We start from the raw sequence: 52,666 nt of genomic DNA, 5'->3' as shown, positions 1-52,666 counted from the left end.
GCCGTATACCAAATAATATCATCTTGACCATTGATACTGGACCAAGTCGGTACTTTCACTTCACGAACGCCATAAGGACTGGAAACGCCTGAGACAATCACATCAAAGGTACCAGTATCTGGATTATTGTTTTGAATGCTAATTTGTCCTTGTGGCTTAGCTAAAGAAACAACTGTTTGTGTCCCTGCTACACCAACAATTTGTCCATTATCCTGAATATAATACAAATGAACGTTATATATACCTGTTGAATATTTGTGATCCCTCACTTTAACGGTCGTCTTATAAGTTCCATTGGCTTGCTTAATCGCCGTATACCAGATAATGTCATCTTGACCATCTACATTAGACCAAGTCGGTAATTTTACCTCGCGAACACCATCTGGGCTGGAAACACCTGAGACAATCACATCAAAGGTTCCTGCATTCGGATTATTATTCGTAATTGTCAAAGTACCTTTAGGACGAGCCATCGAAACAGTTGTCGTTGTTCCAGTCACTCCTACTAACTGACCATCATGTTGAACATAATATAGATGAATATTATATTCACCTGTGGATCGTTTATGATCAGTTGCTTTAACAGTCACCTTATAAGTTCCATCAGATTGTCTAGCAGCTGTATACCAAATAATATCGTCCTGACCATTGACACTGGACCAAATTGGCACTTTCACTTCACGAACGCCATAAGGTGCACCGACATTTGAGACAATCACATCAAAGGTACCAGTATCAGGATTATTATTTTTAATAGTAATTTTCCCTTGTGGTTTAGCAATGGAAACATTGGTTTTTGTTCCAGTCACACCCACCAGTTTACCATTATTTTGGATATAATATAGATGAATATTATACTCACCAACAGACCTTTTATGATCACTTGCTTTAACGGTAACTTTATAGGTTCCATTGGCTTGCTTGGTCGCCGTATACCAAATAATATCATCTTGACCATTGACACTGGACCAAATTGGCACTTTCACTTCACGAACGCCATAAGGTGCACCGACATTTGAGACAATCACATCAAAGGTTCCTGTTTCAGGATTATTATTGGCAATAGTAATCGTTCCGGATAAAGCATTTTTTGCAATAGGTGCATTACCAGTAAAACGTCCAGTATAATCCACGCTTTGATCAAACACGTGGCGGCCAGGTAGCAACTCAGCTTGCGAAGTAAACTGCCAAGCCCCTGCTTCACTATTATATTTCAATGTTTTTGCATCATCAGCACTTAATTTTGAAGTTGGATATTGCGCTACCCAGAAATTCTCTAAACCAAATCTCTCTGTTTGGATTGGTCCTTTCGTTCTGAGATTGTTTCGATCAAGCCAACTTGCACTTGTATAGTACATCAAATTGGAAAAACCCATACGCCGCATTTCATCCGCCCAAGCTTGAGTGCTTGTATTGATATTCGAAAGCATATCGGAATCTTCAATATCATTTACCATAACAGTTGATGACGGAAGATTTAATCTCCTTGCTTCCTCTGCAAAATAGCGCGCTTCTGCCCTTGCTTCTGCTTCATTAGTATAGTGAGAAAAAGCATAAGCTGATACTTGCATACCCGCAGCTTGTGCATTTTGTGCTTGAGAAATTGCATAAGGATTTTTATAGCTCGTTCCTTCTGTTAGTTTAACAACAGCGCCACTTATTCCTTTTTCAGCTAAGCGCTGATAATCTTCTTTGCTGATGTAACCATTATGACTACTGACATCTACAAAAGTTGATTTTTTCACTTGTGCATCAGTATTACTCCTAGCTGTTGCTTGATTATTTTGCGCAGCAAAAAAAGTTGATTTATTGTCTTTTTTAGTTTCATTTGCAACTACTGGATTTTCTTTCACAACTGATTTTTCTTTAGACGCTTTAGCATCAGTTAAAGCAGTCGAGGAATCAGTTACTTCATTTTCAGATGAAGAAGATGAAGTTACTTGATTTACTGGAGATGTATGAGTAGCTTCTTTTGTTTGGAATTTAGGTGAAGAATCAGCTTCTTGTTTATTGAGCTCTACTGTTGTTTCTGAAGTAGAAGCTTTTACGGATTCAGCGGCAAAAACTTGATGCGAACTAGCTGCAATTAAAATAGCTGTGCTTGTTAAATAAAATAAACTTTTCTTTCTCACTTTTGTTCTCCATTTTAAAATCAGCCTGCTATAAAAGTCTAGCAAGCTGATCACTTTTTATAAGAATTATTTCACAAAGTCTAATAACGCAAGGAAACTTTCTGCTTCAAGTGATGCACCACCAACAAGAGCGCCATCAACATCTGGGCAAGCCATGTATTCAGCAACATTGTTAGGTTTTACTGAGCCGCCGTATTGTACACGAACTTTATCCGCTACTGCTTGGCCAAAATCTGCTGCAACTGTGTCACGAACAACTTTACACATTTTTTGTGCGTCATCTTGGCTAGCTGATTTACCAGTACCAATAGCCCAGATTGGTTCATATGCGATAACAAGTGAAGAAACCTGTTCTTCTGATAAGCCAGCAAGAGCGGCTGAAACTTGTCCACCTACGAATTCAGCAGCTTTACCTGCTTCATAAGTTTCAAGTGTTTCACCACAACAAATAATTGGAAGCATACCATTTGCAAAGATTGCTTTTGCTTTTTTATTGATATCTTCATCTGTCTCATGAAAGTATTCACGACGTTCTGAGTGACCAATTACAACATAATCTGTGCCCATTTCAGCCAACACTTTAGGGCTGTTTTCACCAGTGAAAGCACCAGCATCTTCAAAATAGCAGTTTTCTGCGGCAATTTTAAGATCAGAACCCTTAGCAGCTGCAAGAACTGTTGACAAGTCAAGGGCTGGAGCTGCGATACCAGCTTCAACAAGTTCTGATGAAGGCAATTTAGAAGCTACTGCTTCAACAAATGCTTTAGCTTCTTCTGGATTTTTGTTCATTTTCCAGTTACCAGCGATAAATGGTTTACGTGACATTTCACATACCTCTTCTTTTTTTATTTACATCTATCATTTTACCATAATTTAATAGAGAAATAAAGACTGAGTCTAATGAAATCATAAAAAAGAAAGCCCCGCAATAGCGGAGCTCGTTTGTCTGACTTTAATTGTTCATCTGGGAACTTAACTGAATTAAGCTTCGATTTCTGTAACCATACCTGAACCTACAGTACGTCCACCTTCACGGATAGAGAATGTAGTTCCTTGTTCTACGGCAATTGGGTGGATCAACTCAACATCAATTGTTACGTTATCACCAGGCATTACCATTTCAGTACCTGCAGGAAGTTCGATTGAACCTGTAACGTCTGTAGTACGGAAGTAGAATTGAGGACGGTAGTTGTTGAAGAATGGAGTATGACGTCCACCTTCTTCTTTAGTAAGGATGTAAACTTCACCTTTGAATTTAGTGTGTGGATGAATTGAACCTGGTTTAGCAAGAACTTGTCCACGTTCGATTTCGTCACGTTGGATACCACGAAGAAGAACCCCTACGTTATCTCCAGCAAGACCTTCGTCCAATTGTTTACGGAACATTTCAACACCAGTAACAACTGCTTTTTGGATTTCGTCACGAATACCAACAATTTCAACTTCATCATTGACTTTAACAGTACCACGGTCGATACGTCCTGAAGCAACAGTACCACGTCCAGTGATTGAGAATACATCTTCGACTGGAAGAAGAAGTGGTTTGTCAGTGTCACGTTCTGGTTCTGGAATGTATTCATCAACAGTATCCATCAATTCCATGATGATGTCTTCATATTTTTCATCACCTTCAAGAGCTTTAAGAGCTGAACCTTGGATAACTGGGATTTCATCACCTGGGAAATCGTATTCTGAAAGAAGGTCACGGATTTCCATTTCAACCAATTCAAGCAATTCTTCATCGTCAACCAAGTCAACTTTGTTCATGAAGACGATAAGGTATTTAACACCTACTTGACGTGAAAGAAGGATATGTTCACGAGTTTGAGGCATTGGTCCATCAGTTGAAGCTACTACAAGGATAGCTCCGTCCATTTGAGCAGCACCAGTAATCATGTTTTTAACGTAGTCCGCGTGTCCTGGAGCATCGATGTGAGCATAGTGACGTTTAGCAGTTTCATACTCAACGTGTGCAGTGTTGATAGTGATTCCGCGTTCGCGTTCTTCTGGAGCAGCATCAATAGATGAATAATCTTTTGGTTGGTTAACTGAACTTGGAAGACGACGTGCAAGTACAGTCGTGATAGCTGCAGTTAGGGTAGTTTTACCATGGTCAACGTGTCCGATTGTACCGATGTTAACGTGTGGTTTACTACGATCGTATTTTTCTTTTGCCATTTGAGTAAAAGCCTCCAATAAAATATATTTTATAGATAGACAGTAGGCAATACAGTCTAACTTTCCTTACTATTTTATCAAATTTTCTTCAAATTGCAAGTGTTTTACGCCTTTTTTATCAATTTATTCTTTGTCCAACTTGTAGTATGGTTGATTTGGTATAGAAGCTCCAATGCTTGATGCATAAATCCACTCCTTACCTTCCAACTGTGCAAAATTTTCAGCTTTTCCTGTTAGGATAACGCCTGAGAATTCTAATTTTTCTAAGTCTTCTTTCTTAGACAAGTCTAGCTTACCAAATTTTTTCAAGTAGTTTTTAATGTCATCTGACGGAATTACATTATTGTAGGTACTTTTTCCAATGTCAGTCGCAATATATTTTTTTAAATTAACCAAGAATCCATCTACATCTTTCATTTGGGCAAGTCTGTTACTCAGTCTCTCTCCTTCTTTGAGATTTTTAATAGCTTCTTCTGCTTCCTTTTTGTGAACATATTCTTTTTTCGTTAGATAATCTGGACTCGTGCCGTATAGATTACTTGGTTGCCACCAACTTGGATCACCTGTTGAATTTGTACCAATCCAATACCAATTGGTTTTAAGATTCTTAGGAATCATTGCTCGAATTTCTTTTAAACTATATGGTTTATCAAAAGTCAGTGCTACCTCTACTAATTGATTTTGCATATCTTTTACGTAAGGAAGCTCTTTAGTTGGTTCATGGACAGATTCTCCTTTCTCCTCTTTCACATTTTTATTGTAGAATTGTGGCACTTTTTGGTTATTTTCTATTTGAATAGTTGCCCCAGATTCTGTATATCTGCCAGAATTTGCATGAAAATGGATTCCTCGATTGATATTAAAAATTCCAAAATCTGCCTTATATTCACCATAGTCGAGTGGAATTCCATAAATATCTTTAGCTTGTCTACCTTTAATACCACCATGGAGCATGTCCCCACCATTAGCAGACCAGGTATAAGTTTCAATATTAGGAAAGGCAACGCTTTCAACTAGTTGTACCTCATTGACTACCTTCCAAGCTTGGTTGCTGATGAGTTTTCCCGTAATCATACGAGCACCAATATATATTCCAAAAAATACTACCACTACTGTTGTTGACCAGAGAATGATTCGCTTTCTATTTCTCTTTTTGTTTTTCTTTGCAACGATTTCAAAAGTTTCCATGATAATATCCTTTCTTTTCCAAAACCTGTCGAAGTTTATTTCGACTGCGCATGAGCTGAACCTTGACCTTGCTGTTAGAATAATGAAGCACTTCTGCTATTTCGCCTGTTGAGAACCCTTGAAAATAATAAAGATCCAACATGATTTTATCCCGCATTGGCAACTTTTCCACCTCCTCCATGAGAAAGTCGTAGTCTGATCCTTCAACAATCAATTGATTTCCCTTTGTAAAAAAATCTCGTCTCAGGATTTCCATATAATGCTTATCACGCCGGTATTTATCAATATAACGGCGAATAGACACACGATACATCCAAGCTCGCATTTTTTCAGCAGGGATGACAAAATCAGACTCTAGCATTTTGATAAAAACATCTTGAACAACATCTTCTGCTTGCTCTTTTGGAACGCCTGAGCCTTGCAGATAATAGACGATTTCTTTCGCAAAGGCAATCAAGACTTTTTCATAATCATCTAATTTGATATTCTCATCCCCCTTCCTTCACTAGTATAACGAATCGAAAGCGTTTCCGGTTACAAAAATATAAAAAAATCGGACTATTTCCGATTTTTTATTCTTCATCAGCCTGAATTTCTCAGTCCAGTCGCAATTCCATTGATTGTGACGTGAATCAATCTTTCTTCGTCAGGAGATAACTCCCCACGGCGTTGGCGTTTGATGAGTTCTAGCTGAATATAATTCAAGATATTAAAATAACGCATGCGGTAATCCAAACTATCTCGCAAGTATGGATTTTCCTCTAACAGTTCATCATAATCTTCAATAGCAAGAATGACATTCTTGGTCAACTGCCACTCATCTAAGATTGTGTAATAGATTTCTTGAACTTTTTCATCTTCGCATAGTTTTGCATATTCAAAGGCGATATTCATATTTGACTTAGACAGCACCATGTCCACATTGGACAAAAGCGATTGGAAGAAAGGCCAGTTTTTATACATCTTTCTTAAAAAAGCTAGATTTTCTTTTGGATTTTCATCAATAAATTCTTTAAAGCTGGATCCAACACCATACCAACCAGGAAACATCACTCGACTTTGGGACCATGAAAAGACCCACGGAATGGCACGCAAGCCACCTATTTCGGTAATTGTCTTACGCGCAGCCGGTCTTGAACCAATATTAAAACTAGAAATAGCTTTAATCGGGCTTGATTCAAAGAAATAATCATAAAAATGCTCATTGCCAAAAACCAGGTCACGATAAATTTGATAACTCCGTTTTACTACTTGATCCATAATATATTCATAACGATTTGAAGTGTTGGTATCACTTTTTTTCTTAGTAATCATACGGTTAATCGTTGCCGAAACCAGCATTTCTAAATTGTAATAAGCAGCGTCTTTATTTCCGTATTTATTGCCAATAACTTCTCCTTGCTCTGTCAGGCGAATTCGGTCATTGATACTGCGGAGAGGTTGAGCGGTGATAGCTTCATAAGTAGGTCCACCACCACGACCGACCGTTCCACCACGACCATGAAAGAATGTAATCTTCACACCAAATTCATCTCCGATAGCGGTCAATTGCTGTTGAGCTTTATAGAGAGTCCAGCAGGATGACAAGTAACCACCGTCTTTATTGCTATCCGAATAACCAAGCATGATTTCTTGATAGTTATTATTGGAGGCGATCCATTTCTGAGCAATTGGAAGAGATAAATATTTCTTCATCGTATCATAAGAATTATCCAAATCCTCAATCGTTTCAAAGAGTGGCACGATCTGCACACGCGCAAATTCCCTATCAATAAGACCAACTTCTTTATGCATAACCGCCAACTCTAAAAGGTCAGACACACTTGTTGCATGAGAAATAATGGTTTGCTTAATGACAGCATCCCCTAGCTTGTCTTTCAACTCACGTGCTGTCTGAAAAATTTCTAATTCTTTTTGTAAAAGATCTGATTTTTTAGCGTGTGTTGCAGAAAGAATCCGTGGATCATAGAGAAGTTCATTCAGCAGAACATGACATTTTTCGTCCTCAGAAAGCTCGCTGTAATTCTCCACAATTCCTGCACTTGCTAACAACTCCGCAACGCAGGCTTCATGAACACTGGAATCTTGACGCATATCGATAGAAGCAAGGTAAAAACCAAATACTTCTACCGCTTGCAATAATTCAGTAAATTCGCCAGAAATCATTGCTTCGCTTTTATTTTCAAGAAGAGATTGTTTAATCGCTAACAAATCATGTTTAAATTCTTCAATTTTGTGGTAATGAGGTTCTGTCTTTATCTGATCAATAAAGTAAGCCTTTGTATTCTTTAATTTTGTTTGAATATAGTATAAAGCGCGACGATACAATTCTTTTTCGCGGTAAATAGAATTATCCTCTGATAAATAAGCCATTTCTTGTACCGCTTCACTGACTTTTACGATACCAGTTGACAAAGAAAACTCACGATATAGGTTAGCAACTTTTGTATCGTAATAATTCATAATCACTTCGCATTGTGTCAAAGCTGATTTTTTAAGCGTTTCAGATGTAACATACGGATTCCCATCTCGGTCGCCACCAATCCACATTCCCATTGTAATAGGGGTTGGATTTTTTAAGTCAATTCCATGTTTTTTGGCTAGACGCTTGTATTCTTCTGTTAGATTGGTCACTGCCTGTAAGAAAGAACTGTTGTAGTATTCCATCACATTAGTGATTTCATTCGTCACTTTTAATTTTTTCTCACGAATCATATCCGTGCGCATGATAATTTCTATATATCGCCGAAGATCATTATGCCATTTTTCTTCATTGAGCAAGCCCATTCGCACATCACGGTATTTACGTAACAAGACATGAATGTGATTGGTTAAATCCAACATAGTCGTCCGTTGCACTTGAGTTGGGTGAGCTGTTAAAACAGGTACAACATTTAAATGCTCTAAAATTTCAGCAGCATTTTCCTTTTCAGCAACTAAATCAATCGTTGTGGATAATTTTCCGAGATAATCTTGACCAACATTGTTTTGATAGTTAATCTCAAAAGCTAAATCAACGTCTTCTGAAATATTGATCAAAAGAGGCAAGATAGAAAAATAACGTGAAATATAGGACATTTCCTTGTTCGACAGATTCTGAACAATTTCATTTAATCCTTCGTAATTTCCAACTGTTGCCAATTCTTTTAAAGCGATGATTTTTTCAAAGGTTTCAGGACTTAACATATTTTGTGTAACTTCTTCCAGTAAGTCCGTCAAAATCGTAACTTCTTCTTGGATGACTTCCTTATTATTGTAATTTTCTAATTTTTGAAGTGACATGATCTACACCTTTCAGTAAGCTTTTGCACAATCTCAAGTTAGCGAACAACTCTTAAACCGTGATTGGTTTCTTCTATTTCCCTATACAAACTTTCTCGTTTTTCATTGGCATCAATATTTAACACAAAAGCAATTGCAACAGATAATACCAACAGGCTATTTCCACCTTGTGACAAGAATGGGAAGGTCACACCAGTCGATGGAATCAAACCTGAAATTCCCCCAATATTGACAAAGGTTTGCGTCAGTAACATTCCACCAACACCAAGAGCCATCATAGAATTGAAAGGATCTTTCGCTCGTATTCCCACCAGAATGATCCGTAGAATAAGGAAAAACAAGAGGGCTAAAATCAAGCTAGCGCCAATAAAGCCAAATTCTTCAATAACAATGGAAAAAACGAAATCTGTCTGTGCTTCTGGCAAATATCCGCGTTTCTCAATAGAGTTTCCCAATCCTAAGCCAAACCAACCGCCATTACTCATAGCATAATAGGAATTAGCTAGCTGGTGACCTGCACCTGACAGATCCTTAAATGGATTAAAAAAGGCACTAAATCGTTTTGCTACATACCCAAACACAGGAACCTTAGCGACTTTTTCCACACCAATGAGCCAAATACTGGTTAAAACAACTGTAGAAAGAGTGACCAGCACTCCGAGAAGAGTTGAAAACCAACGATAACCAATCCCACTAACCGTTACCATAATCATGGTCGTCAGCAAAAGAATGGTCGCATTTCCTAAATCAGGCAAGGCAGCCACGATTCCGATTAGCACGATAGCAAGAATGCGCCAATCGTTCAGTGCACGCGGAATCAGTTGATTTCGTGTCAAAGCCTGATAGTCATAAGTTGCGATTTCATCTTGCTGATGAGAAAAACGCAGCGCTAGGAACCAAACCAGAATGATTTTTAAATATTCAGCTGGCTGAATGCTAAAACCACCAAAACGTAACCAACCGTGTGCTCCATTGATTCGTGCACCAAGGACACGTGATAAAATTAAGAGCAAGATTTCCACAAAAATAACAATGACAATCAATCGATTGTTTTTCAAGAAATCTAACTTTATTTTATAAATTAAAGCAATAGCAAGCAAACTGATTATCCAAAAAATTCCTTGATTTAAAACAGATCTGAGAGAATTGGCTCCTACCTGTACTAGAGTAGCACTTGACGTCGAATAAACAACTATCAGTCCTAAAATAGATAAAATCAAATAAGGAATCAAAATGGAATAATTCAGTAGGTGGCGTTTATCAATTTTCATAGTTCACCTATTATTTTAAAATTTTCACCGAACATTATACCATTTTTCAGGGTAAAATAAAAGTATTTAACGAACGGCGTTTTCGAAATCCTTTTGTTATCTAGGCTAAACTTTAACTAAAAAAAGAACAAGGCTATGAAATTTACTGTCACATTTTGAGCTTGAAAAAGTATTTATACACAAATAGCTTGATCGTACTCAATAAACCGCTTTCTTTAATATTTCAATTTGATGACAAATACTTATTTTCTACTAATTTATTTTGCTTTTTATCTGACTTTACGTTAAAATAAATTTATATGAGAAAGAGGATTAAACCGCTTGTTGTCTTTGTCTTTTTTGTGAGCTTTATTACGATTATTTTAGGAGCGAAGCATTATTCAGAAAGCAAGGAAACTAAACAGCAAAAGGCTGCCATTGAGCAATCATCCACTATCACTCCAAAACAAGCTGATATTTCTGATTCTAACAAGGAAGATAAGACCTACAAACCGATTATTGACCTGTCAGGTTGGCAACTACCAAGTGATATCGATTATGATCAATTAGCGAAAAATATCTCTGGCGCCATTATACGCGTGCATAGCGGAGCACAAGCAAAAAAAGAAAATGCTGCTACACATCTAAATGGGATTGACAAGTCCTATCAACGACATATCGAAGAATTTCAAAAGCGAAATATCCCTGTCGCTGTTTACGCTTATGTTGCTGGTAGCAGTAAGAAAGAAATGCAAAAAGCTGCCGAAAGTTTTTATAAGGCTGCTTCAAAATACAAACCGACTTACTACTGGCTAGATGTTGAAGAAAAAACTATGGAGGACATGAATGCTGGCGTTGAAGCTTTTCGTGCTAAGTTAGCATCATTAGGTGCTAAAAATATTGGGATTTATGTCGGAACCTATTTTCTTGAAGAACATAGTATTTCCACCAAAAAATTTACAGCGATTTGGATTCCAACTTATGGCTACAATGACGGTTATTACAACGCAGCTCCTAAGACAGACTTGAAATACGATTTACATCAATACACATCACAAGGTTCAATTAGTGGTTTTGCACATGATGTCGATCTCAATCAACTGTCTCCTTTAAAAAATCAGACAAAAACGTTTAAAAAATTATTTGGTAATAGAAAACAATGACTCTGTAATGGTTTTCAGTAAAAACTTTACAGAGTTTTTCTGTTCTTCTACTCCATTTATCACTACTTTCTTGTTTCTAAATATGATATAATAACTAGCATAGAAAAGTTTAGGGAGTAATGGATGATTTCTTGGTTGATAAGAATTTTAAAGGGAATTATCATCGCGCTAGGATTTATTCTCCCCGGGGTATCTGGTGGAGTTTTAGCTGCTATTTTGGGAATTTACGAGCGGATGATTTATTTTTTAGCGCATATAAGGGAAAATTTTCGGGATAATGTGCTTTATTTTTTACCTGTTGGCATTGGAACGGTTTTAGGAATTGCACTATTTTCCCTGCCGGTTGAATATTTACTAGAGCATTATAAAATCATTGTTTTATGGGGATTTGCAGGTGCGATTATTGGTACGATTCCAAGTTTGCTAAACGAATCTGTCAGAGAATCTGATCGCGATCGAACCGATGTTATTTGGTTCCTTACTACCTTTCTCATTTCTGGTATTTGCCTATATTTTCTCAATAGTTTCGTTGGAACTTTACCTGCAAATTTCTTGACATTTATTTTAGCTGGTGCGCTAATTGCACTAGGAATTCTCGTTCCAGGCTTAAGTCCTTCAAATTTACTTTTAATTTTGGGACTCTATTCTCCTATGCTGATCGGTTTCAAATCTTTAGATATTTTAGGAACTTTTTTACCAATCGGAATCGGCGGTCTTCTCGCACTTGTGATTTTTTCAAAATCTATGCATTATGCTTTAGAAAATTATCATTCTCGAGTATATCATTTTATCATTGGGATTGTCTTGTCGAGTACCATTCTCATCTTGGTACCAAATCCTGGGAACAGTGAAAGTATTCATTATGCTAATACTTCTATCATCACGTTAGTTACTGCTGCCTTCTTCTTTGGTTTGGGAACTTGGCTGGGTGCTTGGATGAGCCAATTGGAGGAAAAGTATAAATAATGGCTAAAAAAACAAAAATCAAGAAAACCTTGGTTGAACAAATCTTGACGAAAGCTAAAGTCAACCACAAAGGGCTTCAAATTAATGCTTTAGAAGGAGAATTACCTGAAGAAATAGATCGTTCACAGATTTATAAGACATTAGCCCTAACAGGTGATAAAACAGGTGTTATCATTGGGATCTTGCCCATTACAGAACATCTTTCAGAAAAGAAACTAGCCAAACTATCTGGTAACAAAAAAGTAAGTATGATCCCACAGAAAGATTTGGAAAAAACAACTGGTTATATTCATGGTGCAAATAATCCTGTCGGCATTCGACAAAAGCATCATTTTCCTATTTTTATTGATTATTCAGCATTAACACGCAAGACTATTATCGTCTCAGCTGGAGAATTGGGACACAGTATTGAAATTAACGCAAAGGATTTAGCTGATTTTGTTGAGGCAGACTTTGCAGATTTAAAAGAAAACTAATATACCATTCAGAAAGGGAACTGCATGAAACTCTACTTCGTTCGACACGGAAAAACTCAATGGAATTTGGAAGGGCGATTTCAAGGAGCTAATGGTGACTCACCACTACTTGAAACTTCTATCAAAGAACTACACTTGCTTGGAAAACATCTGTCTCACATCAAATTTGATAAGATTTTTTCAAGTGATTTACCACGCGCAATGGCAACCGCACAGATTATCTGTAGTGAAAATCAATATTCATCAGTTGTTGAACCACATACAGAGCTACGCGAGTGGCAACTTGGCTCCCTAGAAGGACAGAAAATTTCCACCATTACTGCTATCTACCCACATCAAATGAAAGCCTTTCGACACAACTTAGCCAAATTCAACAACTCAATCTTTGGCGCAGAATCGGTCTACCATACAACACGACGGACAATCGGCTTTATCAAATCACAAAATAATAATTCTTATGAAAATCTTCTTTTTGTCGGTCACGGAGCTAATCTAACTGCTTCTTTACGCTTGTTATTAGGGTACGACTTTGCTCAACTTCGTCAGCAGGGAGGCCTTGCCAATGGAAGTGTCACTGTTCTTGAAACACAAGATTTTGGACATTTTACACTTCTTGATTGGAACAATGTTGACCACTTAGAAACAATTGAAACTGTGAGCGTATAAAATCACGGTTTTTCTTTATTTATAGATGAATTTCTGCCTTATTTATGATAGAATGAGGAAGGTAAACTTTAGGAGGAAGAATATGACTACTGAACATATTGAAGAATTAAATGACCAGCAACTGATTCGTCGTGAAAAAATGACTGCTTTAGCAGAACAAGGTATTGACCCTTTTGGTAAACGTTTTGAACGTACTGCAGATTCTGCCCAATTAAAAGAAAAATATAGTGATAAAACAAAAGAAGAACTACATGAATTAGCGGAAACTGCTACCATTGCAGGACGACTTATGACCAAGCGCGGGAAAGGCAAAGTTGGTTTTGCTCATATCCAAGACCGTGAAGGTCAAATCCAAATCTATGTCAGAAAAGATACTGTTGGTGAAGAAAATTATCAAATTTTTAAAAAAGCGGATATTGGCGACTTCCTTGGTATCGAAGGTGAGGTTATGCGCACAGATATGGGAGAGCTGTCAATCAAAGCAACTCACATCACACATCTCTCTAAAGCACTTCGTCCATTACCAGAAAAATTCCATGGACTAACAGACGTTGAAACGATTTATCGTAAGCGTTATTTGGATTTAATTTCCAATCGGGAAAGCTTTGAACGCTTCGTAACTCGCAGTCGTATCGTTTCAGAAATCCGCCGTTATCTTGATAACCAAGGATTCCTTGAAGTTGAAACACCCGTTTTACATAATGAAGCTGGTGGTGCTGCTGCTCGTCCATTTATTACTCATCACAATGCACAAAATATTGATATGGTACTTCGTATCGCAACTGAATTGCACTTAAAACGTCTGATTGTTGGTGGTATGGAACGTGTTTATGAAATGGGACGCATTTTCCGTAACGAAGGAATGGATGCCACTCACAATCCTGAATTCACTACGATTGAAGCTTATCAAGCTTATGCGGATTTTGAGGACATCATGGACTTGACAGAAGGGATTATCCAAAGTGCAGCTAAAGCTGTTACAGATGCCGAAAGCGTCCCTTATCAAGGTACTGAAATCTTTATCGGTCGCAAATTTGCACGCAAGCATATGCTAGAAGCCATTAAAGAGCAGACGGGTATTGATTTCTGGAAAGAAATGACTCTCGAAGAGGCCACTGCACTAGCTAAGGAACATCATGTAACGGTTGAAAAGCATTTTACAGTCGGTCATATTATCAATGCTTTCTTTGAAGATTTTGTTGAGGATACCTTGATTCAGCCTACATTTATCTATGGGCATCCAGTTGAAGTCTCACCTCTTGCTAAGAAAAATGCAGATGATCCACGCTTTACCGACCGCTTTGAACTCTTTATCGTTGGGCGTGAATTTGCCAATGCCTTTACCGAGTTGAACGATCCAATTGATCAATTATCTCGTTTTGAAGCACAGGCCCAAGCTAAAGAACTCGGAGATGATGAAGCGACTGGTATCGACTACGACTATGTAGAAGCTCTTGAATACGGTATGCCACCAACTGGTGGCCTTGGAATTGGAATTGACCGCTTAATTATGCTGTTGACAGATGTCACTTCTATTCGTGACGTATTGCTTTTCCCTACGATGAAATAATGCGTCTCAGAAACGCCGTCATATCAACGTTTCCAGAGGGTAAATGGTACAACTTACCAAAAATTTACCACAACTCATACAAACAGTTATAAGAATTAATAACGACTTATAGCTTCTCTTGGATTATTTCAAGGGAAGTTTTTTTAGTTTCTGGATAGCAAAAAAAGACAGCAGAAATTCTACTGTCATTTATGTGTTTCCGAAAAATAAGTGTTTTTTTCAGAAATATATTTTTTTGATCCAATATAACGAATTAGTTAACTTTCACTGTTCGATGCCGCCCTAACAATCTAGCTATATAATTAAGCTGTTTTAGTAAAGTCAATTAGTTGAATTCACTAGCAGTATTACCACTCACCCAAAAATACCTATTTACTTCATTTTGGAGGTTAAAATGACAAAGAAACAAAAAACTTATAAATCATTAAAACATGCAAAAAAGTACGCATATAAACTTTTTTTATCAGGTGCAAGAGATATACAAATTTGGGAAATCCCTAAAAACAGAACATTAATTTATATAATTTTATGGGATGAATAGATAGTTCAATCCTCATTTTTATCTAAGAAGAGGTTCTCAATTCTTGTTCTTTCATTGAGAAAATATTGGTTTGCTAAATCACGAAATTCTTCAGATTTTCGTACTTTTTCAGCAATTTCTTTTTCTTTCTCAGGTGCTAGTCTTGGTATTGGAATGGTGGAAACAAAATCGGGAGTAATATGGTCAACCACAGATGCATATATTCCTTTCTCTAGCAATACTTTACCAATATTTTCAGTAGCTAAATATGCATATACATAATATGGGTCAATAATATCATCATCGACAATAACACGAATTACGTGTTCTGTAACCATACTACCTGCTATACTATCTGTTACCATAACTACCCGACCAGTTGAGCCCGACCTTGTAATCAATATCCAATCTTTTTTAACAAAATGGTTCCTTGCAGGTTTATAATTGTAGGGCTGATATTTTATATCAAAGGGTCTAATTTGAAGAATCTGAGTTCCAGAATAGAAGGGAACTGCATTTTCGTTAGACCCATCAATATAGTTTCTCTTATGACGACCAGGGTAAAAGATTCCACCATCAACAACTAAATCTCCTAATCTAACAATATCCTCAACCACTTCCCCATTGGATTCCTCGATATCTTTTGCAATATCATTTTTATTTGGGTCCCAGTACCATGCATCAATACGTCTACTTGAATCATTCAGGATAGACTCAAAATCAACAATAAAACTACTTGCCCCCTCATTACTAGAACTGCTTAAGTGACCTGTTTTTTCAAATTCTTTATATTTCTCCAAAATATCAGGCAAGTCATTCCAAATCACTTTTTCTCCGTTTTCATCTAAAAGATTTTTACCTGAGGCATCTTTTTTATATAAAGGGAGACCTCTTCTATCATGTCCAACCGCTTCTGACACTGCCATAAATATTGGATAATTTTGGGGAATAGACTTTACTTTTTTGAGGAATATTAAAGATGTTTTTGTACCTGTATGAGGCTGAAAAGCTTCCCTTGGCAGATCAATTATTGCTGTAATTTGAACTTTTTTTAATAACCAATTTCTAAATTCAACAGACTCTTCCTTGGCTCCTGATAAATTTTGTTTGGGTAAAACAATTACCATTCTTCCACCATCATTATCGTCTGTTGCTTCTTTAAGGTAAGAAATATCGCGTTCTACAAACAACTTATCTGGATCTTGCCCCTCTAATATTTCTTCAGTAACTTCTCCATCAATAATTTTATGACCTAGTTCATAGGTTGCTAGAACTTCCCTCCTAGTATCTTTAATTTGGGTTCCAAATGGAGGATTAGTTGTAATAACATCTACCGTTCCCTCTGAAATTCTTTCACGAAATCCCTTCGGAATGTTTTCAAATCTATCAAGCGAATCCATGTTAAAAATATTCCGACTAGCTTCCCCCATTATTGCCATATATGATTTAGAGATTCTATACAGTAATGGGTCAATATCTGAACCAAAAACATATTTACTAGAATAATCTTTTAGTAAACTCCTCTTTCTTTCTGTTGAAAATCCTCTGTTTTTATAGAGCTGTTCAATTTGCTTTCTAATATTTTCAAGTGCAACAGATAGGAACCCAGCAGAACCACACGCTGTATCTAGAATTATTTCATTTTTTAAATAATTTGGCTGGATAACTTCAATAGCAAATCGAACAATTTCTCTTGGAGTAAAAAACTGACCACTTTCTCCCTTTAAAGCAGAGGGAAGTAACATTTCGTAAGCATCACCCAAAGCATCTGTATCGGTTTCTTCATCTGTCAATGAAATACCTTGTAAAACCGAAACGATATATGCAATAGAATCATTATCATATTCTAGCTTTTCATCCTTAAACATTGCTCCATATTCCGGGTCAGATATTAGCTTGGAGTATAGATTATCAATTCTAGAACGTATTAATTTCTTTCCACTTGAAGTACTCAATTCATTCGGTGTTGCTCGAAACTCACATAATTCATCTGGAGATAATTCATCTATAATTTTGCAGAATAATAACTTAATTATTTCAACTGCAATGTTTTCCTCTCTCTTAATCGGACCATTTCCGTATAAATAAAAGTATAACCTTTCAAAGGTAAGTTTAAGTGCTTTAGCAGGTTTTAGGTCTTGTTTTCTATACTTACCAATTGTATCAGCATTTTCCCCATATCTAGGTAGAGTTGGAATGAGTTGAAAATGAGTCGGTGATTTTGCCATATCACGATAGTGGTAAAACGGTCCCTTGCTACTTTTTTCCATTCCCCCATACCAAACGCTATATGGTGCAGTTGTTGCTGTAACATAAGATATAGCTTGTAAATCATATGCTTTTTTAGGTGTTTCGATTTCAATCACAATATAAGCATTTTCTTGAACATGATTTTTATCATTGTACACAACAATATCTGCTTTTTCAGCTTTTCGATTGGAGCCCCTTTGAATCGTCACTTCAATATCTATGTGTTCTTTAGGATATCCCAACTCGTCTATTAATATATGTTCAAATTCTTGTCTATATTTTTCCTCTGGGTTGTTTTTGATAATTTTTCCAGTAGCGTAGTCCCTTAATTCTTCCATTATTTCTGAACTACCAATCTTTAAATTACTTGCCATTAGATACTTCCTTCGTTTTTCTTTTTTTCTTATTATATCACAACTCACCTAATCATCAGCAAACCTTTCGACCAAACTCTCCAAATTCTCTAAATTTCTCATACTCGTTTCACACTTCTAAATCAACTATGTCAGTTTTTATCTCTCAATTATGTTTTCTTTTCATGTTTAGGACTTGCTTTAGTTATATAAATGCTTACTATACTCAAACTTCCTCACTCCTACTTCTGTCTTACTGAACTCAACTGTAAAATAAAAATAGTGGTCTCGCCCATCCTTACTGTGATGCTTGCTGAGTTTGAAATAGTTCTTCTGTCCCATCGCCATTGCTCTGAGGATATCATCTGTGAGGGTTGTTAGTGGTTCTCCTAGTGCTGAATAGCGATAGAAATCCTCTTCAAACTTGAGATAAGAATCAGAAAAATAGTCTATTTGTAACTTGCCCTCATAAATTTCTTTCCTACTCAAAATCTGTCTCCTCCGTCATATTGATGGATAAAATATCCTTTACTTGAAGCAGCTGGTATTTGTCAGCTGTTTTTATTGTGATTTCCTTTGAGCTAATTTTAGTCACTCTTCCAAAGTAGGTGTTCCTAACATTTTTACCTTTCATAACAAACATGCCTTGAAGTTGCGAAGCGTAGAGTTGACCAATCAGGACTAACTTCTCCATATCGGTTAAATCGGACGTCATATCAATCCTATTTCTATCATCGTCTAGTGACGTGGTATGTTCGGATAGGAAAAAGCCCATCCACTTCATCATACCTCTGTCCTGATAATCTCTAGCTGCTTGAAAAGGGAGATAGCTTCTATCAATCATCTTAGTCCATCTAATCCACCAGCAGAATGACCACCTATCAATTTGCTCCTCTCTATACTTCGTGAGGCTTCCAATAATGAATTAGCCTTCTGAATATAAGTAAAGCCAAATTTTTCTCGGATAGAATCAATCGCTGTTTGGAGCCTTTCTTCTTTCTCAATTTGTTCAATATCATCAAAAAGTGAAATGAGCTGCAAAGGCTCATCCACAAAGTTTGAGTAAGTCACCGCAACACTTCTGACAGCACCTAGTTCATACTTCTTCCTGAAAAGACTGAGGACATGGTCAGTCAATACTCGTGTGCTATTTGTCGGATCTACTTTCATTTGGGCTTGAAGGTGTCGCTTACCTTCAAACCTTGAAAATCCGATATAAATTGACACCGTACAGCATTTCTTATGAGCTCGTCTCAACCGAATGGCTACTTGCTCCGCCATTTCCCGAAGGACAAGTTCAATATTCGCCCGTCTATAATAATCTCTTGGTAAGACCTGAGAATTTCCAAGACCGTGTGATTTGGGTTTGTATGGCTTATGGACATCACTTTCATCAATACCATTGGCGTGATAAAAGAGCTCTACACCCACTACTCCAAATTCCTTTTTAAGCAAGTCAGCATCAAAGTTGGCAAGCTCTTTGATAGAGTAAATACCTAGTTTATTCAATCGCTTTTCTGTACGCTCCCCGATGCCCCAAAAGTCTGTCAGATTTGGAATGTTCCAGACCTTTTCTTCAACGTTCTCATAAGACCAATTAGCCCTCATGGTCGGTGTCTTCTTAGCCTCATTATCCAGCGCTAGCTTTGCCAAAAGTGGGTTGCTATTAGACATGCCTAACGTTGAGTAAACACCTGTCTTTCGGTAAATGTCACGCTGAATTCGAGCAGCTATCATATCCAACTTGTCCTTACGACTGATATTCTCATCAGGTACAAAGTATTTTAGCGACGATGTGAGGTCAATAAATCCCTCATCAATAGAATAAGGGAGGATGTCATCTGGGCTGGCGTAGTTTTGGAAAATATGTTGGATTTCCATATTCTTCTCAATATACAAGTCCATGCGAGGCGGAACAATATGAGTAATCCTTGCCCATTCTTCGATGAATCGGACATAATCAAGTGTAATTGGCTGACCTTGCCTACGTGCTACGTAATAGTTGAACTTCCTGGTCTTGATATCAAAAGGCAAGTCATAGGAACGGCTAACGTTGTTCTTTCCAAAGACTTTCTTAAACATAGGCGAGGAAGCTAATATCAAACCGTTAGCATTCTCCGCTCTGCTCATGACACAAAGAGATGTTTTCAACGGATGCAGCCCACGCTCTACACATTCAACACTAGCATAGAAGGATTTCATATCCACAAAAGCAATATCACTTTTTGGTTCTCGTGAATAATCAAAATAGCCCATACCTAGTCCTCAAGTGGCATGAAGTGACCAACAATTTTCCCGACGACTCGTGGGTTCTCATCAAATGGAGCAAACTTATCAGGGTAATCCTTATTGATTGATACTAAGCGGAGCCCTTCTTCCTCACGATAGACTTTCTTGATGTAGGTCTGTGAATCCCAAACGACTGCATAAACAGCACCATCATAATCGAAGCCTGTTTCTCTGATGAGAGCTACTTCTCCATTTTGATAGGTCGGTTCCATCGAGTTTCCATCAACCCAAGAAGCAAAATCATGCGGTAATTCTTCACTGTAGTAAACCACGTCATAGTCCAGGTCGCCATAAACAGAAGCACCAATACCCGCTGAAAGTTTCTCATAAACATGGTACTCTGAACGCATTTCAGCAATACTGATAACCTTTTGTGACGATACCAGGTCACGAACATAGGTAATGGCTTTCTCCTGATTCGGCTCTGTCAGTTGCTTATAGAGAGATGAGATTTCGTCTTCACTCAAATAACCTTCTGAAACTTTCAAGACTTTTTCCAATTTGATAATATTGGCTTTAGTTGGTTTTGACAATCCTTTTTCCCACTTAAAGTAAGCCTGCTTTGAAACTCCGATGAGCTCAGCTAATTCTTGTTGCTCTAAGCCTAGTTCTTCTCGTTTTTGTTTTAATTTATCAGGTTGATACATAACTACCTCTTTTCTAATAAGAGTATTGTTTTGGCTCTTGATTTCGCTTGCTTTGCGGTCAACTTATCCGTACACCAGGCGTAGCCTACTGACTGCCCAAAGTCATACTCTAACCAAGTATCAATATTGTCTTCTTGTTCCAACTCCTTGCGAAAGCTATTTTCTAGCAACTCAGGAAACTCTGTACTTGCCACAAAATAACACTCTCTCAGGCGATTTAGAACTCTAGTAAGAACATCCTCTTCCACTGCTCGGTACTCGTCTTCAATCTCAGTATGGACTTTCTCAAAAAGACTGAGGACAGGCTTACTTTTACCTGATTGATATTGATAGATAGCTGAGCTAATCTCTCGATTTTCTCGTTTCAAACGATAGCGGAACAAATCTTGTAATCGAAATTTCAAGGCATCCGCTGATACGGATAGTTCTGTCATTACTTGCTTGAAACTATCCAAGCGATAATAAATTTTTGACAGTAGGACAATATCGGGCATGAGAATATAAGCAGAGAAAAGATTGGCTTGGCTTTCTTCAACTGTATCTTTTTTACTACTTAATTGTGTAAACTGCTTACCTGAATGTCCCAAGATATAGCGACCTAGTTCATGACACTTGGTGAAGTTCTGCTTTACTTGCGGGTTCTGACTTTCATATGAGATTGAAATACCATCCTCATCAATCATAGTAAGTCCTTCAATCTTCCGATTGGTAAAGTGATGCTCCATTACCTTTATACCGAATTTCTGGATGCAATCATCAAAATAGTAATGAAAGTGATAATTCAGGGGTGACACCTGATTATCCTTCATAAATTGATATAATTGTTCTCTTGCAATTTGGGTTACTCTTGTATAAACGTCTCTCATAGTACACCTCCTCACAAATTTATCAGTCAACTATTTGGTTGACTAAAATTATATAAAAAAAATGGATGAATGTCCACTGAAAATTAGTTTAACTACTAACGCATCTGTCTCGCAATTAAATTGAAACCCTATCATTAACACGTTTGTAACACGATTCCTGTAAAATAAATTCCAACTAGGAGGAAACATTTATGAAAAAATTACTTAGCCTTATTGCTCTTGCACTTACCACTCTCTTTCTCGTCGCTTGTTCAAGCAAACCTATCATGGACGGGGAATACTATGAAATCGGGGACTACGGGACCGACCTGGTCATCACCATTAAGGGTGACAAGGGAACTGTCGATGCCGAAGGTTCAACTAGTAGCATGACGATTGATACTGATACACAAACCTTTGAGATTTCAGGATTCGTCAATCCAACGGTAAAATATGAATACAAGGATGATGTTATCACTGCTAATATTACAGGCTCAGAACGTCAATATTTCAAAAAAGGTAGTAAAGCATATAAGGATGAGCTTAAGAAGTTTAATATGACAAAATAGGAATAGAGTTAGATATAATACTAAAGGGCAAGCATTATAGATTTTTTAGAGTAAAATCAATAATGCTTGCCCTTTAAACTTTATATCTGACTATTAGCTCGTTATTAAGTATATTTTGTAAAATCCTTTGATATGTCGCTAAGTTTATCTAATAATGGCTTAAAATTTGAAAAATCAATAATTTCAGAGTCGTAGTTAGTTAATATTGTGTTTGCAAAAATTTCTTTCCCTATGGATTTATCATCGTCGTGCTCCTTTTTGATATCAAATTTCTTCCCATCGTGAAGAGGTTCAATTAGCTCAGTATTTATTTTTTCCAAATCAAATAAATTTTCAATTTCTACTTCACATTTAGGACTTAAATTATCTACTGGTAATGTCATTAAAAAGGCATTTAAATCTACGTGATACAAGTAATCGGTATGTATTTTTTGAATGATATCTTTATTATTTAAATTTTGAGCACTGCACAATACTTTGATTATATTATGTAGAGGCTTTTTGGTTTCCCACTCATTATCTAATAAAAATACCGTAGGTTTTTGAGGCAAAGGTACGTCCTCAGAGATTTCTTTAAAGTATTTGATGTAATTACGACTTATATGGTTATCCCGATTAATAAAGTAATTAAAAAGTTGGATTTGGTCAGATCCACCACCTGACAAAAAACCGAAGAAATACCTCATCCTCTTAGTTCGAGGTAAAAAATTTATTTTATACTTGAACCCATCTTTTTCCTTAGTAACTAATTCTGGGTATTCTGCATAGTATTTTCGAAGAGCTGCTTTGATATACTTACTGTCAGTCTTGCCCTCAGTTACTACAGTAATATTTGTATTAGCTATAAAATATTTATAAAAAAGAAATTTTTGATAGTCTTTTTCTCTAATTGATAAAGTACTTAAATTCTTTTTCCAATCGAGTATCTGTTTCTGCTCATTTTTCTTAACTTCGAATTCCTTTCCATCGGTAAATTGTAAATTCTTTTTGTATTCTATTGAATTTAATTTTAGAGATGGTAATTCTTCTAATCTGTTGTTGTACTTCACCAAGTCATTAATAAAAGAAAACCGCCCTTCTAATTGATTCAGAGTGCCTTCTTTACCGTTTATCATAAATTTTCCAGTTTTATATAAACTATGTGCCATACTTCTAGTATGTTTATAAAAACCTTTTTTTACATTTAGTTTCTTATTTACCGAGAGACCTGTTACTGTTTGCCTTCCATTATATTCTTGAAAGTGAGTTTTTTCCGCATTAATTTTAAAGCCAGAACGAGTAACTAATTTATCTAGTTTGTCTAGAAAATCTTGATAATTATTGTCAAAATTTTTTTCGTTTGTCGAAAAAGTTAAATCATCAGCGTATCTTGTATATGTTAAGTGATATTCTTGACACAGTTCAATTATTTTATAGTCAAGGATTTGACATATTAAATTTGAAATTATTGGAGACGTTGGAGCTCCTTGTGGTAGTACTCCCTCGTAACAAGTTAATTGAGCAATGACTGTCGCTACATCAGGTAATTTAAAAAAATCATTATTCTTAAAAAAACCATGTACCCTACCGAAGTGAATCGAATCAAAAAAATCTTGCAAATCTACATTAAGTACGTACCTTTTGTTTCTATGAGGTAATGCATTAGTTTTTATACTTTTTCCTTTAAAAAAGGCATGTGATATCCTATTATTAGTATTTTTTTCTGTTAAAAATTCTTCGTACCGTTCTAAAAGCAATCGAGCTAGCTTACGTTGCACATATTTCAAGCTCTTATTTGGAGCACTGATGGTACGTTCACTTCCATTTTTCTTACTAATTGTAAATGTAGTGTAACAATTTTCAATTTTCACTCCATATAACAACCCTGTCAATTGTTTTATTGGAATCCCAAGGGCAAAAGCTAACATGTCCCTGGAGTGTATATCCTCATAATTCATTGTTTTCTCCTAAGAATAATAAAAAAAGCGTATGAAAACTCATTACGCAAAAGGCAACAGACAAGTCAACTAGGCAGCTAAAGTAACTTGCTATAGCTCCCTGCTAGAGGGAGAAAGGCTTACGAAACGCTAAGCCATAGAATCTGTTCATACGCATCTAAATTATAAAATTATTCGAGAATTCTGTCAAGAACATTTTATTCTACAAACTCATCCAAACTTACTTCAAAAAACTTAGCCAACTGAATAGCTGTTCCCAAAAGCATATCAGTCTCACAATTTTCCCAACGGCTGATACTGCGTACAGTCGTTCCGATTTCTTTTGCCAGTTCCGCACGAACCATTCCACGCTGTTGTCTAAGTTCTTTAAGTCTCATTTTTTATCCTCATCAAAAAGTTTTTTACGCTCTTTCATGAATTCAATCAACTCATCACGAAAGATTACCTTTTCTTCCTCTGTCAATCCATCGGAAGTCATACGGAACAATACTTCGACATTTGATAAATCAATGTCGTCATTTTGTCCCTCTAATAGATAATCCGTAGTTACTCCGTAAAATTTAGAAATTTTTGATAATTTTTCTGGTGTTGGGGTAACTTTTCCATTTTCCCAGCGTGCATAACTCTGTTGAGTAATCCCTAAAGAGTCTGCCACTTTGGCTTGAGTTAAATTCTTTTGTTGACGTAATTCTTTTAAGCGATATGGTAATGTCATTTTCTGTTCCTCAAAAATATTTAAGTTTTTTTACAAAAAACTCTTGACATTACATCACACATGATGTAAACTATAGGTACACCAAGGTTGATGTATCTGATTCCAAAAAATTTTAGTTCTTCTTTTGGAATCACTAATGTTCATTGCAAATTAAATAAAAAGTGCGTCTGACAACCAGAGGACTGACCATCAAACTACACTAAACTTCGTACCTTTATTGTATCTTGTTTGAAAAAGAAAGTCAAGTCCGTTTTCGGTTGAAGTTGAGATAGTAAAACAATTCTAAAGAATTGTGGGCTCACACGCATTTCGGACTTTAGCACTTTTCCGAATAGTAAAGTGAACTGGCTTCGCCAAAGGGGCGTAAGAGAATCGTGACAGGCATGATAATGACTACCTGGATGATTGGCTGGGAAAGCGATGGTAATTGACGCAAAGCACCTTGCTAAACGTTGCCACCGTGAAAGGTTTGTCTAGTTCCTAGATAGGTCTTTTAACCAAATAACTCTTTTTCAAACGGACTACTTTTCTTTATTTCACGGGAGTAGTCTATGCTCAAGCTACTGGATGTTTCTAGTAGCTTTTGTTTTTACAATAAAGAAAGGAGGCATTTATGACCTCATATTTTGAACAATGCTTAGAGCGTCACTATCAAAATTATCTCTTTACTCATAAGATGTACGCTCACAGCTTAGACTTGCAAGCAAGCCTCTTTAGCGCTGCCAAAGAAGAAATTGATACACTCGTCAAGAAATTCAAGGCAACGGGCTATCCCCTTGCTGAACTGACTTACTATAGTCAAATCTACAAAAACAAAATCAATCGCTTTTACTTTGCTCAAGTCAGCCCTGTTATGTGCTGATTTTTTATTACTCAAATATAGAAACGGAGAACACTTATGATTCCTGAAACACTCGCTATGAAACCAGAATTTATTGGAACTGCTTATTATGAAAAACTTGGTCATGCCCCACGTACCGTCTTTGGTAAAGAAGGCAAATACCAACGTCACGTCCTAAACAATCAAGAACATGGTTCCTTCCATGTCATCACTCCTGCAACCAACACCGTCTTTGATGAAGATACTCTTGTCAAAGTCGTCAACCCTATCTTCTTCCCAGACCGTGCGGTCAATGGCTCAAACGTTGCCCCAGCACTTAATGTCTTTGCGGAAAAACTCGAAATCGTCAAATAAGAAAGGAACTAAACAACTATGGCTAAAACTGGATTGAACTTTGGTGAAAAACTCCAAATCGTTGATAAAAGCTACCGTGTTATCACTGATGCTCTCAAACTCGATGAAGTCTTTGGTAAACTGACCTTCCGCTCTATTGAAGGGGCTGAACTCATCTATGAAGCAGACCGTAACCAGCGTAATGAAGACGGCTCCTACGTCCAAGTTCCAACTGGTGAAATCCGTGGTATCACCGTTGGAATTCACTCAGCTAACCAACACGAAACACTCTTCTTCACTATCGTAGATATGTCTGAACAACAGCTCAATGACCTTGGGCTCAATTACCGTGAGGAAGTGGAACTCACTGATATTGTAGTGACCTACTCTGCTATCGGTCGAAATGACAACTACCGCCTCTACGCTTCTGCCATCAAGAAAAAAGGGACTCAAGCTGCTCCAAAATCTGAACCCAAAGCAGAAGATAAAAAATGATGCTAGGAGGTAATCATGCACCTCTTTACTTATCGGGGACTTCGTGTCCATAAATTATACCGTCATATCAGGGTGATAACAAGTATTCTCATGTTATCGCCCTTTTTGATTGGTAACGCCTTTTACTACTATCCCATCTATGACCTGATTATCGCTGACCCTTTGTTTTACCTGCCTAAAATCCTATTGACTACTCTGCCACCTATCGTGATAATACCGATTGTCAATCTCATTCTCTACCAGAAAGTCCTCTTCTTTCAGCGCCTTAACTCGCTGAGGATTATGACTAACTTTCTCCTTGAAAATCGGTACTATCTTTCAAAGACAGTCAAACGTGATGGCAAAACGCTTGAGAAGATTGCTCTTCCCAAAGTTTACGTCAAACGTGGTAAATATCAGCTACTTGCTTCCTTTATCCTGGAAGGAAATAAATTCCAAGACCGATTTATCAATCTTGGGGCTACCCTTGAAGTCATGTATAATGGCGACTTTAGAAACAAAACTTTTGATGAGCGCTTTGTCCAGTATGAAATTGCCATCAATCGTATTGCTTCCCGTATTAACGTTTCAGAAGTTACTATGACTGACCAGGGCATTCGCCTCATGAAAGACGTCTTTTGGGATTATGTTGCTGAGCCACACTTGCTGATTGGTGGGGGAACTGGTGGCGGTAAAACGGTAATTCTCATGACTATTGTCTTAGCTTTGGCAAAGATTGGTTTTATAGACCTGTGCGATCCGAAGAACGCAGACTTATCAGGTCTTAAAAACGTTCCTGTCTTCAAGGGTCGTGTCTTCATTTCCAAAGAAGATATTATCACTTGCCTCAAGGATAACGTCACCGAAATGGAAAATCGCTACGAGACCATGCAAAATCACCCTGATTACAAGATAGGGAAAAACTTTGCCCAGTATGGACTAAAACCCAAATTCATCGTTATTGACGAGTGGGCAGCTTTCATTGCCAAAATTGAAAATGACTATCGCCTACAAGCAGAAGCTACGGAGTATCTAACCCAGATAATCCTAGAAGGACGCCAAGCTGGACTATTCGTTATCCAAGCCATGCAACGCCCTGATGGCGAGTATATCAAGACCGCTCTTCGGGACAACTTCATGAAACGGCTCTCTGTCGGACACTTGGAAGACACGGGCTACAACATGATGTTTGGCAATGCTAACCGCAATAAAGAGTTCAAAAAGCTGGATAAAATCAACGGTAAAAAGGTTCACGGACGTGGCTATATTGCCAATAACGGTGAGCTGGCTGGTGAGTTCTTCTCCCCTTACGTTCCGTTTAACAAAGGCTTTTCTTTTGAGGAAGAATTTATGAAATTACCCGTCCTGGAAGACGAGCAGCTTGTCACACACAAAGACAGCTTGGAAGATTTGGAACCTATTGAAGAAGACTATGAACCAATGGATGATGAGGTCATGGAGGTCTTGGAAGAAAAACGCTTGCTGACAGAATTTGCCAAGGAAAATGACCTAACAGTCAAGACACTCCGAAAAATCATCTACCTCATGGATGAGCGAGGCATTCCTTTTGACAAAGAGGATAACTCGCTTGTGGTGACACCTTTTCAAGAACAGCTACTTCTGGAAATCTTGTCACTCTTTGAGGAGGAAGGACGGAAGTCTTATCCAAAGGCGGTTGAAAGCTGTCTCGCAAATCATGGGCTAGGACAAGAGCAAGGGCAAGCCTGACAGCGTCAGGCGCAGACCGTAGCTCGCAGTTCCTACCGCCCATGATTGTGATTCAACCCCCGATTTCTAAAATAGGGGGGTAACATTTGTCAAAATGACAACGTCCGCCCCCCAACACACCAATAGTACCAAGGTTTTCAAAGATTTACTTAGTGTGTTACTTTTGCTAAAAAACTGTGTCACTCACTAGAAAGGAGTCTTACTCTATGAATGGATAAACTAAGCCCACTCAATCTCAAGAAGTTCCGAAAACAAACAGGCATGACGCAGAAACAATTTGCGGAGTCTGTTGGAATTTCAACTCGTACTTACCGAAGCTATGAAGATGGCTCACGAGGTTTGAGCCTAGAAAAATTCGGTCAGTTCAAAGCAGAGCTTGGCTATCATCAAGAGAATAACGATGACCTGATTGATGTTCATATCGACTACCTCCGCATGACCTTCATGTCTATCCGTGACCTATCTCACTTCTGTCAGACCTATCTTCACTGTTCCTTCACTGAGTTCAAAGAATTTGAAACCAGACTTCTGAATTACACAAGGCTTTGGAAGCGTGGCAACATTTGGTTATTTGATTTTTTTGACAAAATCGAAACAGGAAATTACCAAGTGACCTTGCAACTCTCTGGTCAAGGTTGCCGTGAAATGGAACTGATTCTGGAAAGTATTGACCTAAGCTGGCAAGAATTTCTCCAAGCTCTGCTCTTTAACCTGACGGATAGTTGGGTAACACGGCTAGACATTGCCATGGATGAACGCTATCTCGGTCTCGATAGAGAAGATGAACAATTTCTTCTCTCAGATATGATTGCCAAAGTCTATAAAGATGAGGTTAGCTTTAAGAACATCCGAACGTGGAGTCACATTGGCGGTGGTAACCTCAGAAACATGGATGAGGTAGAAGGCAGCCAAGGTATCTCCCTTTATTTTGGAAGTCGCCAAAGTAACCTCTACTTCAACTTCTATGAAAAGCGGTATGAGCTCGCCAAAAGTGAACAAATCTCCGTGGAAGAATCCCTGGAGATTTTTGGTATCTGGAACCGTTACGAATTGCGCTTCGCTCAAGAAAAAGCCCAGCTTGCCATTGAAGAATACATCAGCGGTGTTGACCTAGCAGAAATCGCCCGTGGCGTCATCAATCATGAAATGCAAGTTTACGATGGTACCAATAAATTTGGCGCCTTTGTTCCTGACCAGAAATGGCAACGCATGTTTGGTGGTACAGAACCTTTGAAACTCAGGATGAAACCTGAACCCTATTCTATCGATAGGACGATAAAATGGCTCATGTACCAAGTCGCCAATTCGCTCAAACTGGTGGAAGAAGCTGACAAAATCATGGAGACTGACTTTATCAAAATGATTCAGGAAAATGGTGAAATCACCGATAGAGCTGAAAGCATTCTTCAAGATTTGCAAGCATCTTATAACTTAAAGAAAAAGGAAGGTGAGACAATCAATTGACAAAAACAAAAGAAAGGTATACACTCAGTGTATATCAAACACATAGGAGAAAAAACATGACAGTAGTTAAAACACGACAAATCGGTAATTCTCTAAGTATCACTATTCCAAAAGAATTTGAAATTCCACAAGGTCAGGAATACAATGTTTATAAGGGCAGCGATGGGACACTCATCTTTAGCCCAAGCAAAGAAAATCTCTTGGAAGAAGCTACTGACGAGCTTATCCGTGAAAAAATGATTGATGAACTTGGTGCTATCATTGATAGAAACATGGCAGAAATCGAAGCGGGTAACTACGTCACCATTGAAGAAATGGAGGCAGAGCTACTTGGATAGATACACTGTCAATACACCTCAAACGATTTTTGACCAAATCAAAAGCATCAAAAACTACATTCAAGATGTTTTGTTGAGTCCTGATGCTGCTTTGAAAACTAGCCAGCTTCTCCTCGAAGGCATTAAAAGCCTTCAAACATTTCCTGAACGTGGCTTTGATGCGGATGAAAAGGTTGGAAGACAAATTTCTAAACAATACAAAACATTTGGCATCGTAATTGCTAACCGCAAATACCTGCTTTTCTATAACATCAATACGGAAGATAAAATTGTGAACGTCACTCACCTTCTTCCTGTGAAAAGTGATTACGCTAAATTGTTTTTGTGAAGCACTCCAAGGTAACTGAATTCAGTTGCCTTTTTTTGATACCTAAACTTAAAGGAGGTCATTATGGAATACAAAGTTGAACTATCTAGCATCGACAATTTCAAAGCTTGGTCAGGTGCTAGAGAAACCCTAGACACCGTCCGTGAACGTGGCGGAATTGACCAACTCACTAGCCTCTGTGAAGATGTCTTCTCAGGAAGCACACCAACAGAAGGACAAATCAATGACTGGCTCTGGTTTGATGATGACTACATTTATCAAGCTCTCGGCTATCATGACTTAATCGAAGAATGATAAGGAGGTATCTCTGAGTCATGCTTGTCAAAAAAATCTACGAAGGCATCACTTGCTTTCTTGATACCAATGAGTTCTGGAATCTCTACATCGTACTCATGAAGGAAAAAGACTTCTTCTTTGATGCCTTTGCTCGTGAGACCGTTGACCTCGACTCTCCTGCTAAATACCAACACGCTTACTTTACCACTGATGGTCAAGTCCTAGACTTTAACCGAAACATGGACACCAAACTGGTCACTCTCTTTCGACAAGTCATCTTAGACCAGCAAGAACAATTCATGGAGGAAATTATCATGGCAAAACAATCACTCATTGAAAAGAAAATCAAAGCTGCTTCCCTTGAACTAGGCGAGCTCATGAAAGCGAACAAAGAAAAGGAAGCCTGGACAAAAGCTGGTGAACTCAATCACCTGCTCAAAAATGAAGAAGCCGAAAAACTCCCTGCTGACCTTATCGAAAAAATCTGCCTGGAACTTCGTGGCTACTACTACGTCAACGGAGAAATCAATAGACTCCACAAACAGCTCTACGCCAAAGGCAATAAGCTGATTGAACTGGCTAGTGCCTGATAAGGAGGGATTATGAACAAACTGAAAACACTCATCCAACAAGTCACCCATTACTTGTCTCGTTTCAAAAAACAAGATAAGAAGCGTGGCTCACCAAAACTCATCAAGACAACACGGAAAAACGTGAATATCCTAGTCCTTACTGGATTAGGATTTTTAGTTTTCATCGGAGCTACTGGTTCCCTGCGTGCCATCACACTTTCAAGCAAGGTCACCTCACTTGAAAAGGAGGTCAAAAAAGCTCAATCCTCTCAAGTGGTGACTACGACAACCGACACCGACTACCGCTTAACCTATTACCTCAACGACTTTGTCGCAGCCTACTTCTCTTTCTCTGATAAGGCTGAGGAACAAGAAGCCCAAATCGAAAAGCTCAATAGCTTCTATGACATTGAACCTGAGATTAAGTCACAAGGTCAGAAGCGAACACCGATGTCTCTGGTCTCAGCTAGGTTATTGTTGCTGACGGAGAACACGGCGACTTATCAAGTGACCTACAAGCAAAAAGTCGGTGATAGGGAGGAAGAAATTACCACAGGGTTTAATATCCCTTTCGCTTCTAAAAATGGCTCCTACTACGTTTCTGGACTTCCCTGGTATTCTAGCCTAAGCGACAACCAAGCTAAAGGCTTTGACAAAGAATCCACCCTCAGACTAACCGCTTCTGACAATCTCCCAGAAAAGACACACAAGAAATTCAAGAAGTTCCTCAACGTCTTCTTTACCAACTACACCACAGACCAAGACAATCTGGACTTGGTCGGTAAAGATTTAGTTGTGCTTGAAAACACGACTTTCAAGTCACTAGACTATGTCTATCTGACAGAAGACGGTGATGCCATTACCGCCTATGTTCAAGTCACCTTTGAAGTTGCTGCTAACACTCGCTCAGAGAATCTCACTCTGACCCTTACGCCTAAAGGGAATTCCTACTACGTCACAAAAGTGGCTCATACCATTCCAAAAGATTATGCAAAACATGAAGGAGAATAACATCTATGAACACAAGCTCACTACAACAATTCCTCCAAGGGGATGGCGCTTGGATTATCACTGCTGTGGCAATCCTTCTTGCCATCAAGGCTTGGAAAAATAGCTCCTGGCTCCAACTCTTTTCCATCATCGGATTTTGGGGAATCATCATGTCTATGACCAAAGGGCAACAGATTCTCTCTGTCATTGGCTGGTTCCTACGCCTCTTTGGTATTGAAACGGGGATCTGATATGAACAACGAGAAAGAACCACTCTATGACTACGCTAGGGGGCTAAACGCTCCCTACTGGATTCAGGAAATCAAGACACAAAAAGGGGCACGTATCTGGTACTTCGCAACACCGATGCAGCTGTCCTTTTTTGTTGTTTTTATTCTCGTCTTTGTCGTCATGCTCCTGGGACTTTCTTTCATCCTTGTCCCACTAGCTAAAATCACTCACTCCATCTCCATGTTGCTCTATGCTTACGTTCCTTACAAACTCGCTAAATTCTACACAGAGTATGAACCGCACGGAAAGAAAATGCACATCTTTCTGGCTGACTACTTACGTTACCTCTATGAATTCCGCTGGAACAAGAAAGCCATCTACCACGATGAGCGAGTGGAATCTTATGACGATGAAGACATTGTCTTTGAACAAACACACCTTTAGAAAGGAGGCTCTATGGCACTAAAACTACAATACCCCATTAAAGCCACACATGAAAACTTAGCTTTTCGTAAAGACAAACAAGTCATGGCTTACTACCGTATTCCTAATACACCCATCACCATTACTGATGATGAAAAAAAGGAAAGCACAAAATCACAGTCAGTCAGATGCTTAAAAAACTGGCTAAAAACCAGCACTTTGACATCTCACTCATTCCCAAGGATTACTTCCTGGAAGAAAAGATGCGTGACTTTATGGATGCCCTCTCGCCAAACAATCAAACACTTGGTGAGGATTTGCTGCTCTATACCGTAGATAAGCTAACGGATGAAATGGAAATTCCTTATCAGTTTGACTGGTTGGTGGGTGTTCGTCTTAGAAAACATGACAAGGGAGCTAGTCTTGCTTACCTCGCCTATGAACGACTCTCTGAGATTTCAGAGACCCTAGCAAATGGGCTAGGCTTTGAATTGGAAGAAGAAAAGCCCTGGTTTGAAGATTATCTCGCTGACGAACAAGTCATCTACCAAGTGCTTTCAACGCTTCGTTGTCGTCGTCTGACAGATGATGAACTCTTCTACTACCAGCGGATGCAATACCTCCGCTACATTCCCCACCTCAAGAAAGAAGTCATTGCTAACCGTTCCCTTTTCAATGTCACAGACACCTTGATTAAAAGCATGAACGGAGGCTTTCTCAAACTCGAAAGTCCCTACGGCAACTCTTTTGTAACCATTCTTCCCGTTGGGAAATTCAACACCATCTTCAACGGCTTCCATCTAGGAGAATTTGTTCAACGCCTCAACTTCCCCGTGGAACTGCGCTTCAAGGCTGAATTCATTGACCGCAATAAAATTAAAGGGAAAATGGGACGCTCCAACACTCGCTACAAGAACATCATGGAGGAAGCTGAGAATACCGATACCGTCCAACAAGACGAGATTATCATGGGCTCATTCTCGCTGAAAGACCTGATGAAGAAAGTCGGAAACAAAGAAGAAATCATTGAATACGGTGCTTATCTTATTGTCTCTGGTTCTTCTCTTAGTCAGCTGAGAAGTCGCCGTCAAGTCGTCCTCAACTACTTTGATGACATGGGCGTTGAAATTAGCGAGGCAAGCCATGACACTCCTTATCTCTTCCAAGCCCTGCTCTACGGTCAAGACTTGCAGAAGAAAACACGAACCTGGACACACATGGTCACCAGTCGTGGATTTGCGGAGCTCATGCCCTTCACCAACACATCCGCTGGTAACCGTATTGGCTGGTATATCGGACGAGTCGATAACTGGACAGGCCGCTGGGATAACATCGAAAAAGCCATCAACGCTTCTAAAAACATTGTCCTCTTTAATGCGACTGTCGGTAATAAAGAAGACATTGCAGGCAAGATTACCAAGAACCCGCACATCATCATCACAGGTGCTACAGGTCAAGGGAAATCCTTCCTCGCTCAGATTATCTTCCTGTCAGTCGCCCTTCAAAACGTGAAGACGCTCTACATTGACCCCAAACGGGAACTCCGCCATCACTACCAAAAAGTCATCAATAGTCCTGAGTTTGCCCGTCTCTATCCTGAACGTAAAAAACAAATTGAAGCCTTCAACTTTGTCACACTCGATAGCTCACTCACCTCTAACCACGGAGTGCTTGACCCGATTGTCGTCCTGGATAAAGAACAAGCCGTTGAGGTCGCTAAGAATATGCTGGAATTCTTGCTCCAAGCGGTTGACAACGTCACCATCGATCAGAAGACAGCCATTACCGAAACCATCAACGACATTGTCGATAAGAGGCAAGCAGGTCAAACCGTTGGCTTTAAGCACGTTCTGGAAGCGCTCAAAGACAGTGACAATGACCAAATCGCATCAGTCGGGCGCTACCTTACTTCTATTGTGACCAACTCCATCCTAGAACTCGCCTTCTCTGATGGAACAACTCAAGGGCTCAATTATGAGTCACAAGTCACCGTTCTTGAAGTTGCGAACCTGAAATTGCCAAAAACAGATGCAACGAAGATTTCAGACCATGAACGAAACTCTATCGCTCTTATGTTTGCCCTCGGTGCTTTCTGTACCCACTTTGGAGAACGTGATGAAAGTGAAGATACCATTGAGTTCTTTGACGAAGCCTGGATTCTTATGAAGTCTGCCGAAGGTCAAGCCGTTATCAAGAACATGCGCCGTATCGGTCGCTCGAAAAATAACACCTTGGCACTCATCACGCAATCTGTCCATGATGCTGAAAACGATGATGACACCACTGGCTTTGGAACCATCTTTGCCTTCTACGAAAAATCAGAACGAGAAGATATTCTCAAACACGTCAATCTGGAACCAACCGAAAGCAACCTGGAATGGATTGACAACATGATTTCAGGGCAATGCCTCTACTATGATGTCTATGGCAATCTGAACATGATTTCCATTCACAATATCTTTGAAGACATCGACATGCTTCTGAAACCAATGAAAGCAACGGTATCATCTAGCCTTGAAAATAAATATGCTAGTTAGGAAGGAGGGCTCACATGCAAGAAGCCTTTGAGAAACTAAAAGGCGTGGACATCTTCGCCTTAAAATCGTATCTGGAAAAGACGTCAAAAATTGAGACCTCCATTATCGTGGCAATGAATGAGATTTTCGTCAATCTCTTTTTCTTTCTCCTCAATCTGGTGGTCGGATTCTTCTCCCTCATGATTCGTATCATGGAGAACATTGACCTCTACGACTCTTACAAAACCTATGTCTATAACGCTGCTAAATCCATCTGGCAGGGACTAACAGGTTCAACTTCTGGCGGATTATCAAGTGGTTCCCTAGTTTCCATGCTTCTGACCATCGGAGCCTTTTACCTCTTCTACCAGTATTTCTTTTCTCGTGGAAACTTCATGCGAAAAGTCCTTCATGTGCTTCTCGTCGTCTTGCTAGGGTTTGGGTACTTCGGAACTGTCGCTTCCACTTCTGGCGGTCTCTACATTCTTGATACGGTTGATAATCTTGCGGCCACTGTCACCTCTAAGATTTCCAATATCTCTGTCTCCTATGGCGAGGATAAGTCAATCAAAGTTGGAAAGTCTATGGCTGATAGCTATATCGCACAAACTTCCTACACTGCCTATGTCTTTGTCAACACGGGTCAAGAAAATGGAAAGTACGTCAATAGCCAAACAGGTGAAGAGGAAGCCTTCGAGGATTCTAAAGTCTTGGGAAGCGTTGATGACTCTGGAAAATTTGTAGCGGTCAAAAACAAAGATAGGAAAGACTATCTGGATAAACTTGGTGACAAGGCTGATGACGGGAAGGAAAAGAACCGCTGGGTATCAGCTGTTTGGGATTACCTTTTCATCAAGACCTTCTACGTCATCTTCAAAATTATTGAAGCTATTGTCATTGCGGTTCCTATTATCCTGGTACAGCTTCTGAATCTGATTGCCCAGCTCTTAGTCTTGGTCATGATTCTCCTGTTCCCTATTGCACTTCTCATTTCCTTTGTCCCAGCCATGCAAGATATCATCTTTGGGATTTTCAAGGTCATGTTTGGTGGTCTCGTTTTCCCGACGATTACGACACTCATCACACTCATCATCTTCTACATCGAAAAAGTCATTGAGACGCTGATTACTTCTGGCTTTGATGGGGTCATTGAAAGCTTCCCATCTTTAGGAACATTCGCCCTCCTCTTCAAGCTTATTCTATCAGTCGTTGCTAAAGCTGCCGTCTATTATTTCCTTTGGATTTATAAAGGGGAACTCATTGAATTCATCATGGGCTCACGGGCACGCATCAAGATGGAGGACATTGGAAACCAAGTGGAAAATAAAGTTAGTCAGGGTAAAGACCTTATCCAACAGATGCCGTCACGTAGCTTTGAGGCTGCGCAACACCTGGGTAATTTTGCCATGGCTGGTACTGGTTTTGTAGCTGGAAGTGCTATGAACGCTTCTTCTCACATCAAAGAAGTTGGCAACTTCTTTAGACGATCAAAACCAAGTGAGCCAGCTGAGGAACCAAACATTCCAACAGACCAGCCTACTGAGCAACCTGCTCCAACACCTGACCAACTGCCACCAACATCATCTGAACCAAATCTTCCAAAGCAGGATATTCCAACAGATAATCCTGCCCAAGAGAAAACACCAGCTCCTGAAGCTATCCCTACTCAACCAACAACTCCTCCATCACCTGAAATGGAATTCCAGGAACTCAAGGAACAATGGGTATCTCCACGTAAACGACGGAAAATGGAACGCTTAGAAAGAGAACTTAGCACCTATGATGATGCAGGTGCCATGTATCAAGCCCAAGGCTCAAACGCCTTTACCCGAAGCTTCCGTCAAACTATGACCAGGGACGACAAAATCAAAGCCAATATCGAGCGTAAGAACCGTCTCACTCAAGAACTCAACAGATTGCGAGGTGAACCAAATGGACACTATTAGGATATATACAAGAAGTCAGATTCAACCTGTCCTTGAAAAGTACATTTACCAAGCCTATGAAAATGACCTAAAGGCTATCAAGGTAACTATCCTTTATCCCGTCAATGACCAAGAAGCCAAACGGATTATCGAACTCTGCCGTGCTATTCCAGCCGTCCTAGATGCCAAATGGCTCTTTGGAACAGTTATCTTCAAAGTCTATCTCAAACACTAAAGGAGATGATAGGGACACATGAAAAAACTATTCAAACTGAGTCTTCTCTCTTCGCTTCTGTTGCCCCTATTACTTGTCATCATTTGTGCAGCTGCGATTGCTGGTGACTCGTCCAACACATCAAGTAATGGTAGCTCAACTGGGAAGCAAACGACACTAACAGCTAAAGAGGTGGCTCAAAAAGCGTCAATCACAGAAGAACGGGCAGAGGATGTCATCAAAATCCTCAATTACCAGCTATCCAAAGAAGGATTTACTCTGGCTGGCTCTACTGGTAGTTTAGCCGTTGCAGAACGTGAGTCAGGCTTTGACCCCAAAGCTATCAACACTGGCGGTGGGGTAGCTGGTTACTTCCAATGGTCAGGTTGGTCTAATACCGTCAATGGTGACCGTTGGGCACAAGCTTCTAGTCGAACACTGGATGCTGATGTTGAACTCCAACTCATGTCAACCGAGTTAAACGGTGCCTACAAGAAAGTCAAAACTGAGATGCAAAAAGCTACTGACCCTGGAGATGCTGCTTTGTATTGGTCAGAACATTATGAAGGTGTTGCACTCTCAGACGGTCAGACCAAGGCTGAGAAGCTCCAAACGGACGCTGACAAGTGGTTTAAGGTGTTTGATGGAACAATCACCTCAGACTCCTCTGTTGCTTTCTCAGGCGATACAGGGCTTGCTACTGGTACTCTCACGTCTACCTTTGACTTACCACCAGAGTATCTTGGAAAACTCAAATACGGAGTTCCTAGTGAAATCTCTGTCACAACTCAAGGAAACAATACTTATCCAGCTGGTCAATGTACCTGGTACGTTTGTAATCGACTGATTGAGACAGGCATCTGTACTAACTCAGCTATTTACAATTACAACGGAAACGGTCAAGATTGGGTTGCTAGTCTTGTCTCTCGTGGCTGGAAGCAAATATCAGAGCCTCAGGTCGGCGCTGTTATGTCCGTTCAAGGTGGCTACGGAGGCACCTATGCAGAATACGGTCACGTCGCATTTGTGGAAGCTGTCAACCAAGACGGAACCTTCCTCATCTCAGAGTGTAATGTCGATGGCGTTCAAAACAAACCACATTACGCTGTTTTCAGCAATCAAAGCTACTACAGCTTTGCGGTTGCACAATAAGATTTACGAATTTTTACGATTCTTTATAGTTTTTACGATTATGATTTAAGATTTGTTTAGGGTGACTCAGCTATACTGTACTCATCCTAAATAACTTTTCTTTTTCATAATCTCCTTGGAAGCAAGCTCAGAAATGGGCTTGTTTTCGTTTTATCAAAAATAACTGAGGAAAACACATGAAAAAAGAAATTCCATTCTGGGAAAAATCAAACCTAACTGTTGAGGAAGCTGCCTCATATTTCAGTATCGGAGTCAATAAACTTCGTGAAATCAGCAATGAAGATGATTGCGATTTCGTCCTCTGGTGTGGCAGCAAACGACTAATCAAACGAGCAAAATTTGAGAAATTCCTAGAAAACCAATATTCAATTTAATAATCACTCAGAGGGCATAGGCTAATCAAATAGCTTATGCCCTCTTTTTTTATGGAGGAAATCTATGATAAACAAAAAACGGAAAGACAATAAAAATCGCATCCTCAAAGACGGAGAATATCAACGTCCAAATGGTAGTTACGAATACCGCTGGCGTGATAAGCGAAGAAAGATGAATAGCATCTATGCCAAGTCATTAGTTGAGCTACGAGAAAAAGAAAAGCAAATTATAAAAGATTCTCTCAACGGATTGAACGTTACCAAAAAAGTTTCTGTAGATGACTTGTACCAGAAGTGGAAACTCTTGAAACGAGGTCTCAAGGATAATACCTTCAAAAACTATCAGTACCTATACGAATATTTCGTATCTGGTCAATTAGGAAATGTCATCATCACTAATCTCAAGAAAAGCGATGTTCGCTCCTTCTATAATTACTTAGCCGAAGAACGGAACGTTAAGGTAAGCACCATTGACAGCATCCATACCGTACTCCATCAAGTTCTTCAAGTTGCTGTCGATGATGAATATATTTTCAACAATCCCTCAGACAATGCCTTGAAGGAGCTAAAGCAGTCTCGTACTTCTGGGAAAAAAGGACACAGGGCTTTGACGCTCAAGGAACAACAACTTTTCGAAAATTTTCTAGAGAATACGAGCCGTTATAAAGGTTGGTACCCAGTATTTATTACCATGTTATGGACTGGACTTCGAGTTGGTGAAGTAACAGGTTTACGTTGGGAAGACATTGATTTTGAAAGCAACACTATTAGTGTCAATCATACCCTTGTTTATTATGATACAAGAACGAATCGTGGTGTCACTTTTACAATCAACAGTCCAAAGACCAAGGCAGGGGAGCGTACTGTTCCACTACTTCCTAGAGTTAAGGAGGCACTGATTTTAGAAAAGAAACGTCAAGAAGAACTTGAAATCGTCTGCAAAAGTAAAATTGACGGCTACACCAATTTCATCTTTCTCAATCGTTTTGGTAATGTCTTCCACCAAGGAACACTCAATAAAGCACTGAAACGAATTATTCGTGATTGCAATTTTGCTGTTCTTGATGGTAAAATACAAAGTGAGGTAACACTTCCGAATTTCAGCAACCACTCTCTCCGTCATACCTTCACTACCCGTATGGTAGAAGCTGGAACCAATTTGAAGGCGATGCAAGAAATTCTTGGACACTCTGATATTTCAACCACTATGAATATCTACGCCGAAGCTACAAAAGAACTCAAAGAAAAAGAGATGGAAAAGTTCGGAGAAAACCTTCAAAATAGCCTATCAAACCTTGAAGAAACTTACCAATAACTTACCAAAGATTTACCACTGATTTACCAATTTTGTGCAAAGTTAGGGGAAAATATAAAACCTAGCAAAGTTTCTAAACCTTGGTATAATGGGCTTTAGAGACTTGCGTGAAATAACGTAGAACCAGGTTTCTTTTCCCTACGATGAAGTAAACAATTTCTTATCAAATGAATACTGAGATAACAAAAATGACCTTGCTCCCTCGTTCAAGAGGGACAAGGTCATTTTTTAACTCTATCATAATTGAATTTTTTCGTTCAAAATTCTACTATAATCAAGAATTATTTCTTTTGCTCCATCATACGGCAAGTTATACACTACATTTGGCATATCTGCACAGGTTTAACAAGTAATCTACCATCATGTATTCCGCCAATAATTTTTCCATTATAATAGATAATAAATTCTCCCATCATAGCTCTATAACTAATATTATCTAATTCAGATACTTGTTCTAAAATAAAGTCTAAGTGTTCTTTGCTTGATACCTTTTTTTATATCTCTTTTAATTACTAAAATTTCAATAGTCCATTTTTGTCAAACTTAAAATTTGGTCCCCATGCAACTTCCCAGTAATATCCATCTAAATCAGAAAAATAGGCGTGATATCCACCCCAAAAGGTGTCTTGTGGTTCTTTTACAATTCTTCCACCAGCATTTCGTACTAATTCAATTACACTATCAACATCTTCTTTTTGTTCAACATTGTACGCTAATGTAATTCCGGGAAATCCATTTCTCTTTGGTGGGTTATTTTCATCAATATCTTTTGCCAATTGTTCTAAAGGAAATAGTTCAAATTTTGTTCCTGGAGTATCGAAAAAACATACCTGTGGATTATTTTCTTTACAGTCAGTCTTATATCCTAAACCATCTCTGTAAAACTTTATTGATCTTTCCATATCTCTAACACCCAAACAAATACAAGTAATCTTATTCATTACTACCTCCATAATTTCTAATTAACTTTCATCTAATAAATTGGAATTTGTAAAAATATATCTAAGTAATCAGACCACAAAATCTACACTCCTATCCATCATATCCTTCATTCTCCTGTTGCTTCACGGTATTCATCTGTACCCACATCACTCCATGCATGACGATCCGCCATAATAACTTTGCCACTGGAATATTCGTATGCGTACATTTCCAAAATCTGTGAGTCCGAATTTTCTTCACCATTATTTTTCGACTGATACAGTACATATAATGCACATTTCCCATTGGAAGAATCTCGGTCGTAAAGGATATACGTCTTCGAATTCAGATCTGATGAAAGCACGAACTTAGGCGTCCCCTTAGCAGTATAAGTAATTTCTGAATTCCCTTTAGTTTTGTAGCCAGTCGTTAAAGCTACTGCCTGAAGTCCATCAATAACCTTTTGATTTACTTGCCCCTGTTGGACATCTTCAGATTCAGAATCATCTGATGCCGAATCTAATACATCTTTTTTTATTTGTATTACCTTGATTATCCAACCATTTAGGTTTTCCATTCGGATAATTACTAAATTCTTTCAGAACTTTGCCATGTTCTGCCATATTAAGTTTCACCGCACCCCACATTCCCTGCTGATTCATGTCAACAGACAGTGTGACTACTTCTCCATCCCAAGATATTTTATAGGCACCTTGTGAGATTGCGGCAAATCCATTATTTGTTGATAAATCTGCTTTTAATTTTCGGACGAAAATCGGTGAAGTTCGTTCATACGGACATATATCACTTAATAGAAGGAATGTTGACTCCCTTATGACAAGCGAATGTTTATTATCCGGCGAATAAAATTCATACCAGGTTGTAACTGCATGATTCCCAAACCAGGTCAGGCTTCCCAACATCATCACTCCAATGAGTCCCACCCAGCCGAAAATCAGCAACCCCTTATAAAATTTACGGGCAGTCTTCCTCCAGGAACGAATGAGTAGAGAAATTGCTCCACCACCAATAAGACACAAGAATACAAACAAAAAATCATAAAGATTCATCTTACCAATCCGTGTCAGAACATGTTGATCGGTAACTCGCTCTGTTGCGAACATAGCTAGACATAAAATACCAAATACAATCAACAGAAGTATGTAGATGCTTTTTCTGACTCTCATTGTTATCTTCCTTCCAGTTAGTTTTGTCTATTTTAATATCTTCCTATAAATTTTTCTTTTGCAATTTTAGTATATCGTTTAATAAACTTACACTTTGCATCAGTGTAGCCGTCTCTATCATGTTCAAATTTCTTCCATAAGTTCAGCTTTAAATGTTCATATTCTTTCGCTACATTATGATTCTCACGTAAGTAATCTCTGAAATATAGTTCATCATTATCTCCGACAACTCTAATGTGAAGATGAAAGACTTTTTCTGCAAAACCTTGCTCCGTGTATCCTTTATTTAATGAGATTCGTCGTGTACTTTGACTCATGCATAACCAACTATTTTCAACAAGAATATTTTTCACTATTTCTAGTTCTTCTGCTAATCGAACCTCAAGTAATATATCTACTATGTTCTTTGCCCATATATTTTGAACCGCCGTACTACCAATATGTGATATTCTTACCATATATTTAGCTGGTATCAGGGACAAAATAGCAGTTGCTTCCTCATCATACCAATCCGCCCATTCTTTATTATGTTTTACAAGAAATATGGGAAACAACTGCCATAATTCTTCTAAACTCATGTCTTCTAATTTTTTACTCAATCCGTCCTCCACTAGTTTGCATTTATTTCTCACATTTGTTATCATTATAACATTTTCAATGTGCATCAGGCGTTTATTATTTCTGATTAAAACTTTTAGCTATCACTACACGAAAAAACAAGTCCAATCTAATCGGACTTGTTTCTTTTTATTTTTATAAGGAGTTTACATAACGATCGACTGCTAGGATAGCACCTGCAATATCAGATGCTGAAATCTTAAACGGCATCTGATGAATGGTTTCACCTTCAATAGTAGCTTGCTTACCAACCTTGAGCAAATCATCATAGCTGGCATTTTCTAAATGCATTTCTGCCAAGGTCGTGGGCATACCAATTTTCTGATAGAAACGAATATATTTTTCCAATTCCTCTTTTGGACGGTTTTCAAGAAAGAGCTGTGTTAGCGTTCCATAAGCTACTTTTTCTCCATGAGTCAGATGATGAATATCACCAGTCAGAGCTGTAAATCCATTGTGAATGGCATGAGCAGCAGCCAATCCACCACTTTCAAAACCAACACCGCTGAGAAGCGTATTAGCCTCAATGATATGCTCAAGAGCTGGTGTTACCACCTGCGCCTCACAAGCAGCCAGTGCTTGTAAACCATCTGCAAAAAGAGTTTCTTCACATTTTTGAGCAATAGCTGCGCCTGCTAAAGTCTGTCTTTGTCCCAGCATGGTCTCTCCATTTGCCTGCATAACCGCACGCGCTTCAACCCAAGTCGCTAAACCATCTGCAATTCCAGAAGCCAACAAGCGCTTTGGAGCTTGAGCAATGACCTTTGAATCTACTAGAACAAGATCTGGGTTCTTGGTGTAAAAAATATATTTTTCAAATGCTCCTTCCTCGGTATAAATTACTGAAAGAGCTGATGTTGGTGCATCTGTCGAAGCAATAGTCGGTGCAATCACGACAGGACTTCCCAATAAATCTGCAATTGCCTTAGCACTGTCAATTGTTTTTCCACCACCAAGACCAATCACTAGATCTGCTCCATCTTTTTCAGCTAAAGCAGCTACCCGATTGATTTCATTATCCGAAGCTTCACCATTAAAACTGACATGCAATACATGAAGTCCATAGCGAGTAAGACAGGATTGGAACTTCTTTCCTACAATTTGATAAACAGTGTTGTCACAAAGCAAAACTGGATGGTTTCCTAAGTTCAAAATCTGTTTTGCATTTTCAAATAAGGCATCTTCACCTTGAATATAGCGAGAAGGGCTTGCAAAAGTTCTCATAAAATACCTCTTCCTACGCAAAAATGGAGATTAGATGTACTTTTGACCATGAATGAATGACCAATCTGCTGCAAAATCATTTACTGCCTTTGAAATAGACGGCATAGCAAAAGCTGCTTCAAAAACATCTGCACCTGCTGTAATAGCATGGGTACCATCAGCAAAAGCCTTGTTGACTTGTCCTACATTTTTAAAGGAAGCTGCTAAAATTTTGCTAGATGAACCTTCTACTGCAATCGCATCTGCCAATTGGCCAATAACTACATCTGAATCAATGTTCAAATTTTCCATACGGTTATAATAAGGAGCTAAATAATCTGCGCCTGCTTGAATGGCTAATAAACCCTGGAAAATGGTATAAATAGCAGTTGCCGTAATCTTGTAACCTTCTGCTTTTAAAACTTTTATAGCGGCTAAACCTTCAGGGGTTACAGGTACTTTGACAAACACATTTCCACTACAATGCTTGCGAATTTCAGCGGCATCTTTTAAAATTCCCTGATAATCTTTGGCAACAACCTGAATATGAATGGAAGGAGCTTCCCCAATAATTTCTCTAACTTCTTGGATGCGTTTAAAGAAATCAATCTCTCCCTCTTTTTTAGCGATGGTCGGGTTAGAAGTCACTCCTGCCAGGGGGAGAACTTGCGACCATTTTTTTATTTCTTCTACATTTAATGTATCAAGCATGAATTCCATAAACTGGACCTCTTTTATAATGTGTGTTCTGTACGTCCGATAATATCGTCTTGTGTTGCTTTGGAGAGTACATTGAAGAATGCCGAATATCCTGCAACACGCACAATCAAATCACGGTGTTTTTCAGGATGTTTTTGCGCATCAATCAAGGTTTCTCTAGAAACAACATTGTATTGAATATGATAACCGTGCAAACGGTTAAAGAACGTACGAAGTAAAGCAATCAATTTAATTTTATCTTCTTCCTTAGACAGGGTCTGAGGATTCACTTTTTGATTGAGCAGAACGCCTCCAACGATTTCATCTGTCGGCAATTTAGAAACAGATTTCAATACAGAGGTCGGGCCGTTCTTGTCCATATTGTGGGATGGAGAGCATCCTTCAGCGAGCGGTGTTCCGGCATTGCGGCCATCTGGTGTCGCCAAAGTACCGCGACCTTGACCTACATTGGCTGAAATAGAAGATGTTCCTGAGTAGCGGATACCGCCAATTGGACCGCGTCCATAACGGGTATTTGGATATTTAGCAATTTCATCCACATAAATATCATAAGCATCAGTCACCAGCTTATCAGCGTAATCATCATCATTACCATATTTCGGTGCATCAGAAATCAACATCTCCTGAATTTCCTTGCCGCGCTCACCCGCATAGTCCGTTTCAAGCGCATGCCAGAGTTCAGCTGGAGTCAGTTTGCCTTCTTCAAAGACTAGCTTCTTGATTGCTGCTAGTGAGTCTGATAGATTGGCAATTCCAACTTGCAAACCGGAAATATAGTCATAGACAGCTCCGCCTTCTTTCAAATGCTTTCCACGACCGATACAATCGTCTGTCAAAGCTGAGCAGAGAATATCTGGTACTTCTCTTTCTAGAGAAAGGTCAATCGCGTTTTCCACGATGACACTCATACGAGTCAAGTGACGCAAAGTCTTGTCCCAAGCTGTTTGCAGCTCAGCAAAGCTCTTCATGTCTTTAAAATGACCAAAGCTTGGTGCAAAGCGCTTGCCAGATGCCGGATCAATTCCATCGTTCATAGTGATGAGAAGCACCTTAGGAAAATTCATATAGCTCATTCCCGTGCAACGATAACCCCATTTACCTGGCACAGCTGTCTCCACACAGCCGATAGCACTGTAGTCGTATGCATCTTCTTCCAAAACGCCTTTGGCAATAAAGGACGGAATAATAATCTCGTCATTATTGAAAGCAGGCATTCCAAAACCTAGTTTCATAACTTCTATGCATTCGTTCATAAAACGAGCATTTAGACCAGCATGGTAGCGAACTGTTAAGTTTGGCTGTGGCAAATGCGTCTGTGCAACAGATCTCAAAACCAGATATGAAAGAGGATTTACAGCATCTTTCTTATCACGTGTTTGTCCACCAATTGTCACATTTTGATACAAAGGACTACCAGCAGATGAGAAAGTATGAGCCTGACTGCGTACTTTATTGATCGTAATCGTCTTAATCCAAAGATTGGTTAAGCGTTCGACAATGCTTTCTTCCGTCTCGCGACCAGCTTCCAAGTCCGACTTAACATAAGGATACATGTATTGGTCAAAGCGCCCATAAGAGAGGGAGTGACCATTAGACTCAATCTGTAAAATACACTGGATAAACCAGACAGACTGAATAGCTTCAGCAAACGTTTCAGCTGGTTCGTAAGGCACTTTGGAGCAAATTCGAGCAATTTCCAATAATTCCTGACGGCGCTCTGGGCTTGCAGACTCTGCCATATCTTGAGCTAATTTGACAAAACGCTCCGCATAAGCTTTCACAGCATCCACTACAATGAAAATTGAATCATAGAAATGATATTTATCAATACTAGCCGGATCTGTCAAATCCAAGGCCTCCTTAGCTGCCCGAGCTTTTTCTTCAAAACCTTTCAAACCATATTGAAGCAATTTTTGATAGTTGACTGCCAAGTGAGCATCACCAGAGTTCATCTTTCCTTCCATGCCAAAGAAGCCAGTTTCCATATAAACCTGAACTTCTTCTGGAAGTAAAGCCCCAGCTCTAGCACGGAGGTTATTGTTTTCCCAGAAAGGAGCGATGCCGCGGAGCTGCTCTTTGGTTTCCTCTGTGATATAGAAAACATCGCCATCGCGCTTTTCAAAAAGATCTAATTCATTGAGTACAAATTCTAAAGTATACTCTGGGAAAATAGGTGCATCTTTATTAGATGAAGCCTGATTTCCAACAATCATGGTCTCATCTTCAATATAAAGCGTCATATTTTCCAAAATTTCCTTAAGCATATAAGCACGCTTCAGAACATTTGGCTTTTCTTTATGCTCTTGATAAGCTCTTGTTGCAAGAACAGCACGTTCAGCATCAATATAAGGTTTCTTGTCCAGCACATCTTCCCGATACTTGTTCATTCGGTCCGTTAAACTACCAAAATAATTCGTTTGTATCGTCGTTTTTTCTATTTCTTTTACATTAGTCATCACAGCACAACCTTTCTTATGAAATTATTTTTATTTCTTTCGTAACTATTGTAGCATGCAAGATGCAAAAATTCAATCATTTATAATCAATTATCAAATTAAAGATTTTTTGCACATTTGTGCTCAATCAACATTAAAATAATTTCTTTACAGTGATACAATGTAGTTTATCCTTCCGCTTTCAGTTCATTACTGTAAGCAAGATTGTCTTGGAATTTAAAGAATGGGAAATAGATGAGAGTGGACATAGCTAAAATGACAACTTGGATGAGAGCACCTTGCCATCCTGCCACTAAGAAACCAGAAATAATAGCTGGTGTACTCCATGGCAAGGTCACCCCTGAAAATGGCTGCATAAAGCCAATTGCTATAGAGCCATAAACAATTACAGCCGCTAAAACAGGTACAAGAATAAAAGGCAAGAACATGACGGGATTCATAACAATTGGGAATCCAAAGACAATCGGTTCATTGACATTAAAGATTGCTGGAAAAGCAGCAACCTTTCCTAGTGCTTTGTATTGCTTGGACTTAGCTGCAAAGAGCATGGCTACCACCAAACCAAAAGTAATACCAGAACCAGACAAAATAAGGAAACTATCCAAGAATTGCTGAGTGACAATGTGAGCACCTTTTCCAACAGATAACTTTCCAGCAGCAAGCAAGGCCTTATTAGCATCCAGATTTGAAAGTAAGAGAGCGGTCACTACACCATTGACAACAGATTGTCCGTGTACACCAAACCACCATAGGAAAGAGATGAAAAAGGCAATACCGATTGCACCGTAAAGGGAACCAGTCAATCCTTGCAGCGGTACTTGAATCACACCGTAAATCATTTCGATAAAAGTACCACCCTTTGTCAGCATTTTAGCAAGAATATAGACTACCATGGAAAGAAAGAATATCACAAAAGCTGGAATCATAGCCTCAAATTGCTTGGCGATCGCTTGAGGAACTTGCTCTGGCATCTTAATAACAATATGTTTTTGAATAAACATAGTATAGATACTACCGACAACCAAACCAATAATAATGGCTCCAATAATCCCCTGACCGCCAAACCAAATCTTGGCAATTGCGTCTGTAATTTCTTCACCTTTTTCTGGAATATAAGAAGATTTTAAAAGAATGAAGAAAGAAGATACAGATAACACACCTGCCGGCAACGGCTCTACACCACTATTTTTAGCATAAGAATATCCTATGGAGAAACAGGAAATCAAACCCATAATCGCAAAAGTTCCTGAGTAAACCTGCATAAATGGCTCGGTCCAATTTTTCCCAAAAATGCCTGCAATCGCCTGATTGAGGCCTTCAAATGGTAACTGTCCTACAATCAGAAAGATACTTCCAACAACTGTCAAGGGCAGAATTGCCAACATACCATCCTTTAAGGCAATAATACCGCGCATATTGACAAATTTCATAATCGGCGCAATAATTTTTTGAGTATCTATTTTAGCCATAACTAAGCTCCTTGTTTTTGTTCCAAAAGCCCCAAAGCGAGATTCAATACTTTTTTACCATCTAGCATGCCATAATCCGCCATTGGAATGACCGCAATTGGAATATGGTTCTCTTCGCAAATGGCAGCTGACTTATCCAAAGTATAAGCTACTTGTGGTCCTAACAAAGCAACATCCAAATTTGGTGCATAATCTGCTAACTTGGCCTGAGAATAAGCATCAATCTCAACCTCTAAACCAGCTTCTTTCGCGGCTATTTTCATATTATTGACCAACATTCCTGTTGAAAAACCTGCTGCACAAAACAACCCAATTTTAATCATATCTTCATCCTCCTGATGATTTATTTTTTCACCTGTAATTCTTTTCTCAAATCAATGATTTCCTTGATAAGATTAATTTCTGTAATACTGGTCATCAAATGATCCTGAGAGTGGACAAACAAAGCTGTAATTTCTGTCTTTGTTCCCCCCGCTTCCTGTGCCAAAAACTCCGTTTGAAGATTATGAGCTTCTAATAATGCCTGATCTGCCAATTCTAGATACTCATTACACTTTTCAAACTCACCATTTTTTGCTAATGACAAAGCTTGGTAAATATGCTGTTTGGCATCCCCAGCATGCAAGATTAACCCCATAATGATTTGATCAGCTACAATCACTTCCATATTTAACGTTACTCCTATTTTTATTTACAAAATATACCTTTCTTTTATTTGAAAGCGTTTTATTTTTGTTTGTAACTCAAATTTATCATCTTTCTCTTATTCCGTCAATATATCACTGAACAAATTCTCTTTTTTTATATTTATCGCACATTTGTGCTTATCGAGTAAAATAAAAAAGGTCAGAATCATTATTTTTGACCTTTTGAAGATGAAATAACGAGGAAAAGGAGAACTGTTATAAACTACTAATTAACTGCACTATTATCCAATTCCAACACTTTTAAAATAGTTGCTTCATCTGTAACTAAATGGTTGACATACCCAGCACGTAAAACCGCCAAAATAGCGGCAGCTTTTTGACGACCATAGGCAAAAGCCAGACTGTGAGGAACTGTTTTTAAATAATCTAAAGAAATAGCAACTGTTCGATTTTGCAACTGTTCATCAACCAACTCACCATTTTCATCAAAAAAGCGGCAACAAATTTCTCCGACAGCTCCTTCATTTTCCACTGTACGAAAATCTTCAGCCGTCAGCATATCCAACCACTGCCGATTCTTTTCATCCACTTGTCCGCCAATACCAACAACAACCACATCTAGTTCTTGCCAACTTCTTTTTAAGTCCTCAAAATATTTAGAAGATAAAATTCCTTTTGCTAAGATCTCGTCTTCCTGTATAATCGTCGCATTCATAAAGCGACAATCCCCATGGTATTTATTAGCCATACTGTAAATGAGGGTATTAACATGATAACGAGCATGAATATGGCTAGGTCCGCCAGCCAATGGAAAAAAATGCACATTATTCAAGTGTCGACTGCCCGAGTGTTCTACCAAGAGACTAAGACTCTTTCCCCATGAAAATCCAACTTTAGCATTGTCATCAATCATTCCCCGAAGCATTCCTGCCGCTGATTGAGCTAACCGCTGCTCCAAATCAGAAGGTGAATCATCCACTTGATTTGCTACGATTTCAAGTCCTTTTAACCCATACTTCTCTTTCACTACATTTTCTAAATGAAACAAACGCGTATCAAAGGATTCAATCTCGATTTTGACAATGCCTTCCTTTTTAGCTTCAGCCAGCATACGACTCACAGTTGTCCGATAAATCCCTGTCTCTGCTGCAATTTCTGCCTGACTTTTCTCCTCTACATAATAAAGATAAGCAATCTTAGCTAATAGCCTTTTTCTTTCACTTTTCATCTTATCTCCCTCTACTTATCAGACTAGAGTCAATTTGATATTGGCTGCTTTTAGGCGTTGAACCGCTGCTGTCGGAATAGCTTGATCCGTTACCACCTGCGAAACCTGTCTCAAACCAAAGCGTTTGACAGTCCCTCTTTTATCAAATTTACTCGAATCTGTTAACACAATCATTTTATCAGATGCTTCCGACATATATTGCACCACTTCGCTACGCATTAAATCCTTACCTGTAAAACCAAGCTCTTCATCATAGCCATCAGTCCCTACAAAAGCATGTTCTACATGGAAAAATTGAATCATTTCCTTAAGCAAAGGACCGACCGTAACTTGCGAATCGTTCTGAAATTCACCGCCTAGCAAGATAATCTTGCAAGAATCTACTTTTCTCACATAGTCTGCGATAAAATAAGAATTTGTAATAATTTTCACATTCTTCTTAGTACGACAGATTTCTTCAGCTAACAGAGCACAAGTTGAACCAGATTCAATGATAATCGTTTCATTGTCTGCAACAATTTTTGCCGCTTCTTGTGCTATCTTTCGCTTGGTATCATAATGAAAAGAAAGCCGGACATTCAGGTCATCACCACTATTTAAGACCGCATAACCGTGCTCCCGATGAAGTAAGCCTTTCATTTCCAGCTTATCCAAGTCTTTCCGAATCGTAACTTTAGAGACTTTTAATTTATCAGATAAAGTATTAACATCAATTTTTTCAAACTCTGAAACGAGCTTAACGATTTCATCTAAACGTTCCATTTTATTCACCTCATTCTTTATTTTAACAGAATGTAAGGAATAAATAAAATAAAAAATAGTTTCATTCGTAATTGTTTTTCTTTCGTTTGTTTGATATAATAAAAGAAAATAAGCAAGAAAAGAGTGTACATCATGAGTGCAGAAAAAGGAATCATTTTTAATATTCAACATTTTAGTATTCACGACGGACCAGGAATTCGGACAACTGTTTTTCTAAAAGGCTGTCCCTTACGCTGTCCTTGGTGTGCCAATCCAGAATCTCAGAAATTTAAACCTGAGCCCATGTTAGACGCTTCTAGCAAAAAGACTATCACCATGGGAGAGGAAAAAAGCGTTGAAGAGATTATCAAAGAAGTTCTCAAAGATAGAGAATTTTATGAAGAATCAGGTGGAGGCCTGACCTTGTCTGGTGGAGAAATCTTTGCCCAATTTGAATTTGCCAAAGCAATCCTTAAAGCTGCCAAAGAAAAAGGTATCCATACAGCGATTGAAACGACAGCCTTTGTAGATCATAACAAATTCGTTGATTTGCTCCAGTATGTAGATTTTATCTATACTGACTTAAAACATTACAACACCATCAATCACCGCAAAGTCACAGGGGTCAAAAATGAACTAATTATCAAAAATATTCATTATGCTTTTTCGCAACAAAAAACCATTGTCCTGCGTATTCCTGTTATCCCTAGCTTTAATGACTCTCTAGAAGATGCCGAACAATTTGCTATTTTATTTAAAAAATTATCTATTGACCAAGTACAACTCTTACCTTTTCATCAATTCGGTGAAAATAAATATAAATTACTAAAACGTTCTTATGAAATGGAAAATGTACAAGCTCTACATCCGGAAGACCTCTATGATTATCAGCAAGTTTTTCTTGATTATAAAATCAACTGTTATTTTTAGCTCCTCTTTTTCTCCAAAAAACAGAGTCTGGGACAATAGTCCCTTTGCTACAAAAA

The 52,666-nt window shown here is 38.6% G+C and carries 54 protein-coding genes and 1 pseudogene; 26 read left to right on the top strand and 29 right to left on the bottom strand.

Features of this window, described 5'->3' with window-relative positions:
* The 7 genes from HMPREF2542_RS05560 to ftsW form a co-directional block, all read right to left on the bottom strand.
* Positions 1-2,132: GBS Bsp-like repeat-containing protein (locus HMPREF2542_RS05560; RefSeq protein WP_070484569.1), on the bottom strand; the 2,132-nt coding region annotated here is incomplete at its 3' end.
* A gap of 66 nt (positions 2,133-2,198) precedes the next feature.
* Positions 2,199-2,957 carry a triose-phosphate isomerase gene (gene tpiA / locus HMPREF2542_RS05555; protein ID WP_003042344.1) on the bottom strand — a complete coding sequence of 253 codons (759 nt, stop codon included), beginning with the start codon at positions 2,955-2,957 and terminating at the stop codon, positions 2,199-2,201.
* 156 nt (positions 2,958-3,113) lie between these two features.
* Positions 3,114-4,310 carry an elongation factor Tu gene (tuf, locus tag HMPREF2542_RS05550; RefSeq protein WP_003023932.1) on the bottom strand — a complete coding sequence of 399 codons (1,197 nt, stop codon included), beginning with the start codon at positions 4,308-4,310 and terminating at the stop codon, positions 3,114-3,116.
* Between the two features lie 123 nt (positions 4,311-4,433).
* Entirely contained in the window at positions 4,434-5,498 is a 1,065-nt protein-coding gene (locus HMPREF2542_RS05545) for an anti sigma factor C-terminal domain-containing protein (protein WP_070484486.1), read from the bottom strand.
* Positions 5,485-5,955, bottom strand: a complete 471-nt coding sequence (locus HMPREF2542_RS05540) for an RNA polymerase sigma factor (RefSeq protein WP_058669685.1) — start codon at positions 5,953-5,955, stop codon at positions 5,485-5,487. The genes HMPREF2542_RS05545 and HMPREF2542_RS05540 overlap by 14 nt, the downstream gene beginning before the upstream one ends.
* A gap of 125 nt (positions 5,956-6,080) precedes the next feature.
* Positions 6,081-8,780 (bottom strand): phosphoenolpyruvate carboxylase, encoded by a 2,700-nt coding sequence (gene ppc, locus HMPREF2542_RS05535; protein WP_058669686.1) that lies wholly within the window; start codon positions 8,778-8,780, stop codon positions 6,081-6,083.
* 38 nt (positions 8,781-8,818) lie between these two features.
* Complete coding sequence (gene ftsW, locus HMPREF2542_RS05530) at positions 8,819-10,051, bottom strand: cell division peptidoglycan polymerase FtsW (protein ID WP_020997950.1); 1,233 nt, start codon at positions 10,049-10,051, stop codon at positions 8,819-8,821.
* A 299-nt stretch (positions 10,052-10,350) separates the two neighbouring features.
* On the opposite strand from ftsW, the gene HMPREF2542_RS05525 reads away from it, so the two are divergent.
* The 6 genes from HMPREF2542_RS05525 to HMPREF2542_RS09920 all read left to right on the top strand — a co-directional run bounded on the left by HMPREF2542_RS05525 (position 10,351) and on the right by HMPREF2542_RS09920 (position 15,412).
* Positions 10,351-11,193 (top strand): glycoside hydrolase family 25 protein, encoded by an 843-nt coding sequence (locus HMPREF2542_RS05525; RefSeq protein WP_003068529.1) that lies wholly within the window; start codon positions 10,351-10,353, stop codon positions 11,191-11,193.
* Between the two features lie 123 nt (positions 11,194-11,316).
* Positions 11,317-12,159, top strand: a complete 843-nt coding sequence (locus tag HMPREF2542_RS05520; protein ID WP_049480500.1) for a DUF368 domain-containing protein — start codon at positions 11,317-11,319, stop codon at positions 12,157-12,159.
* Complete coding sequence (locus HMPREF2542_RS05515; RefSeq protein WP_049476769.1) at positions 12,159-12,635, top strand: aminoacyl-tRNA deacylase; 477 nt, start codon at positions 12,159-12,161, stop codon at positions 12,633-12,635. Before HMPREF2542_RS05520 ends, HMPREF2542_RS05515 begins: the two co-directional genes overlap by 1 nt.
* A 24-nt stretch (positions 12,636-12,659) precedes the next feature.
* On the top strand, positions 12,660-13,301 hold the full coding sequence (locus HMPREF2542_RS05510; RefSeq protein WP_058669687.1) for a histidine phosphatase family protein: 642 nt from the start codon (positions 12,660-12,662) through the stop codon (positions 13,299-13,301).
* Between the two features lie 82 nt (positions 13,302-13,383).
* A complete protein-coding gene (gene lysS / locus HMPREF2542_RS05505) occupies positions 13,384-14,871 on the top strand; it encodes a lysine--tRNA ligase (protein WP_003068521.1) in 1,488 nt (495 codons plus the stop codon).
* A 394-nt stretch (positions 14,872-15,265) separates the two neighbouring features.
* Positions 15,266-15,412, top strand: a complete 147-nt coding sequence (locus tag HMPREF2542_RS09920) for a hypothetical protein (RefSeq protein WP_181877609.1) — start codon at positions 15,266-15,268, stop codon at positions 15,410-15,412.
* Between the two features lie 5 nt (positions 15,413-15,417).
* Here HMPREF2542_RS09920 and HMPREF2542_RS05500 read toward each other — a convergent pair whose 3' ends face one another.
* The 6 genes from HMPREF2542_RS05500 to HMPREF2542_RS05475 form a co-directional block, all read right to left on the bottom strand.
* A complete protein-coding gene (locus tag HMPREF2542_RS05500; protein ID WP_058669688.1) occupies positions 15,418-18,015 on the bottom strand; it encodes an N-6 DNA methylase in 2,598 nt (865 codons plus the stop codon).
* 180 nt (positions 18,016-18,195) lie between these two features.
* Entirely contained in the window at positions 18,196-18,483 is a 288-nt protein-coding gene (locus HMPREF2542_RS05495) for a DUF5960 family protein (protein WP_058669689.1), read from the bottom strand.
* Positions 18,476-18,838: a hypothetical protein gene (locus tag HMPREF2542_RS05490; RefSeq protein WP_058669690.1), complete on the bottom strand. Its 363-nt coding sequence runs from the start codon at positions 18,836-18,838 to the stop codon at positions 18,476-18,478. The genes HMPREF2542_RS05495 and HMPREF2542_RS05490 overlap by 8 nt, the downstream gene beginning before the upstream one ends.
* Positions 18,835-20,250 (bottom strand): Y-family DNA polymerase, encoded by a 1,416-nt coding sequence (locus HMPREF2542_RS05485; RefSeq protein ID WP_058669691.1) that lies wholly within the window; start codon positions 20,248-20,250, stop codon positions 18,835-18,837. The genes HMPREF2542_RS05490 and HMPREF2542_RS05485 overlap by 4 nt, the downstream gene beginning before the upstream one ends.
* Positions 20,251-20,252: 2 nt before the next feature.
* Entirely contained in the window at positions 20,253-20,930 is a 678-nt protein-coding gene (locus HMPREF2542_RS05480; protein ID WP_058669692.1) for a helix-turn-helix domain-containing protein, read from the bottom strand.
* A 2-nt stretch (positions 20,931-20,932) separates the two neighbouring features.
* A complete protein-coding gene (locus tag HMPREF2542_RS05475; RefSeq protein ID WP_070484483.1) occupies positions 20,933-21,796 on the bottom strand; it encodes an ImmA/IrrE family metallo-endopeptidase in 864 nt (287 codons plus the stop codon).
* A 191-nt stretch (positions 21,797-21,987) separates the two neighbouring features.
* Here HMPREF2542_RS05475 and HMPREF2542_RS05470 point away from each other — a divergent pair, with 191 nt between their 5' ends.
* Positions 21,988-22,344, top strand: coding sequence for a hypothetical protein (locus HMPREF2542_RS05470; protein ID WP_058669694.1), 357 nt, complete (start codon positions 21,988-21,990; stop codon positions 22,342-22,344).
* Positions 22,345-22,448: 104 nt separating this feature from the next.
* Here HMPREF2542_RS05470 and HMPREF2542_RS05465 read toward each other — a convergent pair whose 3' ends face one another.
* The 3 genes from HMPREF2542_RS05465 to HMPREF2542_RS05455 form a co-directional block, all read right to left on the bottom strand.
* The gene (locus tag HMPREF2542_RS05465) at positions 22,449-24,281 is read right to left on the bottom strand and encodes a retron Ec67 family RNA-directed DNA polymerase/endonuclease (protein ID WP_058669695.1); all 1,833 of its coding nucleotides are present in this window, start codon (positions 24,279-24,281) and stop codon (positions 22,449-22,451) included.
* A 197-nt stretch (positions 24,282-24,478) separates the two neighbouring features.
* The gene (locus HMPREF2542_RS05460; protein ID WP_058669696.1) at positions 24,479-24,658 is read right to left on the bottom strand and encodes a helix-turn-helix transcriptional regulator; all 180 of its coding nucleotides are present in this window, start codon (positions 24,656-24,658) and stop codon (positions 24,479-24,481) included.
* A complete protein-coding gene (locus HMPREF2542_RS05455; protein ID WP_058669697.1) occupies positions 24,655-24,996 on the bottom strand; it encodes a helix-turn-helix domain-containing protein in 342 nt (113 codons plus the stop codon). The genes HMPREF2542_RS05460 and HMPREF2542_RS05455 overlap by 4 nt, the downstream gene beginning before the upstream one ends.
* Before the next feature lie 613 nt (positions 24,997-25,609).
* On the opposite strand from HMPREF2542_RS05455, the gene HMPREF2542_RS05450 reads away from it, so the two are divergent.
* The 18 genes from HMPREF2542_RS05450 to HMPREF2542_RS05365 all read left to right on the top strand — a co-directional run bounded on the left by HMPREF2542_RS05450 (position 25,610) and on the right by HMPREF2542_RS05365 (position 40,490).
* Positions 25,610-25,858, top strand: coding sequence for a hypothetical protein (locus HMPREF2542_RS05450; protein WP_058669698.1), 249 nt, complete (start codon positions 25,610-25,612; stop codon positions 25,856-25,858).
* 36 nt (positions 25,859-25,894) lie between these two features.
* Positions 25,895-26,191: a hypothetical protein gene (locus HMPREF2542_RS05445; RefSeq protein ID WP_058669699.1), complete on the top strand. Its 297-nt coding sequence runs from the start codon at positions 25,895-25,897 to the stop codon at positions 26,189-26,191.
* A gap of 18 nt (positions 26,192-26,209) precedes the next feature.
* A complete protein-coding gene (locus tag HMPREF2542_RS05440; RefSeq protein ID WP_058669700.1) occupies positions 26,210-26,665 on the top strand; it encodes a hypothetical protein in 456 nt (151 codons plus the stop codon).
* A gap of 15 nt (positions 26,666-26,680) precedes the next feature.
* Positions 26,681-28,372: an FtsK/SpoIIIE domain-containing protein gene (locus HMPREF2542_RS05435; RefSeq protein WP_058669701.1), complete on the top strand. Its 1,692-nt coding sequence runs from the start codon at positions 26,681-26,683 to the stop codon at positions 28,370-28,372.
* A gap of 210 nt (positions 28,373-28,582) precedes the next feature.
* Positions 28,583-29,836: a replication initiation factor domain-containing protein gene (locus HMPREF2542_RS05430; RefSeq protein WP_058669702.1), complete on the top strand. Its 1,254-nt coding sequence runs from the start codon at positions 28,583-28,585 to the stop codon at positions 29,834-29,836.
* A 56-nt stretch (positions 29,837-29,892) separates the two neighbouring features.
* A complete protein-coding gene (gene mazE, locus HMPREF2542_RS05425) occupies positions 29,893-30,174 on the top strand; it encodes a type II toxin-antitoxin system PemI/MazE family antitoxin (protein ID WP_017649870.1) in 282 nt (93 codons plus the stop codon).
* Entirely contained in the window at positions 30,167-30,502 is a 336-nt protein-coding gene (locus HMPREF2542_RS05420) for a type II toxin-antitoxin system RelE/ParE family toxin (RefSeq protein ID WP_070484480.1), read from the top strand. The genes mazE and HMPREF2542_RS05420 overlap by 8 nt, the downstream gene beginning before the upstream one ends.
* Before the next feature lie 63 nt (positions 30,503-30,565).
* Positions 30,566-30,796 carry a hypothetical protein gene (locus tag HMPREF2542_RS05415; protein WP_017649868.1) on the top strand — a complete coding sequence of 77 codons (231 nt, stop codon included), beginning with the start codon at positions 30,566-30,568 and terminating at the stop codon, positions 30,794-30,796.
* Positions 30,797-30,816: 20 nt separating this feature from the next.
* On the top strand, positions 30,817-31,368 hold the full coding sequence (locus HMPREF2542_RS05410; protein ID WP_058669703.1) for a hypothetical protein: 552 nt from the start codon (positions 30,817-30,819) through the stop codon (positions 31,366-31,368).
* Between the two features lie 12 nt (positions 31,369-31,380).
* Positions 31,381-32,361, top strand: coding sequence for a conjugal transfer protein (locus tag HMPREF2542_RS05405; protein ID WP_058669704.1), 981 nt, complete (start codon positions 31,381-31,383; stop codon positions 32,359-32,361).
* A 5-nt stretch (positions 32,362-32,366) separates the two neighbouring features.
* Complete coding sequence (locus HMPREF2542_RS05400) at positions 32,367-32,591, top strand: hypothetical protein (protein ID WP_058669705.1); 225 nt, start codon at positions 32,367-32,369, stop codon at positions 32,589-32,591.
* Position 32,592: 1 nt separating this feature from the next.
* Positions 32,593-33,015, top strand: a complete 423-nt coding sequence (locus tag HMPREF2542_RS05395; protein WP_058669706.1) for a conjugal transfer protein — start codon at positions 32,593-32,595, stop codon at positions 33,013-33,015.
* 167 nt (positions 33,016-33,182) lie between these two features.
* Positions 33,183-35,531 carry an ATP-binding protein gene (locus tag HMPREF2542_RS05390; RefSeq protein ID WP_398578085.1) on the top strand — a complete coding sequence of 783 codons (2,349 nt, stop codon included), beginning with the start codon at positions 33,183-33,185 and terminating at the stop codon, positions 35,529-35,531.
* 14 nt (positions 35,532-35,545) lie between these two features.
* Positions 35,546-37,456 carry a PT domain-containing protein gene (locus tag HMPREF2542_RS05385; RefSeq protein WP_058669707.1) on the top strand — a complete coding sequence of 637 codons (1,911 nt, stop codon included), beginning with the start codon at positions 35,546-35,548 and terminating at the stop codon, positions 37,454-37,456.
* Positions 37,443-37,670 carry a hypothetical protein gene (locus tag HMPREF2542_RS05380; RefSeq protein WP_058669708.1) on the top strand — a complete coding sequence of 76 codons (228 nt, stop codon included), beginning with the start codon at positions 37,443-37,445 and terminating at the stop codon, positions 37,668-37,670. The genes HMPREF2542_RS05385 and HMPREF2542_RS05380 overlap by 14 nt, the downstream gene beginning before the upstream one ends.
* Before the next feature lie 18 nt (positions 37,671-37,688).
* Positions 37,689-38,801: a phage tail tip lysozyme gene (locus HMPREF2542_RS05375; RefSeq protein ID WP_058669709.1), complete on the top strand. Its 1,113-nt coding sequence runs from the start codon at positions 37,689-37,691 to the stop codon at positions 38,799-38,801.
* Between the two features lie 176 nt (positions 38,802-38,977).
* A complete protein-coding gene (locus HMPREF2542_RS05370; protein WP_006738512.1) occupies positions 38,978-39,175 on the top strand; it encodes an excisionase in 198 nt (65 codons plus the stop codon).
* A 64-nt stretch (positions 39,176-39,239) separates the two neighbouring features.
* The gene (locus tag HMPREF2542_RS05365; protein ID WP_082663094.1) at positions 39,240-40,490 is read left to right on the top strand and encodes a site-specific integrase; all 1,251 of its coding nucleotides are present in this window, start codon (positions 39,240-39,242) and stop codon (positions 40,488-40,490) included.
* 276 nt (positions 40,491-40,766) lie between these two features.
* On the opposite strand, the pseudogene HMPREF2542_RS09995 reads toward HMPREF2542_RS05365, so the two are convergent.
* From HMPREF2542_RS09995 to HMPREF2542_RS05305, 13 genes and pseudogenes are all read right to left on the bottom strand, one after another.
* Positions 40,767-40,951, bottom strand: a pseudogene (locus tag HMPREF2542_RS09995) (competence protein TfoX); the annotation flags it as partial.
* 51 nt (positions 40,952-41,002) lie between these two features.
* The gene (locus HMPREF2542_RS05360; RefSeq protein ID WP_070484478.1) at positions 41,003-41,431 is read right to left on the bottom strand and encodes a VOC family protein; all 429 of its coding nucleotides are present in this window, start codon (positions 41,429-41,431) and stop codon (positions 41,003-41,005) included.
* 107 nt (positions 41,432-41,538) lie between these two features.
* Complete coding sequence (locus HMPREF2542_RS09780; RefSeq protein WP_148129463.1) at positions 41,539-41,775, bottom strand: hypothetical protein; 237 nt, start codon at positions 41,773-41,775, stop codon at positions 41,539-41,541.
* Between the two features lie 139 nt (positions 41,776-41,914).
* Complete coding sequence (locus tag HMPREF2542_RS05350; protein ID WP_070484471.1) at positions 41,915-42,598, bottom strand: hypothetical protein; 684 nt, start codon at positions 42,596-42,598, stop codon at positions 41,915-41,917.
* 32 nt (positions 42,599-42,630) lie between these two features.
* The gene (locus HMPREF2542_RS05345; protein WP_049476765.1) at positions 42,631-43,197 is read right to left on the bottom strand and encodes a GrpB family protein; all 567 of its coding nucleotides are present in this window, start codon (positions 43,195-43,197) and stop codon (positions 42,631-42,633) included.
* A gap of 154 nt (positions 43,198-43,351) precedes the next feature.
* Positions 43,352-44,440: a glycerol dehydrogenase gene (locus HMPREF2542_RS05340; protein ID WP_070484468.1), complete on the bottom strand. Its 1,089-nt coding sequence runs from the start codon at positions 44,438-44,440 to the stop codon at positions 43,352-43,354.
* A 30-nt stretch (positions 44,441-44,470) separates the two neighbouring features.
* Complete coding sequence (locus HMPREF2542_RS05335; RefSeq protein ID WP_058669712.1) at positions 44,471-45,139, bottom strand: fructose-6-phosphate aldolase; 669 nt, start codon at positions 45,137-45,139, stop codon at positions 44,471-44,473.
* A gap of 14 nt (positions 45,140-45,153) precedes the next feature.
* Positions 45,154-47,595 carry a glycyl radical protein gene (locus HMPREF2542_RS05330; RefSeq protein WP_058669713.1) on the bottom strand — a complete coding sequence of 814 codons (2,442 nt, stop codon included), beginning with the start codon at positions 47,593-47,595 and terminating at the stop codon, positions 45,154-45,156.
* 167 nt (positions 47,596-47,762) lie between these two features.
* Complete coding sequence (locus HMPREF2542_RS05325) at positions 47,763-49,064, bottom strand: PTS sugar transporter subunit IIC (RefSeq protein ID WP_006268325.1); 1,302 nt, start codon at positions 49,062-49,064, stop codon at positions 47,763-47,765.
* Positions 49,065-49,066: 2 nt separating this feature from the next.
* Positions 49,067-49,387 carry a PTS sugar transporter subunit IIB gene (locus tag HMPREF2542_RS05320; RefSeq protein WP_003023895.1) on the bottom strand — a complete coding sequence of 107 codons (321 nt, stop codon included), beginning with the start codon at positions 49,385-49,387 and terminating at the stop codon, positions 49,067-49,069.
* 20 nt (positions 49,388-49,407) lie between these two features.
* Complete coding sequence (locus HMPREF2542_RS05315; protein ID WP_003023891.1) at positions 49,408-49,731, bottom strand: PTS lactose/cellobiose transporter subunit IIA; 324 nt, start codon at positions 49,729-49,731, stop codon at positions 49,408-49,410.
* A gap of 245 nt (positions 49,732-49,976) precedes the next feature.
* The gene (locus tag HMPREF2542_RS05310) at positions 49,977-50,939 is read right to left on the bottom strand and encodes a sugar-binding transcriptional regulator (RefSeq protein ID WP_058669714.1); all 963 of its coding nucleotides are present in this window, start codon (positions 50,937-50,939) and stop codon (positions 49,977-49,979) included.
* Between the two features lie 18 nt (positions 50,940-50,957).
* The gene (locus HMPREF2542_RS05305) at positions 50,958-51,701 is read right to left on the bottom strand and encodes a DeoR/GlpR family DNA-binding transcription regulator (RefSeq protein ID WP_006269656.1); all 744 of its coding nucleotides are present in this window, start codon (positions 51,699-51,701) and stop codon (positions 50,958-50,960) included.
* A 132-nt stretch (positions 51,702-51,833) separates the two neighbouring features.
* On the opposite strand from HMPREF2542_RS05305, the gene HMPREF2542_RS05300 reads away from it, so the two are divergent.
* A complete protein-coding gene (locus HMPREF2542_RS05300; RefSeq protein ID WP_058669715.1) occupies positions 51,834-52,610 on the top strand; it encodes a glycyl-radical enzyme activating protein in 777 nt (258 codons plus the stop codon).
* Positions 52,611-52,666 lie beyond the last annotated feature (56 nt).

The organism is Streptococcus sp. HMSC034B05 (assembly GCF_001809055.1).
GTDB lineage: Bacteria > Bacillota > Bacilli > Lactobacillales > Streptococcaceae > Streptococcus > Streptococcus constellatus.
This window is presented reverse-complemented; position numbering and strand designations above follow the sequence as displayed.

Coding starts and splice junctions, on each gene's coding strand:
- HMPREF2542_RS05370 (WP_006738512.1), top strand. CDS start 38,978: ATGAAAAAAGAAATTCCATTCTGGGAAAAATCAAACCTAACTGTTGAG.
- HMPREF2542_RS05430 (WP_058669702.1), top strand. CDS start 28,583: ATGGATAAACTAAGCCCACTCAATCTCAAGAAGTTCCGAAAACAAACA.
- HMPREF2542_RS05405 (WP_058669704.1), top strand. CDS start 31,381: ATGAACAAACTGAAAACACTCATCCAACAAGTCACCCATTACTTGTCT.
- HMPREF2542_RS05500 (WP_058669688.1), bottom strand. CDS start 18,015: ATGGCAAGTAATTTAAAGATTGGTAGTTCAGAAATAATGGAAGAATTA.
- tpiA (WP_003042344.1), bottom strand. CDS start 2,957: ATGTCACGTAAACCATTTATCGCTGGTAACTGGAAAATGAACAAAAAT.
- HMPREF2542_RS09920 (WP_181877609.1), top strand. CDS start 15,266: ATGACAAAGAAACAAAAAACTTATAAATCATTAAAACATGCAAAAAAG.
- HMPREF2542_RS05485 (WP_058669691.1), bottom strand. CDS start 20,250: ATGGGCTATTTTGATTATTCACGAGAACCAAAAAGTGATATTGCTTTT.
- HMPREF2542_RS05440 (WP_058669700.1), top strand. CDS start 26,210: ATGGCTAAAACTGGATTGAACTTTGGTGAAAAACTCCAAATCGTTGAT.
- ftsW (WP_020997950.1), bottom strand. CDS start 10,051: ATGAAAATTGATAAACGCCACCTACTGAATTATTCCATTTTGATTCCT.
- HMPREF2542_RS05325 (WP_006268325.1), bottom strand. CDS start 49,064: ATGGCTAAAATAGATACTCAAAAAATTATTGCGCCGATTATGAAATTT.
- HMPREF2542_RS05510 (WP_058669687.1), top strand. CDS start 12,660: ATGAAACTCTACTTCGTTCGACACGGAAAAACTCAATGGAATTTGGAA.
- HMPREF2542_RS05300 (WP_058669715.1), top strand. CDS start 51,834: ATGAGTGCAGAAAAAGGAATCATTTTTAATATTCAACATTTTAGTATT.
- HMPREF2542_RS05340 (WP_070484468.1), bottom strand. CDS start 44,440: ATGAGAACTTTTGCAAGCCCTTCTCGCTATATTCAAGGTGAAGATGCC.
- HMPREF2542_RS05465 (WP_058669695.1), bottom strand. CDS start 24,281: ATGAATTATGAGGATATACACTCCAGGGACATGTTAGCTTTTGCCCTT.
- HMPREF2542_RS05335 (WP_058669712.1), bottom strand. CDS start 45,139: ATGGAATTCATGCTTGATACATTAAATGTAGAAGAAATAAAAAAATGG.
- HMPREF2542_RS05415 (WP_017649868.1), top strand. CDS start 30,566: ATGGAATACAAAGTTGAACTATCTAGCATCGACAATTTCAAAGCTTGG.
- HMPREF2542_RS05515 (WP_049476769.1), top strand. CDS start 12,159: ATGGCTAAAAAAACAAAAATCAAGAAAACCTTGGTTGAACAAATCTTG.
- HMPREF2542_RS05375 (WP_058669709.1), top strand. CDS start 37,689: ATGAAAAAACTATTCAAACTGAGTCTTCTCTCTTCGCTTCTGTTGCCC.
- HMPREF2542_RS05435 (WP_058669701.1), top strand. CDS start 26,681: ATGCACCTCTTTACTTATCGGGGACTTCGTGTCCATAAATTATACCGT.
- HMPREF2542_RS05385 (WP_058669707.1), top strand. CDS start 35,546: ATGCAAGAAGCCTTTGAGAAACTAAAAGGCGTGGACATCTTCGCCTTA.
- HMPREF2542_RS05545 (WP_070484486.1), bottom strand. CDS start 5,498: ATGGAAACTTTTGAAATCGTTGCAAAGAAAAACAAAAAGAGAAATAGA.
- HMPREF2542_RS05320 (WP_003023895.1), bottom strand. CDS start 49,387: ATGATTAAAATTGGGTTGTTTTGTGCAGCAGGTTTTTCAACAGGAATG.
- HMPREF2542_RS05410 (WP_058669703.1), top strand. CDS start 30,817: ATGCTTGTCAAAAAAATCTACGAAGGCATCACTTGCTTTCTTGATACC.
- HMPREF2542_RS05365 (WP_082663094.1), top strand. CDS start 39,240: ATGATAAACAAAAAACGGAAAGACAATAAAAATCGCATCCTCAAAGAC.
- HMPREF2542_RS05460 (WP_058669696.1), bottom strand. CDS start 24,658: ATGAGACTTAAAGAACTTAGACAACAGCGTGGAATGGTTCGTGCGGAA.
- HMPREF2542_RS05490 (WP_058669690.1), bottom strand. CDS start 18,838: ATGATTGATAGAAGCTATCTCCCTTTTCAAGCAGCTAGAGATTATCAG.
- HMPREF2542_RS05525 (WP_003068529.1), top strand. CDS start 10,351: ATGAGAAAGAGGATTAAACCGCTTGTTGTCTTTGTCTTTTTTGTGAGC.
- mazE (WP_017649870.1), top strand. CDS start 29,893: ATGACAGTAGTTAAAACACGACAAATCGGTAATTCTCTAAGTATCACT.
- HMPREF2542_RS05445 (WP_058669699.1), top strand. CDS start 25,895: ATGATTCCTGAAACACTCGCTATGAAACCAGAATTTATTGGAACTGCT.
- HMPREF2542_RS05360 (WP_070484478.1), bottom strand. CDS start 41,431: ATGAATAAGATTACTTGTATTTGTTTGGGTGTTAGAGATATGGAAAGA.
- ppc (WP_058669686.1), bottom strand. CDS start 8,780: ATGTCACTTCAAAAATTAGAAAATTACAATAATAAGGAAGTCATCCAA.
- HMPREF2542_RS05450 (WP_058669698.1), top strand. CDS start 25,610: ATGACCTCATATTTTGAACAATGCTTAGAGCGTCACTATCAAAATTAT.
- HMPREF2542_RS05305 (WP_006269656.1), bottom strand. CDS start 51,701: ATGGAACGTTTAGATGAAATCGTTAAGCTCGTTTCAGAGTTTGAAAAA.
- lysS (WP_003068521.1), top strand. CDS start 13,384: ATGACTACTGAACATATTGAAGAATTAAATGACCAGCAACTGATTCGT.
- HMPREF2542_RS05330 (WP_058669713.1), bottom strand. CDS start 47,595: ATGACTAATGTAAAAGAAATAGAAAAAACGACGATACAAACGAATTAT.
- HMPREF2542_RS05315 (WP_003023891.1), bottom strand. CDS start 49,731: ATGGAAGTGATTGTAGCTGATCAAATCATTATGGGGTTAATCTTGCAT.
- HMPREF2542_RS05395 (WP_058669706.1), top strand. CDS start 32,593: ATGAACAACGAGAAAGAACCACTCTATGACTACGCTAGGGGGCTAAAC.
- HMPREF2542_RS05390 (WP_398578085.1), top strand. CDS start 33,183: ATGCTTAAAAAACTGGCTAAAAACCAGCACTTTGACATCTCACTCATT.
- HMPREF2542_RS05380 (WP_058669708.1), top strand. CDS start 37,443: ATGGACACTATTAGGATATATACAAGAAGTCAGATTCAACCTGTCCTT.
- HMPREF2542_RS05480 (WP_058669692.1), bottom strand. CDS start 20,930: ATGTATCAACCTGATAAATTAAAACAAAAACGAGAAGAACTAGGCTTA.
- HMPREF2542_RS05310 (WP_058669714.1), bottom strand. CDS start 50,939: ATGAAAAGTGAAAGAAAAAGGCTATTAGCTAAGATTGCTTATCTTTAT.
- HMPREF2542_RS05350 (WP_070484471.1), bottom strand. CDS start 42,598: ATGAGAGTCAGAAAAAGCATCTACATACTTCTGTTGATTGTATTTGGT.
- HMPREF2542_RS05475 (WP_070484483.1), bottom strand. CDS start 21,796: ATGAGAGACGTTTATACAAGAGTAACCCAAATTGCAAGAGAACAATTA.
- HMPREF2542_RS05400 (WP_058669705.1), top strand. CDS start 32,367: ATGAACACAAGCTCACTACAACAATTCCTCCAAGGGGATGGCGCTTGG.
- HMPREF2542_RS05520 (WP_049480500.1), top strand. CDS start 11,317: ATGATTTCTTGGTTGATAAGAATTTTAAAGGGAATTATCATCGCGCTA.
- tuf (WP_003023932.1), bottom strand. CDS start 4,310: ATGGCAAAAGAAAAATACGATCGTAGTAAACCACACGTTAACATCGGT.
- HMPREF2542_RS05470 (WP_058669694.1), top strand. CDS start 21,988: ATGAAAAAATTACTTAGCCTTATTGCTCTTGCACTTACCACTCTCTTT.
- HMPREF2542_RS05455 (WP_058669697.1), bottom strand. CDS start 24,996: ATGACATTACCATATCGCTTAAAAGAATTACGTCAACAAAAGAATTTA.